48 protein-coding genes, 1 tRNA gene and 1 other RNA gene are annotated in these 55302 nt (G+C 30.7%); 39 read left to right on the forward strand and 11 right to left on the reverse strand.

Going from position 1 to position 55302, the window contains the following annotated elements; genetic code table 11:
* Window positions 1-384 precede the first annotated feature (384 nt).
* From C4Q29_RS05560 to C4Q29_RS05590, 7 genes are all read right to left on the reverse strand, one after another.
* Window positions 385-1236 carry an HAD family hydrolase gene (locus C4Q29_RS05560; protein ID WP_159459226.1) on the reverse strand — a complete coding sequence of 284 codons (852 nt, stop codon included), beginning with the start codon at window positions 1234-1236 and terminating at the stop codon, window positions 385-387.
* 141 nt (window positions 1237-1377) lie between these two features.
* Window positions 1378-1605 carry a heavy-metal-associated domain-containing protein gene (locus C4Q29_RS05565; RefSeq protein WP_103981830.1) on the reverse strand — a complete coding sequence of 76 codons (228 nt, stop codon included), beginning with the start codon at window positions 1603-1605 and terminating at the stop codon, window positions 1378-1380.
* 1 nt (window position 1606) lies between these two features.
* Window positions 1607-3466: a heavy metal translocating P-type ATPase gene (locus tag C4Q29_RS05570; RefSeq protein ID WP_103981831.1), complete on the reverse strand. Its 1860-nt coding sequence runs from the start codon at window positions 3464-3466 to the stop codon at window positions 1607-1609.
* A 1-nt stretch (window position 3467) separates the two neighbouring features.
* A complete protein-coding gene (locus C4Q29_RS05575; RefSeq protein ID WP_103981832.1) occupies window positions 3468-3749 on the reverse strand; it encodes an iron-sulfur cluster repair di-iron protein, ric in 282 nt (93 codons plus the stop codon).
* An 82-nt stretch (window positions 3750-3831) separates the two neighbouring features.
* Window positions 3832-4497 carry a Crp/Fnr family transcriptional regulator gene (locus C4Q29_RS05580; RefSeq protein WP_103981833.1) on the reverse strand — a complete coding sequence of 222 codons (666 nt, stop codon included), beginning with the start codon at window positions 4495-4497 and terminating at the stop codon, window positions 3832-3834.
* A 13-nt stretch (window positions 4498-4510) separates the two neighbouring features.
* Window positions 4511-4912 carry an arsenate reductase ArsC gene (locus C4Q29_RS05585; RefSeq protein ID WP_103981834.1) on the reverse strand — a complete coding sequence of 134 codons (402 nt, stop codon included), beginning with the start codon at window positions 4910-4912 and terminating at the stop codon, window positions 4511-4513.
* 18 nt (window positions 4913-4930) lie between these two features.
* Window positions 4931-5818 (reverse strand): GNAT family N-acetyltransferase, encoded by an 888-nt coding sequence (locus C4Q29_RS05590; protein WP_103981835.1) that lies wholly within the window; start codon window positions 5816-5818, stop codon window positions 4931-4933.
* Between the two features lie 188 nt (window positions 5819-6006).
* Here C4Q29_RS05590 and C4Q29_RS05595 point away from each other — a divergent pair, with 188 nt between their 5' ends.
* The 20 genes from C4Q29_RS05595 to C4Q29_RS05690 all read left to right on the forward strand — a co-directional run bounded on the left by C4Q29_RS05595 (window position 6007) and on the right by C4Q29_RS05690 (window position 28630).
* Entirely contained in the window at window positions 6007-7509 is a 1503-nt protein-coding gene (locus tag C4Q29_RS05595) for a type I restriction-modification system subunit M (RefSeq protein ID WP_103981836.1), read from the forward strand.
* On the forward strand, window positions 7499-8728 hold the full coding sequence (locus tag C4Q29_RS05600) for a restriction endonuclease subunit S (protein WP_159459227.1): 1230 nt from the start codon (window positions 7499-7501) through the stop codon (window positions 8726-8728). The genes C4Q29_RS05595 and C4Q29_RS05600 overlap by 11 nt, the downstream gene beginning before the upstream one ends.
* Window positions 8729-8755: 27 nt before the next feature.
* Entirely contained in the window at window positions 8756-11878 is a 3123-nt protein-coding gene (locus C4Q29_RS05605; RefSeq protein WP_103981838.1) for a type I restriction endonuclease subunit R, read from the forward strand.
* Window positions 11879-12935: 1057 nt separating this feature from the next.
* The gene (locus C4Q29_RS05610; protein WP_103981839.1) at window positions 12936-13238 is read left to right on the forward strand and encodes a toll/interleukin-1 receptor domain-containing protein; all 303 of its coding nucleotides are present in this window, start codon (window positions 12936-12938) and stop codon (window positions 13236-13238) included.
* 63 nt (window positions 13239-13301) lie between these two features.
* Window positions 13302-13721: a hypothetical protein gene (locus C4Q29_RS05615; RefSeq protein WP_103981840.1), complete on the forward strand. Its 420-nt coding sequence runs from the start codon at window positions 13302-13304 to the stop codon at window positions 13719-13721.
* Window positions 13722-13743: 22 nt separating this feature from the next.
* The gene (locus C4Q29_RS05620; RefSeq protein WP_103981841.1) at window positions 13744-14289 is read left to right on the forward strand and encodes a DUF4357 domain-containing protein; all 546 of its coding nucleotides are present in this window, start codon (window positions 13744-13746) and stop codon (window positions 14287-14289) included.
* A gap of 417 nt (window positions 14290-14706) precedes the next feature.
* The gene (locus C4Q29_RS05625) at window positions 14707-15312 is read left to right on the forward strand and encodes a DUF6088 family protein (RefSeq protein ID WP_103981842.1); all 606 of its coding nucleotides are present in this window, start codon (window positions 14707-14709) and stop codon (window positions 15310-15312) included.
* Window positions 15305-16333 (forward strand): nucleotidyl transferase AbiEii/AbiGii toxin family protein, encoded by a 1029-nt coding sequence (locus C4Q29_RS05630; protein WP_103981843.1) that lies wholly within the window; start codon window positions 15305-15307, stop codon window positions 16331-16333. Before C4Q29_RS05625 ends, C4Q29_RS05630 begins: the two co-directional genes overlap by 8 nt.
* 19 nt (window positions 16334-16352) lie before the next feature.
* Entirely contained in the window at window positions 16353-16949 is a 597-nt protein-coding gene (locus tag C4Q29_RS05635) for a GNAT family N-acetyltransferase (protein WP_200813132.1), read from the forward strand.
* 222 nt (window positions 16950-17171) lie between these two features.
* Complete coding sequence (locus C4Q29_RS05640) at window positions 17172-18119, forward strand: helical backbone metal receptor (protein WP_159459228.1); 948 nt, start codon at window positions 17172-17174, stop codon at window positions 18117-18119.
* 2 nt (window positions 18120-18121) lie between these two features.
* Window positions 18122-19120 (forward strand): FecCD family ABC transporter permease, encoded by a 999-nt coding sequence (locus C4Q29_RS05645; protein WP_103981845.1) that lies wholly within the window; start codon window positions 18122-18124, stop codon window positions 19118-19120.
* Complete coding sequence (locus C4Q29_RS05650; RefSeq protein ID WP_103981846.1) at window positions 19113-20012, forward strand: ABC transporter ATP-binding protein; 900 nt, start codon at window positions 19113-19115, stop codon at window positions 20010-20012. The genes C4Q29_RS05645 and C4Q29_RS05650 overlap by 8 nt, the downstream gene beginning before the upstream one ends.
* 76 nt (window positions 20013-20088) lie before the next feature.
* The gene (locus C4Q29_RS05655; RefSeq protein ID WP_159459229.1) at window positions 20089-21642 is read left to right on the forward strand and encodes an ATP-binding cassette domain-containing protein; all 1554 of its coding nucleotides are present in this window, start codon (window positions 20089-20091) and stop codon (window positions 21640-21642) included.
* Entirely contained in the window at window positions 21639-23261 is a 1623-nt protein-coding gene (locus C4Q29_RS05660) for an ATP-binding cassette domain-containing protein (RefSeq protein ID WP_103981848.1), read from the forward strand. The genes C4Q29_RS05655 and C4Q29_RS05660 overlap by 4 nt, the downstream gene beginning before the upstream one ends.
* Window positions 23262-23542: 281 nt before the next feature.
* Entirely contained in the window at window positions 23543-24115 is a 573-nt protein-coding gene (locus tag C4Q29_RS05665; RefSeq protein ID WP_103981849.1) for a hypothetical protein, read from the forward strand.
* Window positions 24116-24261: 146 nt separating this feature from the next.
* Window positions 24262-25620, forward strand: a complete 1359-nt coding sequence (locus C4Q29_RS05670; RefSeq protein WP_103981850.1) for a TrkH family potassium uptake protein — start codon at window positions 24262-24264, stop codon at window positions 25618-25620.
* Window positions 25621-25627: 7 nt separating this feature from the next.
* Window positions 25628-26269 (forward strand): potassium channel family protein, encoded by a 642-nt coding sequence (locus tag C4Q29_RS05675; protein WP_103981851.1) that lies wholly within the window; start codon window positions 25628-25630, stop codon window positions 26267-26269.
* A gap of 131 nt (window positions 26270-26400) precedes the next feature.
* Window positions 26401-27129 (forward strand): ATP-binding cassette domain-containing protein, encoded by a 729-nt coding sequence (locus tag C4Q29_RS05680; protein WP_103981852.1) that lies wholly within the window; start codon window positions 26401-26403, stop codon window positions 27127-27129.
* Entirely contained in the window at window positions 27122-27793 is a 672-nt protein-coding gene (locus C4Q29_RS05685; RefSeq protein ID WP_103981853.1) for a methionine ABC transporter permease, read from the forward strand. Before C4Q29_RS05680 ends, C4Q29_RS05685 begins: the two co-directional genes overlap by 8 nt.
* Entirely contained in the window at window positions 27794-28630 is an 837-nt protein-coding gene (locus C4Q29_RS05690) for a MetQ/NlpA family ABC transporter substrate-binding protein (protein ID WP_103981854.1), read from the forward strand.
* Window positions 28631-28669: 39 nt separating this feature from the next.
* Here C4Q29_RS05690 and C4Q29_RS05695 read toward each other — a convergent pair whose 3' ends face one another.
* Window positions 28670-29758, reverse strand: coding sequence for a serine hydrolase domain-containing protein (locus C4Q29_RS05695; RefSeq protein ID WP_103981855.1), 1089 nt, complete (start codon window positions 29756-29758; stop codon window positions 28670-28672).
* Between the two features lie 364 nt (window positions 29759-30122).
* On the opposite strand from C4Q29_RS05695, the gene nagE reads away from it, so the two are divergent.
* Window positions 30123-31601: an N-acetylglucosamine-specific PTS transporter subunit IIBC gene (nagE, locus tag C4Q29_RS05700; RefSeq protein ID WP_103981856.1), complete on the forward strand. Its 1479-nt coding sequence runs from the start codon at window positions 30123-30125 to the stop codon at window positions 31599-31601.
* A gap of 140 nt (window positions 31602-31741) precedes the next feature.
* A complete protein-coding gene (locus tag C4Q29_RS05705) occupies window positions 31742-32644 on the forward strand; it encodes a DUF7916 family protein (RefSeq protein ID WP_103981857.1) in 903 nt (300 codons plus the stop codon).
* A gap of 402 nt (window positions 32645-33046) precedes the next feature.
* On the opposite strand, the gene C4Q29_RS05710 is transcribed toward C4Q29_RS05705, so the two are convergent.
* Window positions 33047-33122 (reverse strand) — tRNA-Ala (locus C4Q29_RS05710).
* A gap of 8 nt (window positions 33123-33130) precedes the next feature.
* Window positions 33131-33480, reverse strand: a transfer-messenger RNA (tmRNA) gene (gene ssrA / locus C4Q29_RS05715).
* An 83-nt stretch (window positions 33481-33563) separates the two neighbouring features.
* On the opposite strand from ssrA, the gene C4Q29_RS05720 reads away from it, so the two are divergent.
* The 3 genes from C4Q29_RS05720 (at window position 33564) to C4Q29_RS05730 (ending at window position 35190) form a co-directional block, all read left to right on the forward strand.
* Complete coding sequence (locus C4Q29_RS05720) at window positions 33564-34031, forward strand: ribonuclease domain-containing protein (RefSeq protein WP_234994061.1); 468 nt, start codon at window positions 33564-33566, stop codon at window positions 34029-34031.
* Window positions 34024-34800, forward strand: a complete 777-nt coding sequence (locus C4Q29_RS05725; protein WP_103981858.1) for a barstar family protein — start codon at window positions 34024-34026, stop codon at window positions 34798-34800. Before C4Q29_RS05720 ends, C4Q29_RS05725 begins: the two co-directional genes overlap by 8 nt.
* Window positions 34801-34926: 126 nt before the next feature.
* A complete protein-coding gene (locus C4Q29_RS05730; RefSeq protein WP_103981859.1) occupies window positions 34927-35190 on the forward strand; it encodes a PTS sugar transporter subunit IIB in 264 nt (87 codons plus the stop codon).
* A gap of 97 nt (window positions 35191-35287) precedes the next feature.
* Here C4Q29_RS05730 and C4Q29_RS05735 read toward each other — a convergent pair whose 3' ends face one another.
* Window positions 35288-35806 carry a QueT transporter family protein gene (locus tag C4Q29_RS05735; protein ID WP_103981860.1) on the reverse strand — a complete coding sequence of 173 codons (519 nt, stop codon included), beginning with the start codon at window positions 35804-35806 and terminating at the stop codon, window positions 35288-35290.
* Window positions 35807-35972: 166 nt separating this feature from the next.
* On the opposite strand from C4Q29_RS05735, the gene C4Q29_RS05740 reads away from it, so the two are divergent.
* From C4Q29_RS05740 to C4Q29_RS05805, 14 genes are all read left to right on the forward strand, one after another.
* The gene (locus C4Q29_RS05740) at window positions 35973-36914 is read left to right on the forward strand and encodes an ROK family protein (protein ID WP_103981861.1); all 942 of its coding nucleotides are present in this window, start codon (window positions 35973-35975) and stop codon (window positions 36912-36914) included.
* Between the two features lie 48 nt (window positions 36915-36962).
* Window positions 36963-40385 (forward strand): PD-(D/E)XK nuclease family protein, encoded by a 3423-nt coding sequence (locus C4Q29_RS05745; RefSeq protein ID WP_103981862.1) that lies wholly within the window; start codon window positions 36963-36965, stop codon window positions 40383-40385.
* 1 nt (window position 40386) lies between these two features.
* Complete coding sequence (locus C4Q29_RS05750; protein ID WP_159459230.1) at window positions 40387-43974, forward strand: UvrD-helicase domain-containing protein; 3588 nt, start codon at window positions 40387-40389, stop codon at window positions 43972-43974.
* A 57-nt stretch (window positions 43975-44031) separates the two neighbouring features.
* The gene (locus C4Q29_RS05755) at window positions 44032-44445 is read left to right on the forward strand and encodes a hypothetical protein (protein WP_103981864.1); all 414 of its coding nucleotides are present in this window, start codon (window positions 44032-44034) and stop codon (window positions 44443-44445) included.
* 14 nt (window positions 44446-44459) lie between these two features.
* Window positions 44460-45095 carry a thiamine diphosphokinase gene (locus C4Q29_RS05760; protein ID WP_103981865.1) on the forward strand — a complete coding sequence of 212 codons (636 nt, stop codon included), beginning with the start codon at window positions 44460-44462 and terminating at the stop codon, window positions 45093-45095.
* A 136-nt stretch (window positions 45096-45231) separates the two neighbouring features.
* Window positions 45232-46284, forward strand: coding sequence for a PTS sugar transporter subunit IIC (locus C4Q29_RS05765; RefSeq protein WP_103981866.1), 1053 nt, complete (start codon window positions 45232-45234; stop codon window positions 46282-46284).
* A gap of 12 nt (window positions 46285-46296) precedes the next feature.
* Complete coding sequence (locus tag C4Q29_RS05770) at window positions 46297-47295, forward strand: D-2-hydroxyacid dehydrogenase (protein ID WP_103981867.1); 999 nt, start codon at window positions 46297-46299, stop codon at window positions 47293-47295.
* A gap of 90 nt (window positions 47296-47385) precedes the next feature.
* Complete coding sequence (locus tag C4Q29_RS05775; protein WP_103981868.1) at window positions 47386-47667, forward strand: hypothetical protein; 282 nt, start codon at window positions 47386-47388, stop codon at window positions 47665-47667.
* A gap of 136 nt (window positions 47668-47803) precedes the next feature.
* Entirely contained in the window at window positions 47804-49078 is a 1275-nt protein-coding gene (locus C4Q29_RS05780; RefSeq protein ID WP_103981869.1) for an MFS transporter, read from the forward strand.
* Window positions 49079-49088: 10 nt separating this feature from the next.
* Window positions 49089-50246 (forward strand): ArgE/DapE family deacylase, encoded by a 1158-nt coding sequence (locus C4Q29_RS05785; protein WP_200813133.1) that lies wholly within the window; start codon window positions 49089-49091, stop codon window positions 50244-50246.
* Window positions 50247-50384: 138 nt separating this feature from the next.
* Window positions 50385-52169: an ABC transporter ATP-binding protein gene (locus C4Q29_RS05790; RefSeq protein WP_103981871.1), complete on the forward strand. Its 1785-nt coding sequence runs from the start codon at window positions 50385-50387 to the stop codon at window positions 52167-52169.
* A 10-nt stretch (window positions 52170-52179) separates the two neighbouring features.
* Complete coding sequence (locus tag C4Q29_RS06455) at window positions 52180-52962, forward strand: DnaJ domain-containing protein (RefSeq protein WP_103981872.1); 783 nt, start codon at window positions 52180-52182, stop codon at window positions 52960-52962.
* An 11-nt stretch (window positions 52963-52973) separates the two neighbouring features.
* Window positions 52974-53945 (forward strand): peptide-methionine (R)-S-oxide reductase MsrB, encoded by a 972-nt coding sequence (gene msrB / locus C4Q29_RS05800; protein ID WP_103981873.1) that lies wholly within the window; start codon window positions 52974-52976, stop codon window positions 53943-53945.
* Window positions 53946-54004: 59 nt separating this feature from the next.
* Complete coding sequence (locus tag C4Q29_RS05805) at window positions 54005-54955, forward strand: hypothetical protein (RefSeq protein WP_159459231.1); 951 nt, start codon at window positions 54005-54007, stop codon at window positions 54953-54955.
* The last annotated feature ends 347 nt before the right edge of the window (window positions 54956-55302 follow it).

A 55302-nucleotide genomic window follows, 5' to 3' on the forward strand; every position in this document is an offset into this window, starting at 1 on the left:
AGGCATAGTTGTTGAGGAGCCTAAGGTAAAAATATTCCAAAGGCTCCAATTCTTGAATTTATGAGCTCAAAATCAAGAAATAATTTATCATATTTTAAACTCTACTTTTTGGGGGACACCTCACTTTTCGAATTCTATACTTATTAAAATCCTAAAACCATAAGTTTTAAAATCGATTTTTAATTTTAAAACTTATCTGATGCTGTGTAAATAAGTTTTAAAATCACTTTTCACATTTTATACTTATGAAAATCAAAAAATCATAAGTTTTAAAACGATTTTTGATTTTAAAACTTATTTTCACCCAAACCATCACTACCATCATCCACAAATGAAAAATTGTTGCGAAAAATTCGCAACAATTTTTTTCTTTATTACAAGCAATTACAAACTCTTTATTATCTCTATAGCCTCTGCAACTCCGTTATCATCATTGTTTGCAACATGGTGGGTAGCTAGGTCTTTTATTTCTTGATATGAATTTTCCATAGCAAAACCATAGTCAGCCATTTCAAACATTTCTAAGTCGTTTAAGCTGTCACCGATAGCTATTCTTACTGAATCATCTAATTGCAGGTAATCTTCCAAGTGTTTAAATACCATTCCCTTGTTTACATGAGCCGGAACAATTTCAAGATTTGTTCTTTCAGATTCTGTAGCATAAACTCCATCTAGCTTTGATAGTTTTTCTCTAATCTCTTGCTTGATTTCATAAATTGGTAGGTACATGAAAAACTTATAGATATCAAAATCTTCTTCATCAAACATCGCATGGAAATCATCGATTTCTTTTAAATGATTTGCTAGAACATTCTTTTTGTAATTTTCAAAAGAATTAAATTCTTCTTCAGTTAAAACATGTACAGAACTTTGGAACAATTTTTCTAACCTATCAATATGGTCTTTTTCACCAAACCTACTATTCTTGTTATATGTTAAAAATGGTTGGTCTTTGATAGTTTCGTATATATTTTTAGCCTGGTCCTTTGTAAAAGGAAGCTCAAATATGAGGTCTTCACCCTTGTAGGCAAGTCCACCATTTGATCCAACATAGGATATATTAAGATCATATTTATCAAGTAATTCTTTTATATTAAAAGCAGGCCTACCTGAGCAAATAAATACAAAATAGTCATCATCATTTGCTATAGACCTCAAGGCTTCAACATTTTCTTTACTAATTTCTTTTTGCGAATTCAAAAGCGTGCCGTCTAAATCAATACCGATTAATTTCATTCTTCCTCCCATAATTTATAATCCTTAGATGATTATATCAAAGTATAAGGAAGAATGCTTGGAGGCCAATGTTAAAAATAGTTTAAATAATAAATAACCTCAAAATTCATTGGTGAACTTTGAGGTTAAGCAATCATTTAATTAAGATATCTTTGTAGATAAGACATCATATCCTAAAGACCTTATCTTATTTTCAACTTCTTTAGAGTCTAAGACATTATCATCAAAATTTAATTTAACCTTAGCTGAGTTAAACAATACTTTTACACTGTCCTTATCAACACCTTCCAAACTTTTCACACCCTTTTCTATTTTTTCAAGACATGATGGGCAGGTTAATGTTTCTAATTGCATATTTAATTTTTTCATTTTATTCTCCTTTATTTTTATTATTTCTAATCAATCTCATTCCATTCAAGATAACTACAAATATACTTGCTTCGTGGATTAGCATTCCTAGGGACATATTCAACCAATCATTAAATAATAGGGAATAGAGTAGGAAGAATACCACAAAGACCGCTATAAATATATTTTGAATCATATTTGAATGAATCTTTTTCGATAACTTGTGGGCATATTGTATTTTTCTTATATCAGAATTCATCAAAACTATATCTGATGTTTCAATAGCTATGTCGGTACCATTGCCCATAGAAATACCTACATTTGCTAGGGATAAGGATGGACTGTCATTTATACCATCACCTATAAAGGCGACTGTGTGGCCCTGGTCTATAAGTTTCTTGACATATTGGGCCTTGTCTTGGGGTAAAAATCCACCATAGCCCTTGGTCAGACCTATTTCTTCACTGACTATATCGACAGTTTTTTGATTGTCTCCAGAAAGCATGATTAAATTTTTGATGCCTTCATTTTTGAGGGCCTCTATTGTAGCTTTAGCCTCATCTTTGATTTTATCTCTGATCAAAATCAAGCTCTGCAGCTCATTGTCATAGGCCATCAAGATGATAGAATAGGCTTGGTTTAAATATTTGTCTATATCGTTTTTCTGTCTTTGAGATATTTCAATATTTTCTTTTTCCATCAAGGAAAGATTTCCGACAATTACTTTCTTATCCAAAACTCTTGCAATGATTCCTTTACCTTCGACAACCTGTGTGTCCTTGGCTTCATAATAGTCATGGCCTCCATATTTTTCTATGATAGCCTTGGCTAAGGGGTGGTCAGATTCTCTTTCAACACTCAAGACCATGCTGATATTTTCAGACTTTTCATCGGTGTAGAATATATGGTCGATTACTTGAGGATGACCTTTAGTAATGGTTCCTGTTTTGTCAAATATGACTGTATCAATTTTGCTAAAATCTTTGATTACTTCACTAGTTTTGAAGAGAATTCCATTCTTAGCACCATTTCCTATACCTGCAACATTTGATACAGGTACACCTATAACCAATGCTCCCGGACATCCTAGGACCAAGATTGTTATAGCAAGTTCTATATTTTTAGTGATGATATATACTACTATAGCTAGTAAAAGAACGAGAGGGGTATAGTATTTAGAAAAGCTATTTATAAACTTTTCGGTAGCGGATTTAGAATCTTGGGCTTCTTCAACCAATTCAATTATCTTGCCGAATGTTGTATCTTCACCAATTTTCTCAGCTACTATTCTAATAGTACCATTTTCTAGGATAGTTCCTGAAAAGACTTCGTCACCTTTTTCCTTTTTTACCAGCATGGATTCGCCAGTTATGCTGGCTTCATTCATATAGCCAACACCAGATATTACTTTTCCATCTACTGGTACTTGGGCCCCGGTTTTCACCAAGATATTATCGCCGACATCCAAGTCGTCTATATCTACTTCTTCATGGTCTCCATTGTCATTTATTCTTATAGCTTTCTTAGGAGACATTTCTATTAAACTCTTTATAGCAGACCTTGTGTGGTTTAGAGTTTTTTGCTCTAGATAAGATCCAAAGATAAATAGAAAGGTCACTATAGCAGATTCTTCATAATTTTTTATGATTAGGGCTGCTATTACAGCTATACTTACCAATACATCTATGCTTATTACTTTTATCTTTATGGATCCAATAGCCTGCATTAGTATAGGAAGCAGGGCTATGATTGAAGCTATAAGGAAGAATACATCCTTTAGATAAGCATTATCAAAGATGTGAAGGGAAACCAAGGCTGAGGCTATAAGGATACCACTTAAGACCATTATCCTGTTTTTATTTTTAAATATAAATCTGGTCATATTACACCATCAAATCTTCATCTAGTTTATTTAGTATTTTATATACAGCTTCATAAGTTTCGCAAGTTCCTTGTGGAATAGTATAGTCATTTGTTATTTTTCTTAAATTAATAAAATCATCTTCTAATTTATCAAAGTCTGATTTATTTAAATTTTCTTTTATAGAATTATATATCTTATCTACTTCAAAGATTTCTTCATGGTCTTTGTCATGGACTTTTTTTACTGTAGGCAGATAAAAATCTAATTTTTCAAATAAGTCTTTGTTCTTTTCTATATACATAAAATTCTCCTTTGTTTTATAGTCTATATACACTATAAGACAAAGGAGAATCTATTTCCTTGACCTAGATCAAGTTTTTTATTTAATTGTCTATATATTCATTTAATTTTTCAACATCCAATATTTTTATTTTCCTATTGGTCTTTTTTATATAGCCCAAGTCTTCAAATTCTTTTAATTTTCTTGAAATTGTTTCAGGGGTAGTAGCTAAGTAGTTGGCTAATTCCTTAGAAGATAGGTCCAGTTCAAACTCTTCTTGGTCACTGCTATGGTAAATGTTTAAGATATAGGAAGCTATCCTGGTATTTACATCTTCATAGGCATTATTTAAGGACTGTTTTTCTGTTTCAACCAATTTATCACTAAATTCTTTTAGTAAGTTTATAGCAATTGTTGGGTTCTCCATCATGATATTTTTGAAGTCATCTTTTTTGACTAGGCAGATAGAGGTTTTTTCAAGGGAATCTACATAAGTGTCCTGTATTTCATCAGAGAATAGGGTATTTTGACCTACTACATCTCCTGCCTGTAAGACTCTTAATAGTTGCTCTTTTCCTGAATTTGTTAGCTGGTATTCTTTAACCTTTCCTTTTTCTATTACAAACATGCCAATTTGATTTACTGGAGAAAAAATGTTTTCACCCTTTTCAAATTCTCTATGGGTCAAGATGGTATCAATTTTTTTTAAGTTTTCTTCATCTAAGTGTCTAAAAATTGGAACTTGCTCTGCACAGTATTTTTTCTTCATTTTATCTCCTTATTTATTTGTCAAGTTCTTTTTTTTTTAACTCAAGGATATTTTCTTCAATTTTAGCAATTATTATTTTGAACTCTTCGTCTGACTTTCCACTTGGATCTTCCAAGTCCCAATCTGCATCAAAGCCCTTGTCTATAAAAGGACAAGCTACATTACATCCCATTGAAATTGCTATGTCAGGATTTGGTATATCAGAAATCAACTTTGGTTTTTGACTTTCTTCTATGTCAATTCCGTACAAGTCCTTCATGAGACGAACTGCATCCTGGTTGATTTGAGATTTTAATTCAGTTCCAGCAGAATAGCTTTCAAACACATCTGAAGCGAGGTGTTTGCCAAGGGCTTCAGCAATTTGACTCCTACAGGAATTGTGTACACATATAAAAGCTACTTTCTTTTTCTTCATTTTTTCTCCTTATTTTTTCTAAAAGACTTCATTCATATCCCTAGCATCCAAGTAAAGAACTTTTGTATCTACCTTAAATCCTAGTTTTTCATAAAGATTTTTCGCCTTGGTATTGTCAGCATCTACAGCTATTTGGAAGTCTTTGGTGTTTATATCTTCAAATGTTTTTATAGTTTTTGCTAGCAGCTTGTAAGCATAGCCCTGTCTTAAATATTCTTTTTTAGTTGCCACACTATACATATAGTTTACATCAGAAGCAAAGTCTACTGACACCCTAGATATTATATCCTTGTCATTTCTAAGGACAAAAATGTCTACCGTACCCGATTCAATACTAGCTATATTGTACCTTTTAGCTATATTTATGTCAGAATCAAATGCCTCATGCATCAACTGAGTCAGCTCATCTACATCTTTCAAAGAAGCTTTTTCAAATATCAAGTTTGAAGACTCCAGTGTATAATCCAAATCTTCCTTCTTATATTTCCTTGATAATTGAAGCTCTTCTGATTCATACCTTATCAGATTAAGATTTTTAATCAAGTCAGGGTTCTTACCCAAAAAGACCTCTTCTGTGACAAAAGAAACTGTATTTAAGTTATAGGCCTTAGTTTCATGTAAGAATGTTTGGTACAAACGTCTAGCGACTCCTTGTTTCCTAAAGTCTGGATCAACCTTCAATTGGATTTCCACATCCTTACTATCAGCATAGGTAGCTAGGAGGCCTATCAATTCATGATCATCATTATATGCCAGGAAGAATGCAGGCATGTCCTTGTCAAAGTTGTAATCACTAGATAGATATGGGTCTCTGTAGGTGTGGTCGAAGCTGTGTACCTTCTTTAGAAGTTTTTCAATGGCTTTTATTTGATTGTTGCTTAAGTTGTTTGTTGAGATTATTTGCATGGGGGACTCCTTGAAGGGTTTTGTTTTTATTATACTTTAGAAGTCATTGAAAATAAAGACATAAACCATTAAATAGATATATTCAAATTATTAGGGATTTAAGTTGTTTGATAGTATTCGATCAATGTATTTGATATAATGCTAAATATATAGATATTTTATTAATTATGTAATTAAGGAGTAAATTAATGTCAAATAATATTAATAGCGCTGATTTAGGTTTTGAAAATGAAATATTTGCAGCAGCAGATAAACTAAGAGGAAATATAGATGCCGCTGAATATAAACATGTTGTGCTAGGTTTAATATTTTTAAAATATATTTCTGATTCTTTTGAAGAAAAATATAATGAACTTGTAGAAGAAGGAAGTGGATTTGAAGAAGACAGAGATGAATATATAGCTGAAAATATATTTTTTGTTCCTGAAAAAGCTCGTTGGGATTATATAGCTAAACAAGCTACAACTCCTGAAATAGGTAAGATAATCGATGAAGCAATGATAATAATTGAAGAAGAAAACGAAAGACTAAAAGGTATACTACCAAAGAATTATGCAAGACCAGAGCTTGATAAAAGAAGACTTGGAGAAGTAGTAGATTTATTTAATAATTTAAAATTAAAAGAACAGGGTAATTCTAAAGATATTTTAGGGCGAACATATGAATATGCTATAGCACAATTTGCTGAATTAGAGGGTAAAAGAGCTGGGGAATTCTATACTCCATCAAGTATAGTTAGAACTTTAGTTGAAATTTTAGAACCTTATGAAGGTAGGGTATATGACCCATGTTGTGGTGCAGGGGGAATGTTTGTTCAATCAGCTAATTTCGTTGAAAGACACAAAGGAAGAGTGGATAATTTATCAATATTTGGACAAGAATCAAATCCAAATACTTGGAAACTTGCTCAAATGAACCTTGCTATCCATGGATTAGAAGGTAATTTAGGACAAGGTGCTGCTGATACATTTTTCAATGACCAACATAAAAATTTAAAAGCAGATTTTATACTTGCTAATCCACCTTTTAATATTAAGGATTGGGGTGGTGATAAATTAACAGATGATGCACGTTGGAAATATGGGACTCCACCAGAAGGAAATGCTAACTTTGCTTGGATACAACATATGATTTCTCATCTATCTCCAAATGGAAAGATTGGATTGGTATTAGCTAATGGATCACTATCTGCTGGTGGTGACGAAGGTAAGATTAGAGAAACTATTATCAAGGATGATTTAATAGAAGCTATCATATCCATGCCTGATAAATTATTCTATTCAACAGGTATCCCTATAAGCTTATGGATTATTAATAAAAATAAATCTCAAAAAGGAAAAACTTTATTTATAGATGCAAGAAATCTCGGGAAAATGGTCACTAGAGCTCATAGAGAATTAAGCAATGAAGATATTATTTTAATAGCAGACACTTATCGAGATTTTGTAAATGGAAAGGAAGTTGATCAACAAGGTTTTACAAATGTTTCAGACATAAAAGAAATTGAAGCTAATAACTTTGTTTTAACACCTGGTAGGTATGTAGGTTTAGAAGAATTAGAATATGATGGTATTCCTTTTGAAGAAAAAATGGAAGACTTAACCTCAGAGTTAAGCGAACTTCTTAATGAATCTCATAGGCTTGAAAAAGAAATAAGAGAACAGTTAGGAGGTATTGGTTTTGAGTTATAAAACTGGATGGGTGGAAGTAGAATTATCTCAATTAGGAAAAATAATAACTGGAAAAACTCCTAAGACATATATTAAAGAAAATTTTGGTGGAGAGACACTGTTTTTAACTCCTTCTGATAATTTGGATGTAAGATACATAACAGAAACAAGTAGAAAATTAACTGATTTGGGTGTTGAATCTTTGAAGAATAAAGTTATTCCAAAAAATAGCATATGTATTAGCTGTATTGGTTCTAAACTAGGTAAAGTTATAATTACAACAAAAAATACTGTTACAAACCAACAAATTAACTCAATTATACCAAATGAAAAAATCAATTATATGTTTCTTTATTATTACATGATAATTATAGGAAATAAATTGAATTATTTAAGTAAAGCATCCACAGCTATACCGATAATAAATAAGAGTTTTTTTTCGAAACAAAAAATTTTGCTACCTCCTTTAAATACACAAATTAAAATAGCAAAAATATTATCTTCCATAGATGATAAAATTGAAAACAATAATAAAATTATTTCTAACCTAGAATCTCAAGCTCAAGCCATATTCAAATCATGGTTTGTAGATTTTGAACCATTTAAAGATAGTAAGTTTAAAGAAAGTGAATTAGGAATGATTCCTGAAAGGTGGGAAATTAGTACTTTAGACAAAATATCTAAGAATATAATTACAGGTAAAACACCATCTACAAAAAAAATTGAAAATTATGGTGATTATATACCATTTATCACTATACCTGATATGCATAATAAAACATATATTGTAAAAACTGAAAGGTATTTATCAGAATTGGGATCAAATACACAACCCAAAAAGATATTACCTAAAAATAGTATTATTACAAGTTGCATAGCTACTGTTGGACTTATATCATTAGTTTCTGAATATAGTCATACTAATCAACAAATTAATGGAATTATTTCGAAAGAAAGTATAAGTCCATATTATATTTACTCATTTTTAAAAACGCAATATAGATTTTTAAATAATATAGGATCTAGTGGAAGTACAACTAAAAATATTAATAAAACAACTTTTGCAAATATAAAAATATTAATACCTGATGAAAATATTATGAATAAATATCATAAATTAATGGAACCTATTTTTGAGTATATTTTAAGAATTGAGAAGCAAAATAATAAACTTTCTGAATTAAGAGACACCCTCCTCCCAAAACTAATGTCTGGAGAAATTAACCTAGAAGAAGATTAATAATGAAATGATATAAGGATGTATAGTATGTATAAGGTAAAATTTATAGAAAGTGTGTTTGAAGAAGCTTTCATAAATAAAATAAAAGATCTTGGTTATGAATATATACCATCAAATGAAATTATAAGATCTTCTTATAAGTCACCAATAGCAGATGAGATATTTAAAGAATCATTATTACGTATTAATCCTGATGTATCATTTGAAATAATTGAAAGAGCTATTCAAGAAATAAAACATATAGATGCAGGATTATTGGAAGCGCGTAATGAGACTTTCTTTGAATATTTACAAAATGGTATTTCAATTTCATATTATGAGGACAATGAAGAGAAAACAGAAATTGTTTATTTAATCGATTATGATGATTTAGATAATAATAGTTTTGTTGTATCTAATCAATTTAATGTTATAGGTAAAGCACTAAAGATACCTGATGTAGTAATCTTTATTAACGGTTTACCTTTAGTTGTTGTAGAACTAAAATCAGCATCCACTGAGCAAGCAGATGTATGGTCAGCATACAGACAGATAAGAAATTTTCAATCAGATATAGAAGATTTCTTTGTTTATAATGCTTTTAATGTTATATCAGACCTTACAGAGACTAAGTTTGGTACTATTACTTCTAAAGAATCCTGGTACAAAGATTGGAAAACAACAGATGGTCAATACGAGAGTACAAAGTATGCTGATTACAAAACTTTTATAATCGGTTTGCTAGACAAAGAAAGATTATTAGATATTATTAAAAACTTTATAATATTTGAACACAAAGATAAGTCTATAATAAAAATAATGACTCAATACCATCAGTATTTTGCAGTGCATAAAGCAGTAAAATCTACTTTACAAGCTATTGAAAAAGGAGATGGTAGGGCAGGAGTATTTTGGCATACACAAGGATCTGGTAAGTCATTATCTATGGTATTTTATACTGCTATGATGTCCAAAGTTTTAGACAAACCTACATTTGTAATTATTACTGATAGAAATGACCTAGATGACCAACTCTATGGACAATTTTCAAGAGTAGAGAACTTTTTAAGACAGAGACCAATACAAGCAAATTCTAGAGCTCATCTTAAAGAACTATTAAATGATAGGGTATCAAACGGTATATTCTTTACAACAATGCAAAAATTTGCTGAATCAGATGAACCTTTAACTGATAGAAATGATGTAATAGTTATAGCTGATGAAGCGCATAGATCTCAATACGGTTTAAAATCTAAGATGTCTTCTGATGGTAAATTACAAATTGGTATGGCAAAGTTAGTAAGACAGTCATTACCTAAAGCTACATATATTGGTTTTACAGGAACGCCACTAACTGAAAATGAAAAAGATACACAAGAAGTTTTTGGAAACTATATTGATATATATGATATGTCACAATCGGTTGAAGATGGTGCAACAAAACCTATTTATTATGAAAATAGAGTTATTAACTTAAAATTAAATGAAGATTTGCTCAAAGAAATTGATTCTAAATATGATGAATTAGCTGAAGTTGCTAATGAGAAAGATATTGAAAAATCTAAAAAAGAATTGTCCAGAATGGAAGCTATTCTTGGTTCTGACCAAGCCATAGATACCTTAGTTAGAGATATAGTTGAACACTATGAAGAAAATAGGGCCGATTTATTAACAGGAAAAGCTATGGTTGTTGCTTACAATAGAGATATTGGAATTAAAATATATAAAAAAATGCTAGAGCTTAGACCTGAGTGGACGGAAAAAGTAAAAGTAATAATGACCGGATCAAACAATGATCCAGAAGAATGGAAAGAAATAATAGGAACTAAATCATATAGAGATGAGTTAGCTAGGAAATTTAAAGATAATAGTGACCCTATGAAAATAGCTATTGTTGTAGATATGTGGTTAACTGGGTTTGATGTGCCTTCGCTAGCTACAATGTATATATACAAGCCGTTAAAAGGACACAATTTAATGCAAACTATAGCTAGAGTAAATCGTGTGTTTGAGGATAAAGAAGGTGGATTGATTGTTGATTATATAGGTATTAGTAAAGCTCTAAAAGAAGCGATGAGCAACTATACTAAATCAGACCAAAAAGTTTTAGACAATTCAAATATAAGAGATTCAGCCTATCCTGTATTCAAAGAAAAGCTAAATGATTGTAGAAATATATACTTAAAGAACTTCAATTATTCTAGATTATTTGAAAAGAATATCAGTAGTAGTGAAAGAGCTGATTTAATAGTCGATGGTTTAAATTATATTTTAGGTCTAGATGTAGATAAACAAACAGATTTTAAAGATGAATCATATGCACTTAAACAAGCACATACCCTATGTTCTTCTATAACTACAGAAGTTGAACAGATAGAAGCTGCATATATTGAAGCTATAAGGATTAGTTTAAATAGGCTAGATGCTTCTACTGCACCAATTTCTAAGCAAGAGATTAATAACCAAATAAATGAACTATTGCATCAATCTATAGAAAGTGAAGGAGTAGTTAACTTATTCCAAGATTTTGAAAAAGGATTCAGCTTATTTGATCCTAATTTTTTAGATAAGATATCAAAAATGCAACAAAAGAACCTTTCAATAGAATTATTAAATAAGGTTTTAACAGATGAAATAAGTTCAATATCAAGAACGAATCTTACAAAGAGTGAAGAATTTTCTAAAAGACTAAAAAGATTAATGAAAAGATATAGAGATAGCCTTCTTTATAATGCTGAAACCCTAGATACTTTTGCGGGACTTGATGACATCCTTACAACAAACGATTCAGTTAATGAATACAGCGAAGTTAAAAGACTATTAATTGAACTTGCTAAAGAAACCATTGAGGCAGAAAAAGAATATAAAAAGCTCGGATTAACTAGAGCTGAAATGGCCTTTTATAATGCAGTAGCTTCTTCTGACAATATACAAGATTTTTATACTGATGAACAACTAATAAAACTTACAAAAGAACTCACAGAAACTTTGAGCTCAGAAATGACCCAAGATTGGGCGTTCAAAGAATCTGGAAGAGCAAATGTAAGAAGAGTAATAAAAAGATTACTAAGAGAATATAAATATCCTGGTAATTATAATGAAACAATACAATTGGTGGTTAAACAAGCTGAATATTGGGATGCTATTAGGGATGATGAGCATAGAGCCTAAAAGTTTTCTGGAATAATTCATGTGAACATGTAAATAATTTTCATGTATTATAAATATCATAAATTTTTGGATAATATATCATAAACTTATTAAATAGACCAGATATAAATGTCAATAGCAATAACTTCATCTTGAAATTTAAGTCGCGTCATACTTGCCTAAAAATTAGGCATAGTAAAATTAAATAAAGATTTAATTAATTATATATTTAGTATGTAGTATTGATATCCTCAAAATATCAAAAATTATGTTTGTAAGTTTCCTTTATTAGTATCGATAGCTGCACCCTAAGTCTTACCTATTTGTCTAAGTTTTTGATAATACACAAAAAAAAAGGAAGACTTTTAAAATCGTCAATATTAACAGCAAGTTAAATAGCACGTCTTAGAAAAATAGGTTTACTTTTAGAAATCTTAGGGTTGAGAATATTTAATTTCTAGACTGTTTAGTAGATACATATAGATCCAGATAAGCAACTGACTATTTAGCTATTTTAAATCGAAAAATAACACCATTATTAATGGTTTGATTAATAAAAGGTATAAAGGATTCATCATAGAAGAATCTCATCTTAAATTTTAAAAATCTGCTCACAAGAAAAGTAATTTGAGCAATAGCTTATTTGATTTAATAGAAAAATGACTTCAACCCAAAAATAAGAAATAAACTTCTGAAACCTACTAAAACTCTAATATTATTGGGATAAGAAAAAGACTCATAAACAAATTTCCTATTAGAATCAATTAATTAAGATTCGTGTTTATTCTTTGCAAAAGCAACACCAATATTAAATATAAAATTACCTAGCTTTAATATAATTTATATATAGATAGATCACTAAGAATTTTATGACAATCAAATATTGATATACATACAGCAACGAAAGCTTATTCTACTTAAGATATGAAAGGGAGAAATACCCTATTTTAGAAATGCTAGCTTCAAGGTGAAGAGCTATCACCTAAATCTATATAAATATTATCCTATATGAGAATATGATTGAGAACAAAGTGTTATATATATTACTAAGATTATAGTATACGAGAGGAGATAAGATATGATTTTTATTAGTCATACACATTCTGATAAAAATATAGTAGAACCTATTGCCAATAAATTAGCTGAATTATACGGAAAAGAACAAATATTTTATGATAGTTGGTCAATACAACCTGGTGAGGGGATTATAGATATAATAAATAAAGGACTTTCAAAATTAGATGTTATATTTTATTTTGTTTCAAATGAAAGCTTAAAGAGTAAGATGGTAGAGTTAGAATGGCAGAATGCTTTATTTAAATCCACTGGAGAAAATATAAAAGTTATTCCAGTCAGAATAGATAATTGTTTAGTTCCTTAAATCTTAAGCCAAACGTTATATTTAGATATTTATCAAAATGGTGTAGAAGTTGTATTAAGGCAAATGATAGATATAATTGAAGGTAGAAATATATATAAGTCAGAATTTAATAAATTTCAAAATGTGGTTGCATATAAGAGGAACATATCTGACAAAAAGATAATTTTTGAAATTAGAGCTGAACGTTATATGGAACCAATTTCTAAATATGGAATAGTTGTAGCTAATGATGAGAGAAAAATTAATTTTGAATGTAAATCTGATTTCCTCGCGACAAAGGGGTTTAATAAGGGAGCAGCAACACTTAAAGTAGACTTTGCTACTATAAGAGCTAATGTATTAGCAGTAGAAACTCAACGTGCTACAGTACCAGGATTTCCTGTAGAAATTCATGTAGAGTCTGAAGATCCAATAATATTTATTGGAGTTTTGAAAGCTAATTCCTCTGATAGCTATTATTCAATACCAGTGAAGAATTTTTAAATATATCTTATTTTAAAAAAATTTGCATCTTCAAAACTGTACAAATAAAACAAAACATCTTAAATTTATTTATTATATAATCTTTAAAGATTTACTTAATATATCAAATACTGAATTATATGCTTTAAATGAAGATTTAGTTGTTAGCTTACTTTCTTCATTTGAAGGAACTATTATCTATCCTAAAGAAAAGACAAAGGAAGAAATCTTTGATGATTCTTCAAAAGAATTAGAGTCAAAATCTGATCTAAAATTTATTCCTAACGGTAGGTATTATTTAAATAGAAACGTTAAAGGATTCGGTAGAGTTAAAGGAGAAGCCGTAGTTGAAGATGGCATAATTAAGGTCTTAAAAGGAAGTAAATGTGCTCCAACTAAAGATGGTTATGTTCCGGAAATAAGAAAAAAAGCAAGAATCGAGAATGATATTTTAATAGAAGATATAATTTGTAGTTCTCCATCGACCGCTGGGTTGCTTGTAATTGGTAGATTTAATAACGGTTGGACAGAATGGAAAGATAAAAATGGTAAGAAACTAGCTGTTTTCAGAGATGAAAGTAATGTCTAAAAAAGTCCAAGAATAATTAGGATTTATATATTACAAAACTTATGAGATAGAAAAGAGATAAATCATAGACATTTTATTATTTTAATTAGTTTATGAATAGACATTATAAAACAATAAATGAATACATAAGCACGGATTTCAAGTTGCATTTGAAATTCGTGCTTGTTATATTTTATTCATTTAATGGGTTAATTGAACAAAACAAAAAATAAAATGGAAATAGATACAAGAGTGAGTAAAAAATCATTCTTTTCTTGTGGATAGATACATTATATACTGAAGAACTCGAAATAGAAAGATGGGAATCCATTTAAATTTTATGAGTTAGGTAAAATATGATAATTATAAGAGATTATTACAACTTGACTTTTTTGAACCCAAAAGTGTATAATTTTGGGTGCAAGGAGGTGATGTTTTATGACTTCAATTACGAAAAAAATAGAAAACATAATGTCTGAAAATCAAGGTGAGATCTTCTCTATAAATGACTTTTATCATTTGGGGACAAAGAATACTGTTAAATCTATTTTGTATAGATTAAGTGAAAATAATGAGATAGTTAGACTTATTGATGGATTATATACAAAACCTAAATATAGCAAGATTTTGAACGAATACTCCTTTCCTGATGCTAATTCAGTTGCAAATAAAATTGCTGATAAATTTTCTTGGACGATAGCACCTACGGGAGATACAGCATTAAACTACACAGGTTTGTCTACACAAGTACCAAATGAATATGTTTATATTTCAGATGGACCATATAGAGAATACTTGTATAGAGATAAAAAAATCGTATTCAAACACACAACAAATAGAAATATAACTTCTTATTCAAAAGAATTGTCTATTTTAATACAGGCAATAAAAGCACTAGGAAAAAATAAAATAAATGAGGAAGATATTAAAAAACTTGCTTTGTTTGCTAAAAATATTAAAGAAGATCTGATAAAGGACACCTTAAAACTGCCTTTCTGGATACAAGAAGTTTTAGAAAAAATACAGGAGATAAATTTTGAGTAAATTATTAGAAATATCAAGTGAAGAACTTGAACTCGTTATACAAAATACATCAGATAAACTTCATATGTCAAAAGCTATTGTTGAAAAAGACTTATGGGTTTGTATAATTCTTAAATATCTATTTGAGGATTTCAAATATAAAGATGCTATTGTTTTTAAAGGTGGAACAAGTTTATCTAAAGTATATAAATTGATAGAAAGATTTTCAGAAGATATTGATCTTGCTTTAGATTGGACAGTTTTGGGATATGGGCACGAAGAACCTTATGAAGAAAGAAGTAATACTAAGCAGTCGAAATTTAATGATAAGTTAAAAGAAGATACAAAGGTATTTCTTCGTGATGAATTCTTACCTATTATAGAAGATTACTTTAAGGAAGTTTTAAAAGGTAAAGACTATAAATTTTATATTGATGAATTTGACGGTCAAACGATCTGTTTTGATTATCCTAAAAATCATAGTGATAGCTCAATACTACAAGTAATAAGGCTTGAAATTGGAAGTCTAGCTGAGCCGATTCCAGCTAGTACACAGAAGATAAAAACCTATATTCAAGAAGTATATCCTGAAGTATTTGAAGAAAATATTCAAGTAATGGCAGTTGATAGCTTAAGAACTTTTTATGAAAAGATAACGATACTTCATAGAGAAGCAAACAGAGTAAATGGGAACTACCCTGCTAGATATTCTAGACATTTTTATGATGTATACAAAATGCTACTTACAGATATAAAAGAAAAGAGCTTAGAAAACTTAGATTTATTAAAAGCAGTGATTGAATTTAAGAAAAAATTTTATGCGTGCAATTGGGCTAAATATGATGATATTGAAGAAGGAAATCTAAAGTTAGTCCCATCTGATGAGGCTTTAGATATATTTTCAAAAGATTATGATAGTATGAAAAACATGCTCTTTGGAGAAAAGATACCATTTGATAAAATAATAAGTAGCATAAGAGAATATGAGATAGAACTAAATGAGGTTTTAAAAACAAATAATAATCTTGAACAAGGGAGATAGACATTAGAGCTATCATCTTATGAAGCTATATCAAGAAACCTTAATGAGAATAAATAAAGAGGTAAAACCAATGATACTAGAAACCACAAGACTAATCCTAAGACCCTGGGAAAAATCAGATGCCCAAAGCCTATACGAAAATGCAAAAAATCCAAATGTAGCTTTAATGGCTGGATTTCCACCTCATAAAAGTGTTGAGGAAAGTCTATATATTATAGAAAACATTTTTACTGGATCAGAATGCTACGCTATATGCAAAAAAGAAGATAATATAGCTATTGGTTCAATAGAACTTAAAATGAAGAGCAAAATGTTTGATGAAAATATAAAAGACGAATGCGAAATAGGATTTTGGATAGGCGAGAAATATTGGGGAAATGGATTCGTTCCAGAAGCTGGAGAAAGATTAATTCAGCGTGCCTTTGAAGACTTAGGAATGAATGTAATCTGGAGTAATTATTTTGCAGATAATGAAAAGTCTAAAAGAGTCCAAGAAAAATTAGGTTTTGTACATTACAAAACTTTTGAAAATCAAAAAGCAAAATTAATAGATAAAATAACCGATTTCAATTTTACTAGACTTACAAGGGAAAGATATTTAACTAATAAAAATTAATGAAAATACCATAGATAAATTTTGTATCTATGGTATTTTTTTTGTAAAAAAAATAGTCTAACTTCCAAGCTCTCTCAAACCCCACCCATTAACAAACCCCGCCACAATCTCAATCCATACCACATCCACTTTTTTCTAAAAAACTTTTGACATTAACTTTTTAAAATGTTAACATACTTGAGAATGATTATCATTACGTTTTATAAGAAAGGAAAAAAGAAAATGACAAAGAAAGTATTAAGTATTTTATTAGCATTTATATTATCCTTTTCTTTAGTAGCATGTGCAGACATGAACAAAGAAAAAGATTCAAAAAATGAAGTAGAAAGTGTAAAGGAAACTAAATCTGAAAGCTCAAAAGAAGCTGAAGTAGAACAAATAGGAGATAAAAGAATTGTTGCTGCAAGTAAGACAGTAGCAGAATATTTAGCCCTATTTGACCAAGAAATAGTTGGGATAACTAAACAAGAAGCTTTACCTAAGATCTATGAAGGGGTAAAACAAATTGGACCACCAAGAAAGTTAAATTTAGAAATTATCATGAGCTTAAAACCAGATATAGTGATTGCAAATGATAATAGTAAAAAAGATATCGAAGAGTTTTTAAGTAAACAAGGTGTGAAAACTATGTACCTTGATAGTAATGACCATGATCTAGTATATGAAAATATCAAAACTATAGGTAAGGCCTTAAATAAAGAGGACCAAGCCAACAAAATAGTTGAAGAGATGAAGAAAAAGGAACAAGTGATACTAGAAAAAGCTAAAAGTCTAAAAGGTAAGTCATATGCACTATTGTTTGGTACAGGAGATAATTTCCAAATAGTGACCGAAAATTCATATTTAGGATCTCTACTTTCACAAATAGGTATGGAAAATATAGCTAAGGGTGCAGGTGGAGAAAATAAGAGATATTTACCATATAGCTTAGAAACCTTAGTATCTAAAGATCCGGATTATATACTTACTTTAGCACATGGTCATAAAGAGCAAGCTAAAAGTGTATTTTCTGAAGAATTTAATAAAGATTTATGGAAAAATTTAAGGGCTGTTAAGGAAGATAGACTTATACATCTAGATGATAAAACAAATCCTTTAACAGGAAATATTCATATGTTGGAAACTTTAGAAGCTCTAATAGATAATCTTTTAGAAAAAGCGGGCAATTAAAGATGTTTAGAAGGCAAAAAGATATTTATATATTATTTGCTATATTATTAGTTATATTGATAATATCAATGTTTCTATCCATTTCCATAGGGTCTGTAAATATTAGTCTAAGTGAAATATTTAAGATCATATTTAATGGGGAACAAACAGAAAATTACAATATATTTATGAACATCAGGATGGTGAGGGTTCTATTTGCTATGGTATCAGGTATGTGCTTGGCCATTTCTGGTTTGCTATTACAAATAGTCTTGAGAAATCCTATGGCTGATAGTGGTTTTTTAGGTATATCATCAGGAGCATCATTTGCAACTACATTGGTGCTTCTCATCATACCTATTAAATCAACCTATGTACCTATAGTTTCATTTATAGGGGGGATATCAGCCTTTTTCATAATTCTTATATTATCAAAAAAAGACTCTTCTCCTTCAAAGATGATTCTAATAGGGGCAGCATTGAATGCTATATTAAGAGGAGGACAGTCTTTTCTTATGACTATGTATAGTGATAGGTTGCAAGGTGTTATAACATGGCAAAATGGTAATCTTTCTGGCAAAACTTGGGGAGATTTATTTTCATATATTAGCTATGTCTTACCTATTATACTTATAATATTTGCAATTAAAGCTAAGATAAATGTATTAAATCTATCTGATGAATCAAGTTTAAGTATAGGTGTTCCTGTGAAAAAATATAGGATCTTTATTTCATCCTTATCAGTATTTTTGGCAGCAGTAAGTGTATCATATGTTGGGATAATAGGTTTTGTAGGTTTGTTGGTGCCTCATATAGCTAAAACACTAGTAGGGAATAATATTAAAAAGACCCTACCTTTTAGTATAGTACTTGGTTCTATCCTACTATTAATAGCAGATCTATTTTCTAGAACAATTGCATCTCCTATAGAGATTCCTATTGGTACAGTAATGTCTATGATAGGCGGTCCATTCTTTATATATTTAATTTCAAAAAGTAGTAAGGGTAAAAAATATGCTTAAAAAGAATCAAAAAGAATATTCTGATAAGGATAATTTTAATAAAAATGAATATATGGAAAATATGTTGAGGGCTGAAAATGTATCTTACAAATATAGCAATGGAGAAGACTTTTCTATAAATGATGTAAATCTTTCTGTAAGAGAGAAAAAGTTTACTGCCCTTATAGGGCCAAATGGCTGTGGGAAATCTACTGTTTTTAAGCTCTTAATGGGAGAAATCAAACCAGATAAAGGTAAAGTATATCTTGGTGACAAAGATATATCTAAAATAAATATAAAAGATAAATCTAAAAAAATAGCCATAGTTCACCAAAAGAATCAATCAGTTCACGGCTTTACTATAAGAGAAGTTGTGAGCATGGGTAGGACTTCCTACCAATCTATATTTGGTTCACTTTCTAAAGAAGATAAATTAGCAATAGATAACGCCTTATATTTAGTAGGTTTAACCGATATAGCTGATAAATACTGTAATGAAATATCCGGTGGGCAACTGCAAAGAGTATGGCTGGCCTTAGCCCTAGCTCAAGAGCCAGAGATCATACTTTTAGATGAGCCTACTACATATTTAGATGTAAAATATCAAATACAATTACTTGAGATGGTAAGAGAGCTAGTTGATAATCATGGCATTACTTGTTTAGCTATCTTGCATGATTTAAATCAGGTATTAAACTATTCTGACTTTACTTATGTTATGAAGGATGGACAAATAAAATATAGTGGTCAAACAGAAGAAATACTAAGCTTTAACAATATAAAAAATGTATTCGGAGTTAATTCTAATATGGTAGATAGTTATGATGGTAGAAAAGTTTTAGATATATATTTAGATAAGGAAGATAAAAATGTACATAAAGATATTAAATTTGGGCAAATCATACAGATTTAGAGCCTTTTTAGACATTTTAATAAACTTTATAAAAAATATTTCTTTTATATTTGTAATACTTCTATATATCTTATTTTTGAATAAAAGATATATAGAATTTTCTATGCTTACAATATTTGTATTGACCATATATATTGTCGATATTTTCAATAAGGAAAATGGCTTGATTTTGTGGTCCAATAAAGCCACATCAAATTTAACAAAAGACTATCTAAGAGCCTTATTTAACAATAGCAGGTGGAAAGTTAAAAATGCTGACCTAGTAGATCTTGTATCAGGAGATATAAATTCTATTAGAGGATTATCAATATTTTATGAGGAAATCATACCAAGATTTTGTGATATGTTTCTCTTCTATATTGTGTATTTTATAGTTAGCATCTCATATTCTACTTATATTTTCCTCATACCTCCTATTGCCATGCTTCTAATGCGTTTAGTTAACAATATGGTTAAAAAATTGCAAGATAAATATGACAATAGAAGGGATAGAAACTATATAAATATGAGTTCAAAATTTATGGAAGACCTTAATGGAATCAATACGATTTTAATGTATAGGGCAGATGATGTCTTCCAAGAAAATTTTGATAAAAAGGCAGACGACCATAGAAAATCAATCATGTTTTCTTTGTTACTATCCTTACCCAAATCAATGTTTAGAATAATTATTTCAAATATTGGGATTATCTTGTCAGCAGTATTAATTTTTAAGCTTGATATTTTCATTATAGCAAAGCTTGTATTGGTTTATTTGAATTCTCATATTTTGATAAATACCAAGAAGTTTTCTTATTACAATAGACAAGTCATGAGCATGGAACCTGTATTAAATAGAGTTTTAAGAATGATAAAAGACCAAAGTGCAATAGAAAACGAAAATGAAGTAAATATTTCTAATAAAATTGAAAGCATCGAATTTAAGGATGTGTATTTTAAATATGCAGATAGCGATAAAAATATACTAGAGGATATGAACTTAAAATTTGCTAGGGGTAATTTTTACCATGTAGTTGGTAAAAATGGAAGTGGAAAGTCTACTTTAATAAGTTTAATTAAAGGTAGAAACGAAATTGATAAGGGAAAGATATTAGTCAATGATATAGATATATCCAATATATCTAGTGATTATATGTCTGAAAAAATAGCTATTATAGAAAAGGATAGCTATATCTTATCTAAAACCATTAAGGATAATTTGCTTTATGCATCTAATGGGAAGATGGATATTGAAGAAACAAAAAATATATTAGAAGAATATTCTCTACTTAAATACGTGAATGAACTTTCTGATGGTCTTGATACTAATGTAGGTGAGGGTGGTAGTTTATTGTCACCTGGACAAAAAGCCCAGCTTTTACTTGCTATGTATATATTAAATGACAAGGATGTATATATCTTAGATGAGGGCTTATCCAGTGTGAATCCAGAAAATAGAGATATAATTATAAACTGTCTAAAAAAATTAGCGGAAACAAAAATCATTATAAATATATCCCACTATATATCTGATATAAATGATGAGGACATGGTTGTATTTTTTGACGATGGAAAAGTATATATGAATAAGCAAAAAGAGCTTTTTAATTTAGAAAATTACAAGAGCTTAAGTAGAAAGGAGATGCTATGAAAAGATTACTTAAATATAGTAAAAATTATATTTTAGAGATTATTATATCATCTCTAGGAGCTTTTCTATTTGCCTTTGGTTTTGTATTAGTCATATTTTTTGGATTTAATATATTACTTGATAAAAACTTTTTATATGAAAATCTTTATCTAATAATATTTTGGCTGATAGCTACAGGATTAGGGAATGCTATTGAACACTACTTAGGCCATGATATTGCCTTTAAGGTTTTAAGAGACTTCAGGTCTATGGTATATTTCAAGATCAGAAAGCTTGGTCCAAAAGTCTTAGAAAATAGGGATTCAGCAAATTTACTAAATCTTATAAGTAAGGATATAGACAGCATAGAAGTTTTTTATGCCCATACTATAGTTCCTATTATTAGAACTATTTTTTATACAATATTTATCTTTTATTTCTTTTCAAGATTAAATATATTTGTTGGCTTTACTTTCCTACTTATTTCTTTTTTAAATATCTTAATTTCCAGATATATTTATAGTAAAAAGATCTATGAAAAATCTGCTACCTACCATAGGTATAATAATGGATTAAATAAAGATTTGTTGGAGATAATAGAGGGTAAAGATCAGATTATACAACTTAATATTAAGGACTTGTTTTTTAATAAGGTGGATGATAAGTTTGTAAGGCTAAATAATATCAAAGAAGAAAGACAATTTTATCAAGATAAAAAGATAAACCTTATATCTTTATTAAATTTACTATTCTTCATCTTATTTGTAGTTGTAATACATTTTACAAGTGGGATTAATTCTTCATCTTTAGCCTATGTCTTTATATATCCATTTTGCTTTGAACCATATAATTCTATTTCTAGACTGCCTTTATTTTTAAGTAATGGTATAGTTGCAGCAAATAACATGTTTGACTTTCTAGAATTAGTAGAGGATAAAGAATCTGAAAATAGCGATGTAAAGGAAGATATAAAGGGTAAAATAGATTTTGATGATATAAAGATTAATAATCTTAGCTTTACTTATCCTAGCAAAGATGATTTAGTTTTAGATAATATATCCTTAAATATAAAAGCAAAAGAGCGAGTTGGTATATATGGTCCTAGTGGATCTGGAAAATCTACCCTAGTTAAGATTTTGATGAAGTGGTATGAGTACGACCAAGGAGAAATTCTGATAAATGGATTTAATTTGAGGGATATTCCTAAGGAAGAAATAATGTCTAATATCAACTATATGCCTCAAAACCCTTCTTTTTATAGCATATCTTTAAGAGATAACCTAACCATGTTTAATCAAAATATATCTGACGATGACATATATGATATTTTAAAGAAGTTAAATTTAATAGATAGGGTGAATGATTTAAAAGAAGGGCTTGACACTATATTAGATTCAAATAATCTGAGTTTTTCAAGTGGGGAGAAACAAAGACTTGATTTAGCAAGGGCTTTATTGAACCCATCAAAGATATTAATATTAGATGAACCACTTAGCAATACTGACAAGAATAATGGAAAAGATGTCTTAAATATATTGGATAGCTTGTATAAAGGAATTGTAATTATAATATCACATAGGTATGAAGCTTTTGATATATGTGATAGTGTTTATGAAATTAAAAATAAAAAGATATATTGAGATAGTTTAGAGTATAATTTTATAGCAAATTACATTCTATCCATATGTAACTAATATATAAATTTTAGATAATAATGAATGAATAAATGGGCACTAATTTCAAGTTGTACTTGAAATTAGTGCCCATTTGATTTTAATATGTATAAACAAACTGTAGTCTAGTCTGTAAATTTTAAAAATTCAATTCCTGAATGTGCTCCATTAAATAAAAATATAAAAGTGTTTTTATTTTAACAATGATATTGTATAATTAAATAAAAATAAATTTAAAGGAGTAAAAAATGAAAAAAAAATTATTTATACTATTGTCACTTACTCTGCTATTAACAGCTTGTAAAAATAACACAGCTAATGATAATAAAGAAACAGCTAAAGAGACTAGACAGGAAACAAATAATGAAGGTATGACTAAGGCACAAGGAGTCTATCTAGGGAATGGATTCTTCGCAGAAGAAACAGTTTTTGAAGGAAAAACTTTTAATCAGCTGATACAAGTTCACACTCCAGAAGGAACTAATTTAGAATTAGGAAAATTCTACGAATATGAATATGATGGAACTACATCTTCACTACCTATAAGAACTTCTGTTGAAAAGATAGAAGCACTAGCACTTACGAAAGTTCAAAAGATAAGTGAAGATACTGCTAATGAAATTTTGGATTATGTAGAGAACTCTAAAGCTATCTACAAAGAAACTGATAAGAAACTAGAAAAGTCTGAAGAAATAACTGATGAAAGTCTAGACCAGTTAGATAGAAAGACAGTAATGATTGTATATGGAAAAGACTCAGCTAAATTAGTAGAAACTTTGAAAGAAAAAGGTTTTGAGATTATTTTAGAGATGATTGAATAGGAAGTTTAACAAGATATAGGGGGCGATGATAAAGGTCATCGCTCTTTTTTATGCAAGTATTTATTTGAAATTTATTAATAAATAAACCTGCAAAATTTTCTTCCAATTCCCACTTTTAGTGTTATACTAGATACTTAGGAGTAGATATGAATTTAAAAAAGACAAAATTTTATAAAAAATATATAGAAAAAAGACCAACAAGGTTGATTCTTTTCATGTATCTGGCAGTGATACTTGTGGGAACTATTTTGTTGATTTTGCCAATTTCATCCAAGGATAGGGTTTTTACTAGACCCCTAGATGCAGCCTTTACTGCTGTATCAGCAACTTGTGTGACTGGTTTGGTTACCCTGACATCAGCTGTTCATTGGTCGGCCTTTGGCAAAATTGTGATAATCTCACTTATCCAACTAGGTGGACTTGGGGTAATGACTGCTGCATCTTTTATTTCCATTTTGCTAAATAAAAGATTTACCTTATCAGATAGGATCCATCTTTCAGAAGAAAGAAATGCTATGTCTATTTCAGGGATCATAAGAATGGTGAAATTTGTACTTGTATCAACATTCTTACTAGAAGGAATAGGGGCAATATTTTTATCCTTTAGCTTTATACCAGAATTTGGTTTAGGAAAGGGGGTTGCTTATTCAATCTTCCATTCTATATCAGCCTACTGTAATGCTGGTTTTGATATAATCGGGAATGATTCCCTGGCACCATATGCGACAAATGTGAATGTATCCTTGGTGGTATCATTCTTAATCATTTTGGCAGGTTTAGGATATCCAGTATTCAGCGACTTAAAGAAAAATAAATTTAACTATAAAAAATATAAGTTACATACAAAATTAGTTTTGATAATGACAACAATTTTGCTAGTAGTCCCAACAGTGCTATTTATAGCTATTGAATACAATAATCCACAAACTTTAGGAGGTTATAGCTTCTTTAATAAGATTTTAGTAGCATTCTTCCAATCAACTACTTTAAGGACAGCAGGTTTCTATACAAGCCCTCAAGCCTTGTATATGAATGCTTCCGCAGTGCTTATGGTCTTGCTCATGTTTATAGGGGGATCTCCTGCAGGTACTGCTGGTGGTTTTAAAACAACAAGTTTTCTTTCCTTATTTATCATTACAAAATCTAATGTAAAGCAAGACAAAGAATTCAATATAGTCAATAAAAGGCTACCTAGAGATACAGGATTGAAGGTTACTTCTATCTTTACCATTTCTATGGCTTGGATAGTGACAGCAATCTTCTTGGTATCTCTTGTTGAAACAAACATGTCAAATCTTGATATCATTTATGAAGTTATATCAGCTTATGGTACAGTAGGCCTTACAAGGGGAATTACACCAAACTTACATGGCTTTTCAAAATTAGTCATCATGGCTACCATGCTTTTTGGTAAGATTGGACCTTTATCAATCATAGTTGCCTTGAGCAGAAAAAACCCAAGCAAGTCATATAAATTGCAAGAAGAAAATATTTTAATAGGTTAGGAGAAATATGAAACAATATACAGTAATAGGTCTGGGCAGATTTGGTAAATCTGTAGCCAGAGGCCTATATGAATTAGGAAATGAAGTAATAGTCATAGATATAGATGAAGAAAATGTAAATGCCTTGGGCGACAATCTTACATCGGCCCTTATTGGAGACTCAACCCAGGTAGATATCTTGAAGGCTGCTGGAGTTACAGAGGTTGATGTAGTAATCATCGGGGTAACAGACTTCAAAACATCAGTTATGACTGCAGCCCTATGTGAAGAACTGGGTGCAAAAAAAATAATTGCCAAGGCCAGGGATGAAGTCCACCAACAAATACTTACAAAGGTAGGGGTAGAAAAGGCTATTATTCCAGAAAAAGAATCCGGTAAAAAGCTAGCCCACAACCTTGTTTATGGTAATGCCATTGAAATGCTTCACTTGGACTCTGACTATGAAATTGTAGAAATCATAGTACCAGAAAAATGGATAGGAAAGACTTTAATACAATTAGATGTTAGAAATAAATATGGCTTAACCATATTAGGTATAAATAGGGACCAAAAATTTATAGGTAATCCTGATGCTTCCACAGACTTCAAAACTGGAGATACAGTATTGATAATGGGAGAAATGGAAGCTGTAAATATGTTTACATCGTAAAATACAAGCTGTCAAAGATTTCTTTGACAGCTTTTTATATATCTAAAAATAGCCAATTGTGACCTTGAGCATAGACATATTTTTTTTCTATGCCATAATGGAGAAGAGATTGAAAAACATAAGGATGTAAAATGGTACTTGAATTTGATGGTGTAAAAAAAGAATATAAATCTTCTGATTTTAAGCTTGATGGTATAAACTTTGACCTTTCTGAAGGAGAAGTTTTGGGCTTGATTGGACAAAATGGATCAGGTAAATCAACCATATTGAAGATGGCCAACCAGCTTGTAAAGCAAGATGGTGGATCGATAAAATATTTGGGTCAGCCACTTGAATCCATGTCTGATGAAGACCTAAGACAGGCTAGAAAAAAGATTGTCTATATATTTCAGTCGGCAAATCTTTTAGAAAATAAGACTGTCCTATATCATTTGAAGCTAGTCTACAAATTAAATAAGACTAAGGTTGATGAAGATGAAATAGATGAAATCTTAGATTTTATGCAAATATCTAGGCTTAAAAAATCATATGTAAGACACCTAAGTGGGGGACAAAAGCAAAAGCTTGCCATAGCCATGGCGCTTTTACAAAAACCTAAGGTTCTTTTATGTGATGAAATTTCCTCTGCTCTAGACGCTAGTGCAGAAAGGGAAATATTTGATTTACTAGCGAAGATAGTTGAAGAAAGAAAGATTTCTATTATGATCATTTCTCACAACCTAGATGTTCTAAAGAACTTTTCTGACAGGATTCTTCTTTTGGACAAGGGACAGATTCAAAAGGAAATCATTCCGACCAAGTCAGCCAACAAGCAAGAAGACAACTATTTCAACCATGTAGTGGAGTATTTCTATGATTAATTTATTGATAGAAAACAAAGAAGGGATCTGGCAAGCCTTTGTAGAAACCAATATCATGATGGGACTTTCGATATTTATCTCAATCATAGTATCCATCCCACTAGGTTCACTTTTATTTGCCTTAAGCCAGGATTATCTCTTGAAAAATAGAACCCTATACCAAATTTTAAGTATTGGATTAAATATAATCAGATCCATACCATTCTTACTATTTATATTTATCATGATACCAGTCAACAGGGCTATATGGGGGACTTCATTTGGAGTCATCTCATCCATCATCCCACTTAGCCTGGTAACCATAAGTATATATGCGAGATTTGTGGAGCAGGCTTATTTATCTGTTGACGCCAACATTGTAGATAGAGCCATTTCAATGGGGGCTAGCAAGTATCAAATCATCAGATACTTTTTACTACCATCCATTCTTAATGATCTGATCTTATCCTTTACATCAACCATTATTTCCCTACTGTCATATTCGACAGTCATGGGGGTAATAGGTGCAGGAGGCCTAGGAGACTATGCCTTTAGAGAGGGTTACCAACAGTACAATTATCAAATGATGTATCTAATCATAATAATTTTTGTGCTTTATGTTTTTATAATTCAATCAATTGGCTATTTTATAGCTAAAAAAGTAAATAAATATAAGGAGTCATAAATGAAAAGAATTTTAGCAGTATTAATGGCGTTGACCATATTTTTAGTTGGATGTGCAAAAGCAGACCAAAAGCCTGAATCAAGCAAAGAAACTGTGAAAGAAGCAAGTGGAGAATTAAAGACAGTTGAAGTTGCTTCCCACACAAGTCCAATGATAGACATCTTGGAACTTATAAAAGATGATATGAAGGAAGCTGGATACAACTTAGAAGTTGTGAAAGTTTCAGACAACGTACAAGCTAACGTGGCTTTACAAAATAGAGAAGTAGATGCAAACTTCTTCCAACATGAACCATTCATGCAACAATTTAATGATGGTAATGATGGCGATTTAATCAAGGCTACACCTGTATACAATGCCTTAGTAGCATTTTACTCAAATACAGTAAAGAGTTTAGACGAATTAAAAGATGGGGCAGTAGTTGCTATACCAAATGATCCAACAAATAGGACAAGAGCTTTAAGAATGCTAGCTTCTTCAGGTTTAATCAAATTAGATGATCCTGAAAGCTACAACTTGGAAGTAAGCAATATAAGTGAAAATCCTAAAAATCTAGCATTCAAAGAATGGGGACTATTAAACTTAAACGAAGCTTTCAAGGAATCAGACCTAACCTTTAACTACCCAACATACATCGATGCTTTAGGATTGAAACCTGAAACAGATGGTTTAATTTTAGAACCAGAAGCAGACCAAACATTTGCTATTGTTTTAGCTGCTAGAAAAGAAAATGTAGATTCAGATGAATTAAGAGCTTTAATCAAGGCTATAAACTCAGAAAAAGTAAAAGAATTTATAGAAACAAATCTAAAGGGCCACGCAAAAGTTGCTTTCTAATTAAAAAAGGTTTCGGAAATATCCGAAACCTTTTGACTTTTAAATTTTATTTTCTATCAAATACCCATAAACTTTTTTTATCATATCATTGGCCATTTTCTTTCTTTCAAGTCTCATATATGTGTTGTGGTGGGTGAGATTTGACATGAGGATAATGATTATTTTATTTGCAAAGTCAAGTAGATAGGCAGGTCCTGTGTATCCTGAAAAGTACACAGTCTTGTCATTTGCCTTAGCTGGGATTTCATTTTCTTCCTCTATTTCATTTCTAAGTCTAGCACCCATTAGACAATAGGGCTTGGATAGATTTTGGATTTTTATATCCTTATCTTCTTTTAATCTCTTCTTATTTAAGCCATTTATATCATCATGGTCTAAGAGAGCCTTAAAAAGATCTCCCTTGATAATTTTTTCTTCCATAAGGGCTTGTAAAAATTTCAACAGGTCACTTGAATTTATAAAGATTCCGGCGTGTCCTAGAGTAAGATCATAGTCACTTGCTAGCCTTGACTTTGGATCGTGGGGCAATCCAATTCTAGAGTCTTGGTTAATACTCTTATCAGGAAAAACTTCAAACCTTGTATCAGCTAGCTTTGAAGTATTTGGACTATATGTCAAAGAAGATAAATTGTATGGGACTTTTATCTTTTCATAAATAAGGTCCTGGTAGTCTTTCTTATAGGAATTTTCCAGAAGTCTACCTAAAATCATATAGTGGACATCACTATATTGCGGTATTTCACTATAGACATAGGAATCGTTTAAAAGCTCAATCATTTGCTCTTTAGACTTTGCTTCCTTCAAGTGTCTTGGAGTCCAAATTTCCTGTCTATGGGCTAAAAGATCCCTGATTTTTATATGGCCTAGATTTATATAGGCTGGATCAATATCACATATTTTTGTATCCAAGTCAAAAATTCCTTCTTGGATAGCAATAAAAGTAAGAATAGCCGTAAAAGTTTTTGATAAGGAAGCTATATCATAAAGGGTCTCACCATCAACTTGACCTTGATAGTCATAGGAAAGTTTTCCAATATTGTATATTTGTTTTTTATTATTAGCTAGGAAGGCTAGGGAATATCCGCTGCTATGGCTTCCTAGATTTTTATTTAATATATTATTTATCATGGGTAAATTATAGCATATCTGAACATATAAAAATGTCTTATGATGGTTTAGTAAATTTTAATTTTAGAAAAAGAATATTAAAAACTTAGTAATGAAAACCCCTGAAAGAAGTACATTAAGAAAATTTATAAATTTTAATTTTATGAAAAATGCTTATAAAACGTTAGAAACTACTTATAAAAATATAATGATTAATTCTAAAAATATAAATTATATATTGACATTTATCATAAGTTGGTATAATCTAAAGTTAATGTAGTCGTTTTCACAATTGCTTTTTTTATATTTTTTATTTTGGCAATGGAAACTACTCAGAGGCTATGTAATAGGATATAGCTGAAAAAAAAATTATAGGAGGGAACTAATGAAAAGTTCATTACAAAGATTAGGTAGAGCTCTTATGCAACCTGTGGCAGTTTTGCCTTTAGCAGCTCTTTTACTAGGTCTTGGTTACTTTATAGACCCAACAGATTGGGGTGCTAACAGTGTAATAGCAGCATTCTTAATAAAATCTGGTGATGCAATTTTAAGTAATTTAGGTATCATTTTCGCGGTAGGGGTAGCTTTTGGTATGTCCAAAGACTCTCATGGTGCTGCAGCATTATCAGGTTTAGTAGCATTCTTAACAATACTTATGTTGTTAAAACCTGAAAACGTAGCTTTATTAAGAAGTTTTGACCCAAAATGGGCAGAAGCAGGTAATGTTGATAACTTTGCTTTCCAAGGATTCTCAAAAGTTAATAATGGGAATGCATTTATAGGTATTTTATCAGGTATTTTAGGAGCAACTGCTTACAATAAATTCCATGGTGTGAAATTACCAGATGCATTTGCATTCTTCAGCGGTAGAAGATTAACACCTATCATGTCTTCATTTATGGCTATGGTAGCATCATTAATCTTAATGTTCATCTGGCCAGCAGTTTACCAAGGATTAGTATCATTTGGTCAAACATTACTAGGTATGGGACCTGTAGGAGCAGGTATTTATGGATTCTTCAATAGACTATTAATACCAACAGGACTTCACCACGCATTAAACCAAGTATTCTGGTTTGACTTAGTGGGTATCAGTGACATTAACAATTTCTTAGGAAATGTTCAAGAATCAATAACAGCTACATATCACCCAGGTATGTATCAAGCTGGATTCTTCCCAGTTATGATGTTTGGTTTACCAGCAGCAGCTATAGCAATGTTCACAGTAGCTAAACCTGAAAGAAAGAAATATGCTAAATCTGTACTTTTAGCAGCAGCATTAGCATCATTCTTAACAGGGGTTACAGAACCAATTGAATTTGCATTTATGTTTATTGCACCACAATTATTCTTAGTACACGCATTATTAACAGGTATTTCAGTATTCTTAGCAGCTCAATTAGGATGGTATGCAGGATTCGGATTCTCAGCAGGATTTGTTGACATGTTCTTAAGTTCAAGAAACCCAATGGCTGAAAACTGGTATATGTTAATAGTATTAGGCTTAGTATATGCAGCAATTTACTTCTTAATCTTCAGATTTGCAATTGTTAAATTAAACTTAAAAACTTTAGGTAGAGAAGATGTTGTAGAAGGTGAAAACACAGAATTAGCAGCAGATACTAATTACACAGCTATGGCTAGAAAAATCTTAGAAGGTCTTGGCGGAAAAGATAATGTTACGGGATCAACATATTGTACAACAAGACTTAGATTAACAGTTAAAGATGATAGTCTAGTAAATGAAGAAATTATTAGACAAACTCAAATAGCTGGTATAATGAGACCAGGTAAAGGAAATGTTCAAGTTGTAGTTGGACCACAAGTACAATTCGTACATGATGAGTTTGAAAAATTATTATAGAAAAATAAAAAATAAAAAGAGCGGAAACGCTCTTTTTTCATTTTAAATGTATTATATAAATATATGTTTACAAATTGTACGAATATTAGTAGTGTGCTAATATATAAATGTAAGTTGATAAAAACAATAAAGGAGAATATATGGCGAAAAGATTAGTAAGTGCAAATGCATCTGATATTATTAAGATGAGTGCAGAAGAGTTGAAAAACAGTATTAAAGCTAGTGAGGGAAGAGTAGTTCTGACAGAAATTGTCGCTACTAGAGAAGCGTATGAGCCTGGAATTACTGGGGCAGAGATTGCATGTGCTTTCGGATCGAATATGGTTCTATTGAATGGTGTAGATATTTTTTCACCAGTTATAGAAGGATTAGGTCAATATGATGATAACAACTTTGTTGAATTATTAAAGCAATATACAGGAAGACCAATTGGGTTAAATCTTGAGCCTGTAGATACTGAATCTGATATGCTAGAAGATAGGGTTGTAATATCAAAAGGTAGACAAGCATCTAAAGAAACTTTTTTAAGAGCTAATGAAGTAGGATTAGATTTTGTTTGCTTAACAGGAAATCCAGGTGTTGGAGTTTCAAATGAAGCGGTAATTAATGCAGTAAAAATAGCTAAAGAAAACTTTGACGGGCTAATAATTGCTGGGAAAATGCATGGGGCAGGTGTAAATGAGCCTGTAATTACTGTAGAAATAGCTAAAGAAATTATAGATGCAGGTGCAGATATTATACTAGTTCCATCTATAGGATCTGTTCCAGGAGTAAGACCTGAACAAGTATATGAAGTTGTAGACTATGCTCATTCAAAAGATATTTTAGTTATGTCAGCAATAGGTACAAGTCAAGAAACAAGTGATTCTGAAACTATAAAAAGAATGGCTATAGATAACAAGATTGCGGGAGTTGATATACAACATATTGGAGATGCTGGCTATCATGGTATGTCAATACCTGAAAATATCTATGATTTAAGTGTTGCAATCAGAGGCAGAAGACATACCATCACAAGTATGTCAAGATCAATTAATAGGTAAAAAATAAAAGAACTATCTAAATCAAATTGTAAGTGAACCCATAAATACAAAATAAATTAATAGTAATTTAAGCGGAATGTAAGCTGTAAGCAACAGATAAGATTCCGCTTAATTTTTAATAACTCACTAAAATAAACAATAAAAAATCAGGTATAAATACCTGATTTTACTTTACTTACTAATTTTGATCGTTTTCTTCTTTTCCAGTCCAATAGCTAATTATCTTTGGAGCCTGTGTACATGCCCAAATAAAAGCTGCAGTAGAGGCTAATTCTAATAATAATTCCATAAGCCCTCCTAAAAATATCTGTACAAATAGTTCTTCACTTTAGATATAAATATCTTATTGCTATATTTTTACTTATTCAACAAAACGGCCTGTATAAAGCCGTTTTATTGTAGTGGTGGAGATGATCGGGATCGAACCGACTACCTCTTGAATGCCATTCAAGCACTCTCCCAAATGAGCTACATCCCCATATTTATTGGTGGAGGTAAGGAGAGTCGAACTCCTGTCCAAAATAGCTTCCCAAAGACTTTCTACATGTTTAGTTGATTTTTAATTTTCCCATTTTATATGTAAACCAACAAAACAAATAAAATGGTAGCTTCATAAAATCCTAGTCTAGGCAAAGCTTACTAGACTTAGTTTGCCCACTTAAATATGATACCAGTTGCTAGTCGTGGGATCTAACAAGTGGCAAGCTGACTTAAATTAAGCAGCTAAAGCGAAGTTATTATCTTCTGCATTTAAATTTAATTTGCTATTTTTAGGAAGTATGCCCTTCCACATGCTTATCTATGTTCCAATATCCTGTCGAAACCAGAATACCCCCATATCTGTATATATGATTATATTATTAAAGACAGTTATAGTCAAATATATGTTATAATAGTTTAGATAAGAAATGGAGGAAATGTGAGAAATCCAAAGAATTATAAATTATACCTAGTAATATTCTTAATTTTTGCTGTGTTATTTGCTAAAAATCTTATGGTAGACGAAGATGTTGATAAACAAGATCCAGTTGTAGAAAGTGCCGAAATCGTAGAAAATGGCAAATACTATAGCAAGGACCAGGTAGCCTTGTACTTGCACAAGTATAAAAAATTACCAGCAAATTATTTGAAAAAATCTGAAGCTAAAAAGCTTGGTTGGGATGCTTCAAAGGGAAACCTATGGGATGTAACCGACAAGGGTGTCATCGGGGGTGATAGGTTTTCAAATAGAGAAGGCAAGCTTCCAACAGATAAAAAATACTTTGAAGCAGATGTAAACTACCAGGGAGGCTTTAGAGGGCCTGAAAGATTAGTTTATACAGACCGTGGCCAGGTAATTTACTTTACAGGCGACCATTATAAAAAATTCGAGGTTTTATATGAATAAAATTATTTTAGATGGCAGAGACTACACAAGCAAGGAAGCCTTTCACAAGGATATGAAAAAGAAATTTAATTTTCCGGACTTTTATGGAGAAAACTTAGATGCCTTGTGGGATTTATTGAGTGAGAAGAATGCCTTAAATATAGAAATCAAACATTCTTCAGACTTGATCAAAAATCTTGGAGACTATGGCAAACAAATCATTGATCTGTTTACAGACCTAAGAGAAGAGGGCTTTACTGTGACATTTGATGAGGATGAATTTGTAACAATCAAAGAAATAAATGGCATAAGGCCAAGCATTCCTACTTCAGCCTATATTGCAGAAGGGGCAAGGGTCATAGGGAATGTAGTCCTTGGAGAAAATGTTTCAGTCTGGTACAATGCAGTAATCCGAGGAGACTTGAAAAATAAAATTGTAATAGGGGACAATTCAAATGTTCAAGACAATGCAGTTATCCATTTATCGAGAGATTCTGAAGTATCTATAGGGAAGAATGTTACTATAGGTCATTCTGCAATTATCCATGGTGCAACTATAGAAGACAATGTCTTGATAGGTATGGGATCAATTATCCTAGATGGGGCTCATATAAAGAAGAATACAATAATTGGTGCGGCTACCTTAGTTACAAAAAACAAGGTAATAGAAGAGGGTTCAATGGTCATGGGTACGCCAGGAAAAGTTGTTAGACAATGTAGCCAGGAAGAAATTGAATCAATCACTGAAAATGCCAATTCTTACATTAATAATATAATTAGGCACAAATAATTTGAATTTTGACAAAAAAATTTGAAATATAAAAAATTATTGTGTATTATCATTTAGACTAGAAATAGTATTAAACATAGAAATAAACAAAAGAGTAATTATGATAGAAAAAAATTGGAGGTTGATATGAGCAATAACGATATGTCAGTTGTTATCTTAGAAAACCTAGGCGGCATTAGCAATATTGAATCAATGTCAGTTTGCGAAACCAGACTTAGAGTAAATCTAATAGACAATTCTTTAGCTAATAAAGAAGCTCTTAAAAACATCTATGGCGTAAGAGGTGTTGTAGAATTTGGACACCAATTACAAATAGTTTTAGGAGAACAAACAAAGGAAATAGCCGATGTTTTCTTTAACAAGCTAAAAATTAAAAACTCAACAAAATAAGGAATTATGAAAAATTGCTGCGGGATTCCATGGCAATTTTTTTGTACAAAAAAATTGCCCAAAACTAGCAATTTAGTTCTGGACAGTTAAATAATTCCTAAAGATTTTTATTTGTTTCTAAATAGTGTCTATAAGATCCTATTGACTTTAAGAATGCTTCGTTTTTTTGCAGTAACTTAAATACTGGAACTGCAATCACAGTCATGATGATAAATTCTGAAGCCATTACTGTTGCTGTATGTAGCAAGAAGCCACCACCTGGGATATTGGCTATTACTGACAATTCAAATCCTATGATAAAAGCAAATACGGTTGGCCATATTGAAGCCATCCATAAATTCTTTGATTTTCCAACAAAGTATAGGGCGATAGCTGTATGCAAAGTACCAAATATTAGGTCAGCGGCACCAAGTGTTGACCAGAAATTTGATATGAATACACCTAGGGTAACCCCAATTGCATTGATAGGATTGTAGAATGCAAGTAAGTTTAATATTTCAGAATATCTAAATTGAATAGGACCGAATGCTGCGCTAGGTAAACTTAGGGTAGCTACAACATACAAAGCAGCGATAACTGCTTGCCTTGACAAATCTTCTAAACTTAACTTTCTCATTTTTACCTCCGATTTTTTAAGTGGGTGCCGAATAAACACTTTTCTGTATTGAAAAAACAATACCTCACTAGTTTATACTATTTATTAAAAGTCTACAAATAAATTTCTTAAAAACTATGATAAATTTGGTATAATAGAATAAATATAGAGATTTTGGGAGGAATATATGTCTAAATATACAATTGGAGTAGATGTTGGCGGTAGATCAATGAAATTTGGCCTTTTTGATGACAAGGGTAAGTTACTTGATAAGTCAAACATTCCTACTAGAACACAAAACCAAGGGGAAAATATTTTACCTGATCTTACAGAACATTTAAAAAAGATTATAGAAAAGCACGAGTTGACTAAAGAAAACCTAACAGGTATTGGTATAGGAATGCCAGGACCTATCTTGAATGAAAAAATAATCAAGACAGCAGTTAACTTAGGATTCAAAGATAATGTAAATGTAGCTGATTATGTAAGTGACAAGTTAGATTTCCCTGTAAAAGTTGCTAATGATGCTAACGTTGCAGCACTTGGAGAGGTATGGAAGGGCGCTGCAGAAGTGTATAACAATGTAGTAATGGTAACTCTTGGTACAGGAGTTGGTGGCGGAGTTATATTAGATGGGAAAATCTTGGCAGGTGTTACAGGATCTGGTGGTGAGATAGGACATATGCCAATCTTAGAAGAACCTCTAGAATGGACTTGTGGATGTGGTGGAAACAGATGCCTTGAACAAGTTGCTTCTGCTACAGGTATAGAAAGACTAGCCCAAGACTACCTATTTGAAAATGAAGAAGAATCTTCACTAAGAGATTTAGACTATATAGATGCAAGAGAAATCTTCCAAGCTGCCCAAGATGGAGATGATATAGCTGTTAAGGTAGTAGAGGAATATTTTGAAAACTTAGCCAGAGGCTTAGCTATCATAGCAGCAGTAGTTGATCCAGAAGCCTTTGTTTTAGGTGGTGGCGTTTCTAATGCAGGTGAATTTTTATTAGATGGTGTTAGAGAAGCCTATAGAAAATTTGCCTTCCCAGTTACTAAAGATGCTAAATTCTTTTTGGCCCAACTAGGAAATGACGCAGGAATGTATGGTGCTGCAAAAATGATGTTATAAAACTTTATCCAGGTCTTTTGACCTGGATATTTAGCATAAGGGGATAAGATGCAACTTTTAATTTCTAGATATGTAGAAGAGAATAAAAAATATTTATATGACTCTATCAAAGAAAAATTAAATAATAATAAAATAGTTTATTTGATAGTACCTGAACAATTTACCCTTGGGACAGAAATCGAAGCTTTTGAAGCCTTGAAAATAGACTCAACCTTCAATCTAAAAATAAAGTCATTTACAAAGCTTGCCAATGAAATCATCCACCAAGCGGGTGGTAGAAGTTTAAATTTTATATCAGACCAGGCTAAATATTTGATGGTGCAATCAATACTTCTAGACCATAAAAATGACCTTAAGGTATTTCAAAACAATACAGATGATAAAGAATTTATTGAGCTCTTGATAAGGTTGATGGACCAATTTGCAGATAATAATTTGGATGAAGTCGGCCTTAGTGAAATAGTTGAAAAAATAGGTGATGATAGTGAACTAGGTAAAAAACTAGAAGATATAAAGCTAATATCATCTGAATATAGGAAATTATTAGCCCAATCTTCATATTCTAGCGAGGATAAAAGTCAAATAGCCATTGAAAAGATTAAACAAATAGATGCTTTCAAAGATGCAGCCTTTTATTTTTATAGGTTCCATGATATGTCAAACAAAGAACTTGAAATGGTAAAAAGTATAGAGGCTATTTCTGACTTTTCACTTGTGAGTTTGACTCTAGATAAAGGTTTACTTATAGGAGATGAGAGACAAGTAAAGGATGCAGATATTTTTGATATTTCTCTAAACTTTTACAGGGGTCTTAGAGAATATATTGAAGATATTGAAATAATAAATCCTTCACCTATTGTTGATCAAACAGAGATTGATATCTTACTTGCTAATATGTTTAGGTATGACTTGAACAATATCAAAAAGGAATTCCCGGATCCTAAAGATGAATCTAATGATACAGAAGAAGATAATAATATGGAAGGTGCTAATCAAAAATTATCTAATGTATATATAAATAAGCTAAACAACACCGAAGATGAAGTTGATAATCTAGCTATATTAATTAAAAAAGATTTGGTGGATGAGGGATTAAACTACAAAGACATATCTATCTTGGTAACAGAATCCAATGAATACTTTCCAAAGATAGAAAAAATATTCCAAATAAATGGCTTACCTTATTTCCTAGACGAAAGCAGAAATCTTTTGGATAATGCCATGGTGAAATATCTAAAATCAGCCATTAAACTATTAAAAAATGACTTAAGTCCACAAAATTTAATTCAATTTTTAAAATCATCATTCTTAAGTATTGATAGGAATAGCATAGACCTCTTCCAAAACTTTGTTGAAAGAAGAAACTTTTTTGGTCCTATGCTTATGGAAGATAAATATTATAGCATTACTCATAAGCAAAGATACGAGGAAGAGGATAGGGAAAATCTAGAGAAGATTATCCAAGTAAAAGATTTGTTTAAGGATATTCTTGAGATTGATGGAGAGGATATATTTGATTTAATCCATGAGGATAAGCCAAAAAGCTTCCAATATTATACAGAACTTCTATATAAGTTTTTTACAAAAGAAATTTTACTAGAATCATATACTTCTTATGAAGAAAAGCAAACTGAAGAAGAAAATGAAGAAAATAGAATGATCTGGAATAGCTTTATTGAGCTTTTAGATGATATGTATCTAATGCCTGAGGCTGAAATACCTTTTTCTAGATATACTGACATTCTTCTTTCGGCCATAGACAACTTTAAGGTGGGTATTTTGCCGCCATCACAAGATCAAATAATGGTAGGGAATATAAAGAGGTCTAGGTTTAACAAGTGCAAAAAGATTTATGTCTTAGGTATGACAAATATTTACTATCCTCCTGCCAATGATGATGTTGATATATTAAATGAGGAAGAAAAATTAAGTTTAGAGGCCTTTGATCTAAAGATAAGAAATACTAGAAAAAATAATAATGCCAATGACCTATTATCCTTCTATGAAATATTGCATTCTGCAAAGGAGAAAATAGTATTTTCTTATTCACTAGTAAATTCTGGAAATGAAGCCATGGATCAGGCTTATATATTAAATTTTGTAAGGGTGCTTGTTAATAATGCTAATATTAAAATAGGGAAAATAAGTCCTTTAGACTATATTTATTCTAAAAATAAGTTGAATTCGTACCTACCTTATGTATTTGCAAAGACAAAAAATAATAGCCTAGTAAATGAAAAGGAAAAAATTTATTATGACTTGTTGTACAAAAAATTTGAAGGTGATGAAGATGAATACAATACAATTCTAAATGCTATAAAAATATCTTCACAAGATAAAGCTAAGAATAATTTAGATCCAAACTTGGTAGATAAAATATTTAATTTAGACAAGTTTTCTGTAAGTCAGTTAGAGACATTCAATTCTAACCCTTATCACCACTTTATAAGGTACGGTTTAAAACCTAGAGAATTTGATAATATCGAATTTTCAAGGATGGATACAGGTAATCTTATCCATGAATTCATGAAAGACTACCTGGACCAAACAATAAATAAGAAGCAAGAAGTTGATTCTAAGCTCTTATTTGAAAAAGTTCTAAAAGATTCTATGGAAGACTTTAAAACCTACGAATATAAAAACATGTTTTTTGCTAGACAAATGGGTCAGAATGCAGATGTTTATGCAAAATTTACTGAAAAGCAATTAAAGGAATCAAATATCAAAGATATAGATTTCGAAATAAAATATGGTAAAGACGGCAAATACAAGGCCATAGAGATAAAAGTAGATGGTAAAGAAGTATTTATTGAAGGTAAAATTGATAGGGTAGACAAGTATAAGTCTGATGGTAGTGACTACTACAGGATAATTGATTACAAGACTGGTAGTAAAAAATTTGATGTTTCAAAAATTTATCATGGTATAGACCTACAGTTGTTACTTTACTTACAATCTGTTGTAAAATCCGACAAGAATTCAAAAGCCTTGGGGGCCTTTTACCAAAACTTATCTGACCAATACTATATGCTAAAAGATACGTCAGAACTTTTAGATGAGAAAAAAGATTTATTTGCTAATATGAAGCTTGATGGAATAATGGTTAACAATGAAAAGTTGATCAAGGAAACTGAGGAAGATTTTAATCCTGACAAAGCTAGAGAATCTAGTGTTTATAAGTTTGCAGGAAGAAAAGGTAAATTTGCTGAAAAGGAAAATGTAATTGATGAATCCTTGTTTGATCCTTTATTTGCCTATAATATAAAAAATATTGAGCAAACAATTAAAAATATTAAAAATGGAAATATTGAATTAAAAACTTTTATCTTATCTAAAAATAGCCCTTATTCCTATTCCAACTATAAAACTATAGATAAGGGAGAAGGTTTAGAATATATTTATCTAGATAACTTTGATTGGGAAAAATTCAAAGACCTGTTAGAAAAGAATGCAAGGGAAGGAGAAAAATAATATGGTAGATTTTACAAAAGAACAACAATTAGCTGTTGAAACTAGAAAAAAAAATATTATTGTCTCTGCCCAAGCAGGAGCTGGTAAAACCCAAGTCTTAGTAGGGAGAATAATAGGTCTACTTAGGGAAACCAGGATAGATATTAGCGATATGCTTATTGTGACTTTTACAAATAAGGCAGCCAGAGAAATGAAGGATAGGATAAAGTCGGACTTGGCTGATTTAATCGAGAAGGGGAATCTAAGTGAAGAGGAAGAAATATATTTCCAAGATCAATATAAAAAGACTAATGATGCGCAAATATCCACTATGCATTCATTTGGCATAAATGTTTTAAGAGAATATTTTTATAAACTTGCCCTAAACCCATCTTTCAAGACTTTAACAGATACCAATTTGGATATTTTAAAATGGGAAACCATGAACCAAGTTTTTGAAGAATTATATAAAAATGAAAGCGAGGAATTATACAAGCTGCTTTCTATCTATTCTAACAAATATAGTGATGAAGAATTAAAGCTTTCTTTATTTAGTATATATAATTTTATGCAATCTCAACTGGATCCATTCGCTTGGTTGGAAAAATCTATAAATACTTATAAAGTCTTAGAATATTATCAGGATGAAAATAAACAAGATGAATTTAAAAACAAGGTATTTACTTATTATAAGAATGAATTTAATGGGATTTACCAAGATTATTTAAAGGCGGAAGAGGATATACAAAATATATTTAATCAAGAATTTATTTATCCAAAGTCTAGGATGGCAGATAGAGATGTTATTTTTTCCTTGCATTCGGCTGAAAATTATGATCAGCTATTTAGTTTTATTAACCAGGTAGAAATAATAACTAAAGACAGACATGGGAAAAAGATTATAGAAGAAAAAGGCCTAGACAAAGATGATATAAAGATTGTTGGTGACTTGATGGATAGCTATAGGAAAAATCTTAAGGCTTTAATCAATGATATGCAGGCTTTTGACTTGGATAAAGAACTAGTTTTTGAAGACCAAGTGCATAAGTCACTCCAAGCTATGGAATATGTTTTGAAACTTTACCACAAAAAATTTAGGGAAAACAAAAATTCCAGACAAGCAATCGACTTCAATGATATAGAACACTATACCCTTGAATTGCTCAAAGATGAGAGTGTTTTAGCTAGTCTTAGAGATAAGTATAAGTATATATTCTTTGATGAATACCAGGATTCGAACCAAGTCCAAAATGAGATTATAGAAAACATAAGTTCAAATAATAATCTCTTCTTTGTAGGTGATATCAAGCAATCTATCTATAAATTTAGACTAGCCGACCCTTTAATTTTCAAAGAAAGGTACAAGTCTTATAAAACAGATGATGATAATAGCATTGCCATTGACTTATACCACAACTTTAGAACTGAAAGGAATCTATTAAACTTTAACAACCTAATTTTCAACAAGCACATGACTGATGAACTAGGGGATGTGAACTATGATACTTATGAGCATAGATTAGCTCCTGGGAAGCCTATAGAAAAGTATGATGATGAATCTACAAAAATATCCTTAAACTTTATTGAAGATATGGATAAAGATGAAGAGGATGAACTAAAAGAAAATATCGATAGGGAATTGTTAAATATAAATCCTGAGGCTCTTCTTGTAGCAAAAAAAATAAAAGATATAGTCCATAGAAAGAAAAAATTAGATGAGGAAAAAGCGGCTAAAGAAAAGGATTCAGAAAAAGCAGAAGAATCTAAAGAAGAAAAAACTTATTATAATAAGATAGCTATTTTAGCAAGAAGTAAAACTATTTTTCCTGACATTATAAAAGTGCTTGAAATGGAAAAAATACCTTATTTTTATGAATCATCAGGATTCTCATATGAAGATATAGAAATAAAAGCCTTTATAGAAATATTGAAAGCAATAGACAATGACCAAGATGATATCACTCTTTTATCAGTATTGACTTCTCCTTTGGTGAATATGACTGATGATGAGCTTGCTCATATCAGGTATGATGATAAAGACCATTCATTTAACTATTGCTTTAGAAAATATTGTCAAAGAGACGATGCCAAGAAAGAAATAGAGAAAAAAATTGAAACTTATAATGACAAGATTAAAGAATATAGAGACTTGGAAAGAAAATTGAGTCTTGAAAAATTAGCTTGGTTTGTATTAAGTGATTCAGGTTATCTTTCATATATACTATCCAAGGATAATGGAGATAGGATCCTTTCTAATATGAAGTTATTTATAGATGAGATAAAAGAAATAGAAAGTGGTTCATTCCAAAGTCTATCTTCTCTTGTTTCTTATTTGAAATTTGCTCAAAAAAAAGATTTAACTGATAGGGAATCAAATGCGGAACTATCTGAAGAAGATGATGTTGTTAGATTGATGACCATGCACAAGTCAAAGGGTCTTCAATTTGATACTTGCCTCATAGTTGATGCTGGCAAGGGTATGAATACAATGGACCTAAGACAATCCTTTATAATGAATGAGGGTGGTATCTCATTAAAAGTTTATGATCCTGATACTAATAAGCTTGAAGAACCGATATCTTATAAGTTGATCAAATCTGCTAAAAAATATGAATTGTTGTCTGAAGAAATGAGAATCTTATATGTAGCTATGACAAGGGCGGAAAGAGAAATTCATTTATTATCAAAAGGAAAATCTGAAGGCTATAAAATAGATAAAAGAGATCCTAAAAAAATGAATAGCTATCATGATTGGATTTATTCAGCTTTAGAGGATTCACAAAAAGAAATAGATGAGCTAAATATAAAGTATAATTTTGAAAATATTAACTCTGCAGATCTTTACAAAGAAGCATTCTTAAATGAAAATAAGGAAAAATCTTCAAAAGAAAAATCTAGGGAAAATGAGGACTTTGAAAAAAATATATCTGAAAAAATACAAAAAGTCTTTAATTTTGATTATGATACTAGTATGGTAGATCTTCCATATAAAAAGACGGTTACTGAAATCTCAGCTAAGGATGATAATAAGGAAGCGGATTTTAGAGAATATGAAAAGTTAACCGAAAAAGAACTTTATAAAACAGATCTTTTATTGCAGGCAAATTTTATTGAAAAATCTGATGAATTAGAATTAGACCCACTTGCCAAAGGTAGCCTATACCATTACTTGTTTGAAAAACTTCCTATCAAAGCAATGTCTGAAAAAGACTTAGACCAGTTCTTTACTTATATGATAGAAAACAAGTTTATCAGCAAGAAGGAATTTGATTACATTGATAAAAAACTTTTTATGGACTTTATAAATCATCCAATATTTGCCCAGCTAGTTGAAGCTAAGGAGAATAATAAACTTTATAGGGAATCATCATTTACTATGAAGTATGATGATGAAGGACACCCAATCACTGTCGATGGACAAATTGACTTATTCTTCGAAGATGACCAAGGCTATACTATTTTGGACTTTAAGACAAATAAAGTAGTTGATAAGACTCTATATATTAAACAATTGAACCTATATGCCCAAGCTCTTGAAAAAGCTACAGGCAAAAAGGTTGTAAATAAGTTAATATATTGGGTAATGTCTGGCCAATTAAGTGAGATTTAGAAATCTAAAATAGGGGTATACAATTATCTATAAGATAAAAAGGAATTAGGAGTGAATATGAGCGAATATATTTTTAAATACCATAAGACAAACCCATGGGCTTCTCATATAGCAAGTATTGACATATATGATAGAGATGAAAATTCACTTGAAGCCTATAAGGGTTACAACTATGAAGAAGCATCAGATAGTTATGATTTAAATAAGGAAACAAGGGATAAGATAAAAGAATTGATTTTATCTTATGAAAAACTATTTGACGCTAATTTTATACCGGAAGATAACTACGACTTAGATGCTAAAATCAGTAACATTGACTTTAATGCAGGAGACAAGCAAACTAGTTTTTCTATTTTAAATATCAATAATCTTAAAGAATGCGAAAATGTTGCTTATATTTTAGACTTGTTAAAAGAAATAAAAGAAGTTTTATTAGAAGCTGGAGTAGATGAAAAATATTTTATCCTTTAGACCTAGGAGAAAAGATGGTGAATACTTTAATAGTTTCAGGTGGATCTGAACCTGGCAGAGATCTTTTAGAAAGATATTATAAACAAGCTGACAAGGTCATAGCTGTAGACAAGGGATTAAATTATCTAAGCAAATACGGCTTTGAAGCAGACTATATAATAGGTGATTTTGACTCTGTTGATACAAAAGTTTTAGCAGATGCTGACCAAGATAAACTAATCAAATATCCTTCAGAAAAGTCTATGACTGATTTTGAAATAGCCCTTGAAAAAGCCATAGAGTTAAAATCTGACAATATATATCTTTTATCAGCCATGGGTGATAGGATGGACCATACTATGGCAAATATCCTTTTGCTTAAGAGGCTTGCCACCCTTGATATAAGGGGATATATATTGGATGAAAATAATTTGATAAGCTATGTAGATGGCGAAATTGAGATAGATAAAAATGACTACAAGTATTTATCTATAGTAGTCCTTGAGGACACTCTTGTGACTTTAAAGGGAGTCAAATATACTCTAGACAAAGAGAAAGTATCATTTCCATCTAGCCTAACAATTTCAAATGAAATTGTAGATGACAAGGGCTATATAGAAACGGATAAGTTTTCTTTGTATATGCTGACTGACCATAAAGAAAACATTTAGAAGAGGAGAGGATGTCCTCTTCTTTTTTTATTTAAGACAAAAAGATAGGAGACATAAAAAACACCAAGCTTGACATTCAAAATTCTTAAGCGTAATATTGACTGTGGAGAAATTATAAGAAAAGGAAGGTTATTTTATGGATAATAAAATAGAATTAAAAGGATTTTTAATGAAAATCCTTAATGGTACAGCAATGGGTATAGTAGTTGGTCTTATTCCAAATGCTATCCTAGGGGAAATATTTAAGGCTTTAGCACCACAAGCACAAATATTCCAAACAATTCATACGATATTATTAGCTTCACAAGCAGCTACACCATTGCTAGTTGGTATATTTATTGGTTACCAATTTAAATTACAACCAATAGAAACAGGTTTAGTTGGTGTTGCAACTATGATTGGTTCAGGTTTATTAGTGTCTACCGATGGTGCTCTTATAGCAACAGGTATAGGTGACTTGATAAACACAATGATCACTGCAGCTATGGCAGTTTACCTATTAAGTTTAATCAGAGGTAAATTAGGCAGCTTAACAATGATTTTATCACCAGTAATAGTAGTTTTAATTGTAGGTACACTTTCAACCCTGCTATTACCATATGTAAAACAAATCACAACAGCTATAGGTGCTGTAATCCAAAACTTTACAGACTTACAACCATTATTGATGAGTATCTTATTATCAATATCATTTGCATTGATAATTGTATCTCCAATATCTACAGTAGCTATTGCTTACGCAGTAGGCCTAGAAGGACTAGCATCAGGTGCTGCAAACTTAGGTATTGCATCAGCAGCTATGACTTTAGTTGTAGGGGCTATGTATGTAAACAAGATAGGTGTTCCACTTTCAGTATTTTTAGGATCAATGAAAATGTTTATGCCTAACTGGTTAAGATACCCAATTATGAACATACCTTTAATAGCTAATGCTATAGTAACAGGTGTGGTAGCATATTTATTTAACATCCAAGGTACAACAGCTTCAGCAGGTTTTGGTTTCTCAGGACTTGTAGGACCTATAAATGCCTTATCATTTATGGAAGGAAGCGTAGCCAAAAACATATTGATATTAGCCTTAGTATTCTTTGTAATACCATTTATATCAGCATACTTAATCGATAAAGTATGTACAAAAGTATTGAAATTATACGATAGAGATATCTTTATTTATGGACAAGAAAAATAGAAAGGATTACTAATGAAAATAGTATTTTTTAACTATAAAGAAGTAGAAGAAAAAGCAGTTGAAGAATGGAAAAAAGAAAACTCTGATATAGAATTAGTTGTAACTAACAAGGACTTAGACGAAAGTACAAAAGATATGTTAGTAGGAGCTGATGCTGTATGTATTTCACAAATCAAAGAAATTCCAGACTCAGTTTATGACTTTGCAGCAGAAAATGGTGTAAAAATCTTTTCAACAAGATCTGCAGGATTTGATATGTACAAATTAGATAAGTTAAATGAATTAGATATTAAACTTACAAATGTACCATCATATTCACCAAATGCTATAGCAGAACATGCTGTAACAGCAGCTTTAATCATTTCAAGAAACATCAAAAAGATTGTAAAAAATGTTGAAGAACATAACTTCTCATGGGAAAAGAGATTAGTTTCAAGAGAAATGAGAACTTTAACAGTAGGTATTTTAGGTACAGGTAGAATCGGTAGGGCAGCGGCTAAATTATTTAGTGGTTTAGGTGCAAAAGTTATCGGTTTTGACTTATATCCAAATGAAGAAGCAGAAAAATACCTAACATATGTTGACAGTGTAGAAGAATTAGCAAAGCGATCAGATGTTGTTACTTTACACATGCCAGCTACTAAAGAAAACCACCACATGGTTGATGATGAATTCTTAAGCCTAATGCCTGACAATTCAATCCTAATCAACTCAGGTAGAGGTGCTTTAGTAGATACAGAAGCAGTATTTAGAGCTTTAGATAGCGGTAAATTACTAGGAGCTGGTTTAGATGTTTACGAATTTGAAGGACCATTCGTACCAAAAGACTTAAGAGGAGAAAAGATAGAAGATGAAACATTCTTAAAATTAATAGAAAGAGATGACATCTTATATACACCTCATACAGCTTACTTTACAGAAACAGCTGTTGCAAACCTAGTACAAGGCGCCTTAAATTCATCAAAGAACTTCTTAGAAACTTCTGATGATGACTTTATAGTAAATAGATAAGAGTTTGTTTGAAAGGCTTAGTTTTCTAAGTCTTTCATTTTTTTTTTTTTGTGTGATATAATAGTTAAAAATATATACAAGGAGAAACATATGTGGTTATTATTTGGGGTATTAGCAATTATATTTATGCTGGTAAATATTATAAGTGCTATTAAAAATAAGAAGGAAGAAATATTTGGCTTTCTAAGTTTGGCCTTTACTGCTTTAACTGTAAATGATTTTTATGCTGATGTAGCTAAAAGATTAGCTGTTCCTGATATAGATGGGATAATGGACATAGTACCAACAGTAAGTGAATACCTATGGTTTTGTGTAGGTGCATCTATAGTGTTAAATGGGATAGCTATCTTTTTAAGAAGAAAAAATAAATAAATCTAATTGAAACTAGTAGGGATCATTGATGATTTTTACTAGTTTTTTTATACTTTCATAATTTGATTTTTTGAAATTATAAAATTCGGGTATAATAAAAGATAGATTATAAAGGAAATTATTATGGAGTATTATTATGAAAAATAAAGAAAGAAAGTTTCACTATGCTTGGCTAATATTAGTTGTAGCATCAATAGTTTTGGGAGTTTTTGTACCAATTGTAAACTCCTTGTCAAACAGCTGGCAGATAGCTGTTACCCAAGATTTAGGATTTACTAGGACAGATTTTTCCTTGATAGGAACAATCACTCAAATAATAGGGGTGTTTTTAGCTCCGCTAGTGGCATACTTTTTAACTAAATATAATTTCAAAACAGTTTGGACCTTGGGAGCCTTTGTTTTTGCGGCTTCAGTATTTGGGTATTCACTAGCCCAAAACAAGTATCATTTTTACATATTGGCATTTTTTGTAGGTACAGCCTATATTACAACAGCTCAAATACCTATGATGATGCTTATCAACAACTGGTTTGAAGACAAGGTAGGACTTGCTACATCAATAGCTGTATCAGGTGTTTCAGCTGGTGGGGCTATTTTAAGTCCTATTATTAGTAGACTAATTGCTAACTATGGCTGGAGAACATCTTATAGAGTATATGGAATAATTATTTTAGCTATAGGTTTAATAGCAGGCTTATTCATTATTTATTTAAGACCAGAAGACATAGGAATGAAACCATATGGTTTCAAGGAAGATGAAAAGTTAGAAGGACAAGATATTAAGAAAGTACAAAAATCATATAATTCTTTAAATGTAGCCTTATCAACTAGTGCTGCAATCACAACGACTTTCTTTATTTTCTTAGTCTTAGGTTCTGTGATGAATGGTTTAGCTAATGGGGCTACCCTACAATTTGCACCAGCCTTCCAAGAGGTAGTTGGAGTAAAAACTGCAGGTACTGTAATCTCCTTGTACTTAGTGCTGGGAGTAATAGGTAAATTAATCATTGGTAAGATCGCTGATAAATATGGCATATATTATGCTTTAATCTTAGGTTCAGGATCACTTGCCTTGACCTTTGTTGCTATGCTATTTGTAGGTCAACCATGGGGCCCATGGTTAGTGGCTATAATATTTGGTTTAGGATTGGCTATAGGTACAGTTATACCTCCACTAATAGCTTCATCAATTTTTGATAGAAAAACTTACGGGGAAGCTTATGGATTTGTTCAATCAGGCATGCAAGTAGGTGCGGCCTTAGGACCTTTACTAGTATCATTTATATATGATAGGACAGGAGCCTATACCCTAGGCTGGATTATAAATATAGGATTTGCAACTTTGACAGGTATATTTTGGATATTATCCCATAATAGCGCTAAGAAATATGCAAACACAAGTGAAAAATAAAGGAGTTAATATGGAAAAATATATTGATATTTTAAGAGATTTGATACAAATACAATCAGTAAATGATAATGAAAAAAAAGTTGCCGAATATATCCAAGGCTTATTTAAGGATTATGACAATGTTGAAACTGAATTGGTTGAATCATATCCTGGTAGGGACAATATTATTGTAAAGATAAAAGGAAAAGAAGAAGGAAAAATATTTGCTTTTTCAGGACACTTGGATGTAGTTGAAGCTGGTGAAGGTTGGACTCAAGATCCATTTTCTGGACATGTAGAAGATGGAAAAATGTATGGTAGAGGTACTTCAGATATGAAGGGTGGCCTTGCAGCAAGTATCTATGCCATCTTAGAAATTTTAGAAGAAGGATCTAATTTTCCTGGTGAAATTTGGTTACTTGGAACAGTAGGTGAAGAAGTAGGTATGAAGGGAGCTTTAGACCTTGTTGAAGGTAAACACTTAGATGGGGTTGATGCTATTTTAATTTCTGAACCAACTAAAAGAGATGGTGAAAATCAAGCTATATTTGCTTCTAAAGGTTCAATAATGTACGAAGTAAAGGCTAAAGGAAAGGCAGCCCATTCTTCAATGCCAGAGATTGGCATCAATGCAATCATGACAATAGTAGATTATATCAAAAATGTCCAAGATGAATTTGACAAGGTAACAGCAAATCCTGACTACCAAAATGAACACTTAGGATCTACTTTAAATGTATTTTCTATTATAGAGGGTGGTATCCAATTTAACTCTGTACCGGATTTTGCAAGTATAAAGGGTAACATTCGTACTGTACCAGAATTTGGATCTGAAGAATCAATAAAAATTTTACAAGATGCTATTGATGAAAATAATAAGGATGAATCTAAGGCTAAACTTTCTTTAGACTTAGTCCAAGTTTTAGATCCGGCAGAGGCTGATAGGGATACAGACTTGATAAATGCCTTGAAAGAATCTGCTCCAGATAAAATTGTACAAGTAAGACCGCTTACAGGGACTTGCGAATTATCTAGATATACTCATATATCAGACGATATCCAACTTGTTGTTTACGGACCGGGCTTAACAAAAAATGCCCATATTATAGATGAATATATAGAATTGGATGAATATAAAGACGCTATAGAAACATTCAAAAATACAGCGCTTAAGTTTTTAAGTAAATAATTTACAATTTAATTTTAAATAAAGAAGATAAAGAATTATAAAGATCTTTGTCTTCTTTTTAATTGTTGATATATTTATAAGGACTATATATTTGTGGTATAATAATGAAATTAATGGTAATAATAGAAAGAGAGATGAATGGAAAAGTTAAATAGATCAAATTATACAAGTAAAGAATTAATAAAAAGATTTGCTCCTTACTATGGTAACTATAAGGGACTTTTATTTAAGGACTTGTTTGCAGCTTGTTTGACAATAGTTGCTGAAGTTGCCTTGCCTTTAATTATTAGAAATATAACCAATATGGCAATTAAACCAGAACTTGTTTTGACTATGTCATATTTGCTTAAAATGATTGCTATATATTTCTTATTGAAAGTTGTTGAAGTAGGATCCACTTATTATATGCAAAAACAAGGTCATATAATGGGAGCTATGATTGAAAAAGATATGAGAAGAGATGTCTTCAGTCATATCCAGTATCTTTCCGATGAGTTTTATTCTCATACAAAAATAGGGCAGTTACTAGCAAGGATTACTACAGACTTATTTGATGTAACAGAATTTGCCCATCACGTACCTGAAGAATTTTTGAAGGCTATAGTGAAGATACTAGTTACCTTTGTAATTTTGGTGAATATAAACCTTACATTAACTCTTGTAATGTTTTTAATGATACCTTTAATGGTTATATTAACTAACTCAGTTAGAAAAAATATTAGACGAACTCAAAAACAACAAAGACACCAAATAGGTGAAATAAACTCTGATATAGAGGATTCCTTGCTGGGTATAAATGTAATCAGATCTTTTGCTAATGAAGACCTTGAAATAGAAAATTTTGACAAGGCAAATTATAGATTTTTAGGCCTTAAAAAAGTATACTACAAGGCTATGGCTGATTTTACAGCTATTACAAAGGTTTTAGATGCCTTGATGTATTTAGTAATAGTGCTTTTAGGTGGTATATTTTTAATAAAGGGTACTATAGACCCTGCAGACTTTACCCTATATATAATGTATGCGACCACTTTATTGACAACTATTACCCGTTTAATCACCTTCCTAGAAACATATGAAAAAGGAATGACCGGTATAGAAAGATTTGCGGAGATAATGGATGTTAAACCAAGCATTGTAGACAGGCCAAATCCACATATTTTAAAAGATGTAAAAGGTCATATACAATTTGAAGATGTAAGTTTTGCATATTCATCAAATGGAGATGGGGAAAAAGAATCCGTCTTGGAAGATGTGACTTTAGATATTAAACCAGGTTCAAAATTAGCCTTGGTTGGTCCATCTGGTGGGGGTAAAACAACCCTAATAAAAATGATTCCAAGATTTTATGATGTAGATAAGGGTGCTATAAAAATAGATGGCTATGATGTAAGAGACCTACAGCTAAAAGCTCTAAGAGATAATATAGGTATAGTCCAACAGGATGTTTACCTATTCTCAGGAACTATTTATGAAAATATTCTTTATGGAAGATTGGATGTAAGCAAGGAAGAAGTAATTGAAGCAGCTAGAAAGGCTGGAGCTTTAGAGTTTATAGAAAAATTTCCAGATGGTTTTAATACCTATATTGGTGAAAGGGGTGTAATGTTGTCTGGTGGACAAAAACAAAGGATCTCTATAGCGAGAGTATTCTTAAAGAATCCACCAATACTTATATTGGACGAGGCGACTTCAGCCTTAGATAATAAGAGTGAACAAATTATCCAAGAATCTCTAGAAGAACTATCTAAAGATAGGACAACTATTACAATAGCTCACAGGTTAACTACAATAATTAACTCTGATGAAATAGTTGTATTAACTAAGGATGGTATCCAAGAAAAAGGAAACCATAAAGAACTATTAGATAACAAGGGTGTTTATTATAGCCTATATAATAGGATTGATAACCACATAATGTAATGGAGAAAAGATGAAAAATATATGGGGAAAAATAGTTTATTATTTTACTAAAGCTCTGGAGTTTATATATGATTTAGTAGAAAACATTTTAGAAGTCATAATAAATGCAGCGGATTCAATACGTTTATTTATTATTCCTATAGTGTTATTTTTTGTTATAGGGATAGTTACTATACCGCTTTTGCTTTTGCTTGTATTTACTGGACCAGGTGCCTTTTTATTAATTGCTACAATTATTGTATTTTCGATTTCTATCCTTGGAAGGTCAGTGCTGAATTCTTTTAGAAAAGTTAAATATGCTCAAATTAACTTTTTATATGACTATGCCAGATATGAGATGGAAGGTGGAGTAGAAAATAAGACTTATCAATTCTACAAAGATAAGTATGATGAAATTCAAAGACGAAAATTTGAAGAAGAGTTACGTAGGGAAGAAGAGAGAAGAAGAGAAAGACAAAGGCAACAAGAAAAACAATGGAGAGAATTCTTCGAACAAAACTTTGGTGGCTATAGTAGTTCACAGGATGGATATGGTGGCTACCAAGGATCTTCAGGTCAGAGAGGACCAGGTGCCTTTGTAGGATTTAAACAAAAATATGAAGAAGCTTGTGATGTTTTAGGTGTTCCTTATGATGCAGACTTTTCAACTATAAAAGCTGCATATAGAAAACTAGCTAAGAAATACCATCCTGACATTAGTAAAGAAAGACATGCTGAGGAAATGTTTAAGAAGGTAAACAATGCCTTTGATTTTCTATCAGAAGAAAATGTAAGAAGATATAAAAATATGTAAAAGAGGAAAATATGATTAGGTCTGAATTAAAATTAAAAGATAATCAAAAAGAAATTGTACTTGGAGCAGGATGCTTTTGGGGTACCCAGGCTTACTTTGACAAAATTGAAGGTGTAGTTGCTACTGAAGTGGGATATGCTAATGGACTTGTAGAAAATCCTTCATATGAACAAGTATGTACTGGAGCTACTGGTTTTGCAGAGGTTGCAAGAATTGTATACGATCCAGAATTGATTAACCTATTCCAAATCTTAGAACACTTCTTTAGAATTATAGATCCAACTAGTTTAAATAGACAAGGTGGAGATGTAGGTGAACAATATAGGACTGGAATTTATTCTAACAATTTAAATGATAGGGAAGTTGCTATTAAATATATAGAAATAATGCAAGTCAATTATGATAGAAAAATTCAGGTAGAAGTAGACTACCTAAAAAATTATTTTATGGCTGAAGACTACCACCAAGACTATTTAAAGAAAAATCCTAATGGATATTGTCATGTAGACCTTTCTTTAGCTGATGAAGATACTAAAGACAATAAGTTTGCTAAATTATCAAACGAAGAAATTAAAGAAAAATTGACAGACTTACAATATAGAGTAACTCAAGAAGCGGCTACAGAAATGCCTTTTACTAGTGAGTATGACGATTTTTATGAAAAAGGATTATATGTAGATATTGTTACAGGGCAGGCTTTATTTGTTTCAACTGATAAATTTGATGCGGGTTGTGGTTGGCCATCATTCTCCAAACCTATTGAAAAAGATGCCTTATTATATTTTGAAGATGATAGCTTATCAAGAAAAAGAATTGAGGTAGTTTCAAAATCAGGAGACAGCCATCTTGGTCATGTATTTAATGACGGACCAAAGGAAACTGGAGGATTAAGATATTGCATTAATGGTGCAAGTTTGAGATTTATTCCTTATGATGAAATGGATGAAGAAGGATATAGCGAATATAAAAAACTGGTGGAATAGTATTGAGAAAAGAAAGACGAGATATTCAAGAAAATCGAATAAGAGATCATAAGTATTATATGAAGAAGAGGAATAAAAGAAATAGGAAGAAAAATAGGTTGGCAAGATTTTTAGGTTTGCTATTTATTATTTCAGTACTAGGATTTTTATATTACTTCTTTATATATAGGGAAAAAAATAAGATTAATAAGCTTTATCAATCTTATTACAATAGTACTTTTGATCAAGCTTATAATAAGTATAGTGGAAACTTATATTATAAAAAATATAATAAGGATGAAGAAAGTGCTAGCTATGTGAAACTGGATCCTAATACCTATACTATAAAGAATAAAGAAAAATCAAACTTTGAAGATTACTTAGTTAATAAGTTGATGGATGTCCTTGAAGAAAATCAAATTAAACAAGAAGACTTTTCTATAGTTATAGAGGATGGAGATGAAACTTTATTGGCTATCAACGATAAAAAGACTTTATCTAATTACAAAATTGATGATTATATTTATTTACTATTAATAGATGATTTAATAGGACAAGGCACAATAAAGTTAGAAGATGTAGAAGAACACCTGGATAGTATCTATATCCAAAATAATAAGGATAGGATAACAAGTCTTGCTTCATATATAAATGGTATGGGTTATAATTTAACTTCATTTAAAAGTAAAGTATTGGGAAGGTCTAATATTGAATCAATGAAGGTGAGTGAAGTTTTGAAATTTTTCAAAATGTCAGAAAACAAGGATACAGTATTGAAAAAATATTATCTTTCCTTATTAGAAGAAACTAGTAATTTATTTTTGAATCCTGTTTATACTAAACAGGCAAGTAGAAATATATCCTTATCTAATAGTAATGTAAAATATGATATTGGTTATGTAAATTCTGACCAAGATTATTACTATTCTATATATAGTGATAAGTTATCAGATGAAAATATACATATAATTGCTGATGCTATTGATAGAAATATAAAAGAATTAAAACTAAATAAGACATTAATTGATTAAATTCAATAAATAGACTATGATGAAACCGGGTAAAATACCCGGTTTTAATTATTATTAAAAATAAATGCAAAAAAGTTTGACAAATACTTTTTAACTTGCTATTATATAAAAGTCGTCGAAAAAGACGGTCTGAAAAGACTAAAAAATAAATGAAAAATTTATTTGACAAATACTTTTTTCGATGGTAATATATATAAAGTGTTCTCAAAGAACACGATAAAAGAACCTAAACAAATAAATAGTCAAAACTTTTGAGTATAATAATTTCAAAATAAGCTAGATCAAACTTTAATTTGAGAGTTTGATCCTGGCTCAGGACGAACGCTGGCGGCGTGCTTAACACATGC

It is taken from the genome of Helcococcus massiliensis, from assembly GCF_900258485.1.
Taxonomy (GTDB): Bacteria; Bacillota; Clostridia; order Tissierellales; family Peptoniphilaceae; genus Helcococcus; species Helcococcus massiliensis.

Coding starts and splice junctions, on each gene's coding strand:
- C4Q29_RS05645 (WP_103981845.1), top strand. CDS start 18,122: ATGTTTAGAAGGCAAAAAGATATTTATATATTATTTGCTATATTATTA.
- C4Q29_RS05615 (WP_103981840.1), top strand. CDS start 13,302: ATGATAGATATAATTGAAGGTAGAAATATATATAAGTCAGAATTTAAT.
- C4Q29_RS05570 (WP_103981831.1), bottom strand. CDS start 3,466: ATGACCAGATTTATATTTAAAAATAAAAACAGGATAATGGTCTTAAGT.
- C4Q29_RS05755 (WP_103981864.1), top strand. CDS start 44,032: ATGAGCGAATATATTTTTAAATACCATAAGACAAACCCATGGGCTTCT.
- C4Q29_RS05735 (WP_103981860.1), bottom strand. CDS start 35,806: ATGAGAAAGTTAAGTTTAGAAGATTTGTCAAGGCAAGCAGTTATCGCT.
- C4Q29_RS05625 (WP_103981842.1), top strand. CDS start 14,707: ATGACTTCAATTACGAAAAAAATAGAAAACATAATGTCTGAAAATCAA.
- C4Q29_RS05770 (WP_103981867.1), top strand. CDS start 46,297: ATGAAAATAGTATTTTTTAACTATAAAGAAGTAGAAGAAAAAGCAGTT.
- msrB (WP_103981873.1), top strand. CDS start 52,974: ATGATTAGGTCTGAATTAAAATTAAAAGATAATCAAAAAGAAATTGTA.
- C4Q29_RS05610 (WP_103981839.1), top strand. CDS start 12,936: ATGATTTTTATTAGTCATACACATTCTGATAAAAATATAGTAGAACCT.
- C4Q29_RS05590 (WP_103981835.1), bottom strand. CDS start 5,818: ATGCAAATAATCTCAACAAACAACTTAAGCAACAATCAAATAAAAGCC.
- C4Q29_RS05780 (WP_103981869.1), top strand. CDS start 47,804: ATGAAAAATAAAGAAAGAAAGTTTCACTATGCTTGGCTAATATTAGTT.
- C4Q29_RS05790 (WP_103981871.1), top strand. CDS start 50,385: ATGGAAAAGTTAAATAGATCAAATTATACAAGTAAAGAATTAATAAAA.
- C4Q29_RS05775 (WP_103981868.1), top strand. CDS start 47,386: ATGTGGTTATTATTTGGGGTATTAGCAATTATATTTATGCTGGTAAAT.
- C4Q29_RS05750 (WP_159459230.1), top strand. CDS start 40,387: ATGGTAGATTTTACAAAAGAACAACAATTAGCTGTTGAAACTAGAAAA.
- C4Q29_RS05605 (WP_103981838.1), top strand. CDS start 8,756: ATGTATAAGGTAAAATTTATAGAAAGTGTGTTTGAAGAAGCTTTCATA.
- C4Q29_RS05730 (WP_103981859.1), top strand. CDS start 34,927: ATGAGCAATAACGATATGTCAGTTGTTATCTTAGAAAACCTAGGCGGC.
- C4Q29_RS05580 (WP_103981833.1), bottom strand. CDS start 4,497: ATGAAGAAAAAATACTGTGCAGAGCAAGTTCCAATTTTTAGACACTTA.
- C4Q29_RS05695 (WP_103981855.1), bottom strand. CDS start 29,758: ATGATAAATAATATATTAAATAAAAATCTAGGAAGCCATAGCAGCGGA.
- C4Q29_RS05640 (WP_159459228.1), top strand. CDS start 17,172: ATGACAAAGAAAGTATTAAGTATTTTATTAGCATTTATATTATCCTTT.
- C4Q29_RS05745 (WP_103981862.1), top strand. CDS start 36,963: ATGCAACTTTTAATTTCTAGATATGTAGAAGAGAATAAAAAATATTTA.
- C4Q29_RS05560 (WP_159459226.1), bottom strand. CDS start 1,236: ATGAAATTAATCGGTATTGATTTAGACGGCACGCTTTTGAATTCGCAA.
- C4Q29_RS05685 (WP_103981853.1), top strand. CDS start 27,122: ATGATTAATTTATTGATAGAAAACAAAGAAGGGATCTGGCAAGCCTTT.
- C4Q29_RS05805 (WP_159459231.1), top strand. CDS start 54,005: ATGAAGAAGAGGAATAAAAGAAATAGGAAGAAAAATAGGTTGGCAAGA.
- C4Q29_RS05680 (WP_103981852.1), top strand. CDS start 26,401: ATGGTACTTGAATTTGATGGTGTAAAAAAAGAATATAAATCTTCTGAT.
- C4Q29_RS05705 (WP_103981857.1), top strand. CDS start 31,742: ATGGCGAAAAGATTAGTAAGTGCAAATGCATCTGATATTATTAAGATG.
- C4Q29_RS06455 (WP_103981872.1), top strand. CDS start 52,180: ATGAAAAATATATGGGGAAAAATAGTTTATTATTTTACTAAAGCTCTG.
- C4Q29_RS05765 (WP_103981866.1), top strand. CDS start 45,232: ATGGATAATAAAATAGAATTAAAAGGATTTTTAATGAAAATCCTTAAT.
- C4Q29_RS05650 (WP_103981846.1), top strand. CDS start 19,113: ATGCTTAAAAAGAATCAAAAAGAATATTCTGATAAGGATAATTTTAAT.
- C4Q29_RS05565 (WP_103981830.1), bottom strand. CDS start 1,605: ATGAAAAAATTAAATATGCAATTAGAAACATTAACCTGCCCATCATGT.
- nagE (WP_103981856.1), top strand. CDS start 30,123: ATGAAAAGTTCATTACAAAGATTAGGTAGAGCTCTTATGCAACCTGTG.
- C4Q29_RS05740 (WP_103981861.1), top strand. CDS start 35,973: ATGTCTAAATATACAATTGGAGTAGATGTTGGCGGTAGATCAATGAAA.
- C4Q29_RS05665 (WP_103981849.1), top strand. CDS start 23,543: ATGAAAAAAAAATTATTTATACTATTGTCACTTACTCTGCTATTAACA.
- C4Q29_RS05690 (WP_103981854.1), top strand. CDS start 27,794: ATGAAAAGAATTTTAGCAGTATTAATGGCGTTGACCATATTTTTAGTT.
- C4Q29_RS05575 (WP_103981832.1), bottom strand. CDS start 3,749: ATGTATATAGAAAAGAACAAAGACTTATTTGAAAAATTAGATTTTTAT.
- C4Q29_RS05585 (WP_103981834.1), bottom strand. CDS start 4,912: ATGAAGAAAAAGAAAGTAGCTTTTATATGTGTACACAATTCCTGTAGG.
- C4Q29_RS05725 (WP_103981858.1), top strand. CDS start 34,024: ATGAATAAAATTATTTTAGATGGCAGAGACTACACAAGCAAGGAAGCC.
- C4Q29_RS05670 (WP_103981850.1), top strand. CDS start 24,262: ATGAATTTAAAAAAGACAAAATTTTATAAAAAATATATAGAAAAAAGA.
- C4Q29_RS05660 (WP_103981848.1), top strand. CDS start 21,639: ATGAAAAGATTACTTAAATATAGTAAAAATTATATTTTAGAGATTATT.
- C4Q29_RS05595 (WP_103981836.1), top strand. CDS start 6,007: ATGTCAAATAATATTAATAGCGCTGATTTAGGTTTTGAAAATGAAATA.
- C4Q29_RS05635 (WP_200813132.1), top strand. CDS start 16,353: ATGAAGCTATATCAAGAAACCTTAATGAGAATAAATAAAGAGGTAAAA.
- C4Q29_RS05785 (WP_200813133.1), top strand. CDS start 49,089: ATGGAAAAATATATTGATATTTTAAGAGATTTGATACAAATACAATCA.
- C4Q29_RS05675 (WP_103981851.1), top strand. CDS start 25,628: ATGAAACAATATACAGTAATAGGTCTGGGCAGATTTGGTAAATCTGTA.
- C4Q29_RS05760 (WP_103981865.1), top strand. CDS start 44,460: ATGGTGAATACTTTAATAGTTTCAGGTGGATCTGAACCTGGCAGAGAT.